Genomic DNA, 57,671 nt, shown 5'->3' with positions numbered 1-57,671 from the left:
CGTTTTTAATAAAAAGAAGACTTTTAAAGGGGGGGCACTTTGTAGAAAAAAGAGTATTTGGAAACAAAAAAGACTTTCATTTTATTATAAATGACCATAGCCTATTGCTGCAGACATGTGAGAAGGAATAGTTCGTGAGATCTTTTGACTTTGATTTGTTCGTTATTGGAAGCGGTTCTGGTGGAGTGCGTGCTGCACGCCTCGCGGGAAGTCTTGGGAAGCATGTTGCTATAGCAGAAGAATATCGAATAGGGGGAACTTGTGTTATTCGCGGTTGTGTTCCCAAGAAATTGTATGTTTATGCTTCACAATATGCAAAAGAGTTCAGGAAGAGTGTTGGTTTTGGATGGAAATATGCTGATCCCATTTTTAGCTGGGAAAGACTTGTTGCAGCAAAAAATACAGAAATATCAAGATTAGAAGGGCTTTATCGCAAGGGTTTGCAAGATAATAATGTTCATATCTATGAAAGTCGTGCGGCCTTTGTGGATGATCATACATTAGAGCTTTTAGAAACAGGCGAACGGGTCAGCGCAGAAAAGATTTTAATCGCAACGGGGGCAAAAATTGCGCCAAATACTGCGATAAAAGGTAGTGATGTGTGCCTTACTTCTAATGAAATTTTTGATCTTAAAAAACTCCCAAAATCAATAGTCATTGTTGGTGGTGGGTATATTGGTGTTGAATTTGCTAATATTTTTCATGAATTAGGTGTGAAAACGACATTACTCCATCGTGGGGATTTAATTCTTCGTAATTTTGATTATGATTTACGACAGTTGCTTCATGATGCAATGGTTGAAAAAGGGATTTCTATTATTTATGAGGCCGCAGTTTCCAAGGTACAAGCGAGTGGAGATTGTTATGACGTTGTTTTATCAAGTGGACAAACGATTACGACCGATCAGGTTATGTTAGCAACGGGGCGTGTGCCAAATACAACAGGTTTAAGACTTGAGCGGGCAGGTGTTAAAGTGAATGAATTTGGTGCAGTTGTTGTTGATGAAAGAATGACAACAAATGTACCCCACATTTGGGCTGTTGGTGATGTAACAGGTCATGTTCAATTAACACCTGTTGCGATTCATGATGCAATGTGTTTTGTTAAGACTGCATTTGAGAATACCCCCACGACACCTGATTATGATTTAATCACCACTGTGGTTTTTTCACAACCCGAGATTGGAACAGTCGGTCTTTCAGAAGAAGATGCATTACATCGTTATAAGTGTCTTGAGATTTATCGTACAGTTTTTCGTCCTATGCGCAATGTTCTTTCTGGAAGTTCAGAAAAAATGTTTATGAAGCTTGTTGTTGATGGTGAAAGTCGGATTGTTGTGGGGGCGCATATTTTAGGGGAAAACGCTGGTGAGATAGCGCAGCTCCTTGGCATATCACTCAAGGGGAGGTTGACGAAGGATGTCTTTGATGAAACTATGGCGGTGCACCCAACGATAGCAGAAGAAATAGTAACGATGTATAAACCAAGTTATATATATGAAAACGGGAAAAAAATAGAAAATTAAAGAGCGCAGATTATAGTAGGCAACGAAGCTTTTGCTGTGACAAACTATGAACTGAGGCTCTGGAGAGAGTGTAATGATAAAAGAGTGGGCACCTAACTCTTGGAGAGAAAGGCCAGTTAAGCAAATTCCAGCTTATCCGGATCAATCTATGTTAGCAGATGTTGAACGAAAGCTAAGGAGCTATCCTCCTTTAGTTTTTGCCGGTGAAGCCCGTGATTTAAAAAATGAATTAGCAGCGGTTACACAAGGTCAGGCTTTTTTATTACAAGGTGGGGATTGTGCAGAAAGCTTTGCAGAACATGAAGCCGATAACATTCGTGATTTTTTTCGTGTATTTTTGCAAATGGCGATCGTTTTAACTTTTGGTAGTTTTAAACCAGTTGTTAAAATCGGTCGTATTGCTGGTCAGTTTGCAAAGCCACGCTCTTCTGATATTGAAAGCAGAGAAGGTATTGAACTTCCTTCTTATCGGGGGGATATTATTAATGGCATTGAGTTTGAAACGGGTTTTCGTATTCCTGATCCACACAGGATGTCTATGGCTTATCGCCAATCTGCAGCAACGCTTAATTTGTTGCGTGCTTTTTCACAAGGGGGATATGCCAATTTAGAAAATGTTCATGCATGGATGTTGAGTTTCGTTTCTAATAGTCCACAGGGCGAACGTTATAAGCTATTGGCAGAACGTATTTCTGAAGCGATTGATTTTATGCGTTCCATAGGGATTACATCTAAAACGAATTCTTCATTACGTGAAACATCTTTTTATACCAGCCATGAGGCACTTTTGCTTGGCTATGAAGAGGCTTTAACGCGGATTGATTCGACTTCTGGAGATTGGTATGCAACATCTGGCCATATGTTGTGGATTGGTGATCGCACGCGTCAAATTGATCATGCACACGTTGAATATTGCCGCGGTATTAAAAATCCTATAGGATTGAAGTGTGGCCCTTCTCTTGAACCTGATGAGCTTTTGAGATTGATTGACATTCTAAATCCTGAAAACGAACTGGGTCGATTGACGCTCATTACGCGTTTTGGTTATGATAAAGTTGAAAAATATCTTCCTCAATTGATCCATGCAGTTGAACGGGAAGAACGTAAGGTTATATGGTCGTGTGATCCAATGCATGGCAATACGGTTACTGTGAATGGTTATAAAACGCGCCCTTTTGATTATGTTTTAAAGGAAGTAGAGAAGTTTTTTTCAGTGCACTGTGAGGAAGGAACGTATCCAGGGGGGATTCATATTGAAATGACTGGTCGTGATGTGACAGAATGTACAGGAGGGGCACATGCTATCTCTGTTGAAGATTTGTCCAATCGTTATCATACGCAGTGTGATCCACGATTAAATGCAGATCAAGCATTAGAATTAGCTTTTCTTGTTGCGGAACTTCTTAAAAAAAACCGCAATTCTGATTCATTTGCTCTTGTTGCAAATGGTTAGATAAAAAGTTGCATAACATTTTTTTATCTTAAGCTGTTTATAAGAGAAGCGTTTTTTTAAAAAAAGAATATTTCCGATGATTAAGATAGATGTGTAGTCAGCAAATTGATGAAATGATATAAAGGTATGAAAAATAATTTTCGGGTAGCAGTTGCCCAATTAAATCCTGTTGTTGGTGATATTGGAGGAAATTTTTCTCTTGCTGTAATGGCGTACCAAAAGGCTAAAGAAGAGAGGGCTGATCTTGTTTTATTCACGGAGCTTTTTATCAGTGCTTATCCGCCCGAAGATCTCGTTCTTAAGCCTGCTTTTATAAAGACATGTAAAGATGCTGTTAAGGAATTAGCAAAGATAACAAGAGGGGGACCGGGGATCGTTATTGGTCTTCCACTAAGGCGTAATGGTAATATTTACAATGGTGGTGTCCTTCTTGATGAAGGACAGATAATTGCTGAAGGCTTGAAGTTTGATTTACCTAATTATGCTGAATTTGATGAAAAGCGATTATTTTCTCCTGGTCCTCGCCCTGAGCCGATTGTTTATCATGGGATAAGACTAGGAATAGTGATTTGTGAGGATATTTGGAATGATCTTTCTCTGGGTGCAGAGCTTGGCAATAAAGGAGCTGAGATCATTCTTGTCCTTAATGGATCCCCCTATTCTCACAATAAAACACTAAAACGTATAGAAGTTGTTCGTGCGCAAGCTCTCCAATCCGGCATGCCTATTATTTATGCTAATCAAGTGGGGGGGCAAGATGAGCTCGTTTTTGATGGAGGGTCTTTTGCGTTAAATGGACAAGGAAAAATAGTCTTTCAAATGAAACATTTTGAAAGCCATATTGCTATAAGTCATTGGCAACGAACAATAAAAGGGTGGCAATGTGTTTCTGGTCCAAATGAAAATCTTCTCAATGGGTTAGCTGCTGATTATCAAGCATGTGTTTTGGGTTTGAGAGACTATGTTAATAAAAACCGTTTTAAAGATGTCATTCTTGGACTTTCAGGAGGAATTGATTCAGCTCTTTGTACGGCAATGGCGGTAGATGCTCTGGGGGCTGAGAGAGTTCGCACTGTGATGATGCCCTATCATTATACTTCGCAAGAATCATTAAAAGATGCTAAAGAGTGTGCACATCTTTTAGGATGTGATTATCAAATAATACCAATTGTGCAACCTGTTGAGATTTTTTTAAATACAATGGCGCCTCTTTTTTTAGGATTGCCATCTGATGTGACAGAAGAAAATCTTCAAAGTCGTATACGCGGCACTATCTTGATGGCGCTTTCGAATAAATTTGGCTCAATGGTGGTAACAACAGGCAATAAGTCAGAAATGGCTGTGGGATATGCAACACTTTATGGTGATATGAATGGAGGGTTTAATCCTCTTAAAGATATTTATAAAATGCAGGTTTATGCATTAGCTGAGTGGCGCAATAAAAACCACTTGCAAAATTTGAGGGGACCGGAAGGAATTGTGATTCCACAAAATATTATAGAAAAAGCACCTTCCGCAGAACTTCGGAAAAATCAAAAAGACGAAGATTCTCTCCCTCCTTATCCTGTTCTCGATGATATCTTGCAATCTTTTGTAGAGAATGACATGAGTGTTTGTAATATTGTTAAACGTGGGTATTTGCGCGAAACGGTTGAGAAAATTGAACACCTTCTTTATGGTGCAGAATACAAAAGACGACAATCTGCGCCCGGCGTAAAAATCAGTCATAAGAACTTCGGACGTGATCGTCGTTATCCCATTGTTAATCGTTTTCGCGATAGAAATTGAGCATTATTTTATGATAAAAGTTCGTTTTGCACCTTCTCCAACAGGTTATATTCACATTGGTAATATTCGTATTGCCCTATTTAACTGGCTTTACACGCAAGCGCATAATGGGACATTTATCTTGCGCTATGATGATACAGATGTTGAACGTTCTAAACAGGAATATATTGATGCTATTGCGGTTGATCTTGAATGGCTTGGAATTCAACCAGATGAAATTTATTACCAATCTAAACGATTTAGCCGATATGATGAAGTCACAGAAAGCCTCAAAAAACGTGGACTTCTTTATCCCTGTTATGAAACTGCGGAAGAATTGGATCGGCGTCGTAAAATTCAGCTTTCACGCAAATTACCTCCTGTTTACGACCGCGCTGCATTGAAATTGACATTAGAAGATAAAAAAGTATTTGAATTGCAAGGTCGTAAACCGCATTGGCGTTTTCTGCTCCCTAATTTTGAAAATAATCCTTTGCAAACAAAGCGAACGGAAGTTTGCTGGAATGATGCAGTCAAAGGAAAGCAGGTCATTGATTTGGCTTCTCTTTCAGATCCTATTTTGATTCGTGAAGATGGAAGTTACCTTTATATGCTCCCCTCTGTTGTTGATGATATAGATATGGCCATTACACATATTATTCGTGGGGATGACCACATTACAAATACCGGCACTCAGATCGCTCTTTTTAAAGCTTTCGGTGCAGAATTGCCTGTTTTTGGACATATCAATTTATTATCTACAGTTTTAGGAAAAGGGCTTTCAAAACGCAACAATGATCTTTCTATTCGCTCTTTACGGGCAGAAGGATTTGAATCTATAGCGATTCAATGTCTTGCTGTTTTGATTGGGACATCGCAAAATGTGCATCCCTATCCTCATCAAGCCGCCCTTTTAGAGCATTTTAATCTTCAAGATACTTCACGATCGGTTGCAAAGTTTGATATTGCCGATCTTTTCATTTTGAATAGCCATTTTGTTCATAAATTAACCTATCAAGAAGTTAAAACGCGGCTTCAAAGCCTTTCTATTGATGGAGAAAAAGCGGAGCTTTTTTGGAACGCGATAAGGGGCAATATCGATAAAGTGAATGATGCTGTTTTATGGTGGAAAATGCTTCATGATGAACAGAGCTTTGATACAGTGGCGCTTGAGGATCGTGCCTTTGTGCGTCAGTCAATCAATTTTTTGCCTGAAGGTGTATTGAATGATGAGAGTTGGAAAGTTTGGACGACCGCATTAAAAGAAAAAACCGGTCGTAGTGGGAAAGCGTTGTTCATGCCGTTACGTCAGGCCCTTACTGGAATGGATTATGGACCTGAAATGGGAAAGATTTTGCAACTTTTGGGACGCCAAAAGATAGTAGAAAGATTAGTTGCTCAAGAGGAATAAGAGCAGCGTTTTCAGAGCATTTTGTTCGTCTTTCGTATTATCAAAGACGATAAACTTTCCGTTTAATGGCGGGTTTTTATAAGCATAAATGCTGGAATATCATCGCCAAACCCAAGAGGAGAGGAATCTTTATTTTTTCGAGGGTGGTATTGTTCAGATGGTTTTGCCTTATGATTTGCGGTTTGAAGGTAATCTACTTCATCATCTTTTAAGAACTTTTTAGTTTGAACAACACGCTCTTTTTGAGAAGTTTTCTTTAACGATTTTGGAGATTTTTTCTTTAAAATAATATCATCTTCTTGATCATCGGTTGTTAAAGTAGAGAGATCTCCGTTGAACCATTCAATTTTTTCGTTGCTCATTTCTTCAATGGCACTAATATATTTTTGGTCAGATTTTGTAACGATTGTAAAAGCTTTCCCACTACGATTTGCACGTCCTGTACGACCAATTCGGTGAATATAATCTTCAGCATGTGTAGGAACGTCATAGTTAAACACATGACTTACAGCTGGGATATCAAGTCCACGGGCTGCAACATCAGAAGCAACAAGAAATTTGAGTTTATTATTTTTAAAATCGGCAAGTGTGTTCATGCGCGCGTGTTGGTCCATATCTCCATGAAGTGCGCCTACACTAAAATCATGTCTGATGAGCGATCTAAAAAGTTCAGAGATATCTTTCTTTCGATTACAAAAGATAATAGCATTTTTTAGTTCATCGCCTTCATTATGGATAAGTTCTCGCAAAACAGCTCTTTTATCCCATGAATTATTTCCGGATTTCACAAGGCGCTGTGTAATTGTGGTCGCAGTTGAGGATGCTTTTGTAACTTCAACAGAGACAGGAGAATGTAAAAATTGCTGTGTTAATTTGCTGATTTCTGGCGCCATTGTTGCAGAAAAGAACAAAGTCTGACGCGTAAAAGGGGTTAGTTTACAGATGCGTTCAATATCAGGAATAAACCCCATATCCAACATGCGATCAGCTTCATCAATAACAAGAATTTCAACACCCATCATGAGTAATTTACCGCGTTCGAAATGATCAAGAAGGCGTCCTGGTGTTGCTATAAGAACATCAGCTCCCCGTTCAAGTTTACGATCTTGCTGTTCAAAAGAAACTCCGCCAATCAGAAGTGCAACATTCAAACGATGATTTATGCCGTATTTATCGAAATTTTCTTCAACTTGGGCTGCAAGCTCCCGTGTTGGCTCTAAGATGAGAGTGCGAGGCATTCGTGCTCTTGCACGGCCTTTTTCAAGGAGTGTGAGCATAGGCAAAACGAAAGAGGCTGTTTTTCCCGTTCCTGTTTGAGCGATTCCTAGAACATCTTTTCTTTTAAGGACGTGGGGAATTGTTCCACTCTGAATAGGTGTTGGAACTGTATATCCTGCTGATTTTACTGCTTTAATAACCTTTGTCGAAAGACCTAAATCATCAAAACTCTTTAAAGATGGTATCATTTTTCTATCAATTGCTCTGTGATTTTAATTTCGCTGTCCGAATTATCCGTAAGATTAAGGAGTTACTCTCTTTTAGAGGGTTAAGGTGCTTTCACAAAAAAGTCAACTATAACAGCCATATACGTATAGGAGGTATAATACAATAATTAATAGCGAAATTGTTCTGATAAAATCCGTTCATCCCATGAATGGTTAGAGTCAAAAAGGATTGAGGCTGTTACTTCTTGTGCTGTTGAAATAGTAACTGAATGGACAGATTTTACTTCAACATTATCGGCTGCGGCATTTACGGGGCGTTTGTCCGGTTCGAGCATATCAAAGCGTACTGTTGCCGTATTGGGAAGCAATGCTCCATGCCAGCGACGTGGGCGAAAAGGACTAACGGGAGTGAGCGCCATAAGTGGGGCCATAAGGGGCAAAATAGGCCCTTGTGCTGATAAATTATATGCAGTAGATCCTGCTGGTGTAGCAACAAGGATACCATCGCAACTTAACTGTTCCATGCGTACCTTATTATCAATGCTAATACGAATTTTAGCTGCTTGATAAGATTGCCGAAACAGAGAGACTTCATTAATTGCTAGTGCTTCAATAGTTCCTTGACATTCAGCTTCTGCAATCATACGCAGAGGATGGATTTCTTTTTTGTGCGCGGCCGCAATACGGGTTGGCAATTCTTGTTCATGAAATTCATTCATAAGAAATCCTACAGAGCCTTGATTCATACCGTAAATAGGTTTTCCGGTGTTCATAACGTCCCGTACCGTTTGTAACATTGTTCCATCGCCACCGATTGCAACAACAACATCAGCTTCTTTGAGGGAAGAATGACCGTAAACAGCGATTAATTCATGAGTAGCTTTGATGGCTTCCTCAGTTTCAGAGGAAATAAAATGAAAGCGTTTTGGTAATGTCATCATGAAGAATTATCCTGATATTCACAATTTATTTTTAGCGCATTTGGGGGAAATTTTGAAGCTGTATATAAAAACCGTTTTTGTGAGAAAACAGATCATGGATAAGAAGTAATCTGTTTAAGCGCATCTATTATAGCAGGATAGCACAAAAAGATTGTGGGGGAATATAAACTATAAACAAGTATTTTTTACAAGAGTGATAATTCTTCATTGAAGCTGAGAGTATGATCAGTTAAAAGATCACTGTTCAGTTATAAGCACCCGTAGCTCAGCTGGATAGAGCGCTGCCCTCCGAAGGCAGAGGTCACAGATTCGAATTCTGTCGGGTGCACCAAACTTTTCAATTTCATTTTATATCATGTGATAATATTATCTAAGAAAAACAAAACTATTTTTAGTAAAGTAGTTATGGTAGGTATTGATTCGTTATGTACAGATAAACAAATGATGTTAGCGAATTGAAATTTTTGCTGTTTATATTATCTTTTCTTTCGCGTTCTTTGCATTTAGATAAAAATAAGCAATGAAAAAATTTATCACGTAAAGCCATTTTTCTTTATCATTCAAGCAATGGATTGAAATATAAGAACTGTATTTTGTTATCTAATTAAGAGAATATTTGATAAAAATATTCGTAAAACGGTATCGATTTATATTCTTCGTATTATATATTTTGTAATATCTATAAAAGTTATATTTTGCAGTATTCATAATTTTCATTTACATATTTTGGATAACTTTATTATATAATTTATCTTACCTATTTCTAGTGTATTCTCATGACATTAATGCAAAAAACTATAAATTCTCAAATATATATCACAGATGGTTTTTCATTATCTAACTGCTTTGTTAGATAATATATTATTTTAAATAAACTATTATTTATTGAGTGAAAAACTTAACCAAATTACAATATATTGTATATTATTATATAAAATTTATTATTTATAATTTAAATATTATTTTTATTACACATAAATAAAATGTTTATATTTGTAATAACTTAATCAACAGTATTTTAAGTATCCTGAAGGGGAGTTTGGAACACAGAAAATACACAACAGACTTCTCAAATAAAAAAAGCGGATCCTATCTCAAGCTGGGAAAGCATGCATAAAGGATTTTTCTGATAAAGTGGCACTAAAAGGTAAATGTTTGATCTTGTTGTTATAATTAAAAAATAAGCAGAATTTATTTATCTGGAAGATTTTAATTCTTCTAAAGAGAAGCCATAGCTTTTTTATTTTATAAAAAGATCGAGAATGCTAAGTATTATGCTTATCGATAAAGAGAAGAAAGAAAATTATGACTATTATATTAAAACCGTGTGCGGTAACGCTTAGCGAACTTGAGACTATTTATTTCAATGGTGAAGTGAGTAAACTTCACAGTGATACGCACCTAGCTATCAGGAAGGGAGCAGAACGCATTGCTGAAATTGCTGCTGGGAGTAAGCCAGTTTATGGCATTAATACTGGTTTTGGCAAATTGGCGTCGATTAAAATTGATGCAAATGATGTAGCTCTTTTGCAAAGAAATCTTATTTTGTCACATTGTTGTGGTGTGGGAGAACCTTTAGCTGAAAATATTGTGCGCTTGATGATGACCTTAAAGCTTCTTTCTTTAGGGAGAGGGGCTTCTGGTGTTCGTTTAGAGTTAATACATTTGCTAGAAAATATGCTTGAGAAAGGCGTTATTCCTGTCATTCCTGAAAAGGGATCTGTTGGTGCATCAGGTGATCTTGCCCCACTTTCTCATATGACTGCTGTTATGATGGGAGAGGGAGAAGCGTTCTTTCAAAATATTCGCATGAGTGGGGCATCTGCTCTTAAGAGAGCAGGGTTATCTCCTATTATTTTAGAAGCAAAAGAAGGTCTAGCGCTTATTAATGGGACTCAAACATCAACCGCACTTGCTCTTGCTGGTCTTTTTCATAGTTATCGTGCATTGTGTGGTGGGCTTCTTGCTGGAGCATTAACAACGGATGCTATCATGGGATCAACGGCACCGTTTCATTCTGATATTCATATTTTACGGGGCCATTATGGGCAGATTGCTGTATCGCAAACATTAGAAAAGCTTTTAGAGGATTCAGAAATTCGAGCTGCACATTTGCGTGGTGATGATCGTGTACAAGATCCTTATTGTATACGTTGCCAACCACAGGTTATGGGTGCTTGTTTTGATATTCTTCTTGCAGCAGCAAAAACACTCATTATTGAAGCAAATGCGGTTACAGATAATCCATTGATTTTAAGTGATGGTGAAGTTGTATCAGGTGGAAATTTTCATGCTGAACCTGTAGCATTTGCTGCCGATCAGATTGCTCTTGCTTTATGTGAAATAGGTTCTATTTCTCAAAGGCGTATTGCTCTTATGGTTGATCCAGCAGTCTCTTATGGACTTCCAGCTTTTTTAGCACAAAATGCAGGTCTTAATTCAGGTTTTATGATTGCTGAAGTGACTTCAGCTGCTTTAATGTCTGAAAATAAACAAATGGCACATCCTGCTTCAGTTGATTCAACACCAACTTCAGCAAATCAGGAAGATCACGTTTCAATGGCTTGCCATGGTGCTCGTCGGTTATTAGCAATGAGTGAAAATCTTTTTACGATCATTGGCATTGAAACGCTTGTTGCAGCACAAGGGATAGAATATCGTGCACCTTTAAAAACAAGCTCTTTTTTGCAGTCTGTGATGGAATATTTACGTAAAAATATTGACACTCTTAAGGAAGATCGCTATCTGGCTCCAGATCTTCATAAGGGGAACATTCTGGTGCGTGAAGGGGATTTATTATCTGTATTACCGGAAACAATTTTTCCTCAATTAGAACCAAAATAATACGGTTTTAGGACCAATAATGAAGAAGAGGCATTGGATTTTTGAATGCTCGTAAATTGTCATAGAAAATTTAGAGAAAGCAAGAATGTATTTAAATATTTAAAGAAATATATGCCCAATTATTTTCTGAATATTTGATTTCATGGTGGTCTGATTTATCAATAAAGGCTTATGAAACTAATATTGTAAAAACGGATTTTTTGTATTTATTTTTATATTATAGATACGGAGATAAATTATATTTTATTATTATGTGAATTTTATAAAATAAAATTATTTATTGTTTGTTATTTTTATTTTTAAATAGTTTGTAATTTTATATTTTTTAAATCAAAAAAAGAGAAAACAAATATTTAAAAATAGCATACTATATATTTTAATAGCCGTTATTTTTTTGTTTGCGCAAATTGTGGAGGTTAATGCAAATCTTTGGAAAAGGAGAACTCAAAGGGGCGTTTTTATTGCTATGGTAGCACAAGAGAAAGATATTTTTGTTCAGGTAAAAAATAGAGCTGTTATGCGTATTTCAGATTAAAATGCCGGAGAAAATCGTAGATCTATTATTGGACAACAGATTGAACAGGCTGTTTTTTCTGTAATAGTTTTTTTCCTTGGAAGAATGGCGTTTAAGGCGGTTAGAGTGCTTAAGAGATGGGCTGGGGCTGCACTTTCTCAAGCCTTTGAAGATTGGCGCGATTCACTTTATCATTGAATAAACTCTTTCATTGGTTTTAGAAATTTGTTCATGCGTCATTATTTATAGTTTGTGATTATTATAAACTCAAAAAGGAAGAAAGAGTTTTCTTAAAGTCACTAAAAAATTGAATGCATTTGCTTTTAAGCTATAGCAGTATGGGTTTTTAAGCTTTTATCTCAATAAACTGAAAAGAAAGCAGAGGGGTTGATATTGCATTAACTCTGATATGTTTTCTGTAGAAAAAGAGAGATTATAAAAATGAATTCAATGACAATTATTGAAAAATTTATTACCGCTTGATCTAAAGAAAATGATACAAAATTGCAGGCTATAAAAAATCTGAATTATTCACAATAAAAGTATTTTTTCATTGCTTACGGTAGAGTTTCTACCTAGTAATTGTTTAGTACTTTTTTATAATATATTGGTGAGAGAAACAGAAGCTTTATTGATCATAAAGCGAATGTTGAGGTATGGGGTTTGGTCAACATTTCAGCGAAGAAAGAAAGAAATGGGAACAAATGAACTGAAGCGAGGTATGAGTAAGCGCCAAATTATTTTTTTAGCTCTTGGCTCTGCGATTGGAACAGGCCTTTTTTATGGCTCTGCTCAAGCAATTAAGCTTGCTGGTCCAAGTGTTTTGATTGCTTATTGTATTGCGGGTTTAGCTATTTTTATGGTTATGCGGGCTTTGGGTGAAATGATTATTTATAATCCACTACCTGGCTCTTTTGCTCGTTATGCCGCAAATTATATATCACCATTGGCCGGGTTTTTAACGGGGTGGACATATGTATTTGAGATGATTCTTGTTGGTTTGGCTGATATTACAGCTTTTGCAACTTATATGGGGTTTTGGTATTCTGATGTTGCACCTTGGATATGGGCACTCAGCATTACACTGATCATTACAGGAATTAATTTGGCAGCGGTAGAAGTATATGGTGAAATAGAGTTTTGGTTGTCTTCCATTAAAATTATTGCGATTGTTGCGATGATTGTTTTGGGGATAGCAATTATTTTGTATGGTTGGAATACAAGTGCAAATTCCTCTACTGTGAGTATCCATAATTTGTGGAAAAATGGTGGTATTTTTCCTAATGGTTTGTTTGGTTTTTTGGCTTGTTTTAGTGTTGTTGTCTTTGCGTTTGGTGGTATGGAAATCATAGGGATGGCAGTGATGGAAGTGCAAAATCCTCATCAAACGATCTCAAAGGCAATTAATTCTACTCCAGTTCGTATTTTACTATTTTATATCATGACTTTAACTATTTTAATGTCACTTTATCCTTGGAATAAAATTGGACTGATGGATAGTCCTTTTGTTTCAATTTTTGAAAATCTTGGGATTTCATCCGCCGCAAATATTCTAAACATTGTTGTTGTTACAGCGGCTATTTCGGCGATGAATAGTGGAATGTATGGTGCTTGTCGTATGATACACGGGCTATCACAGGAAGGTTATGCTTTAAAGAAGTTTCAATATTTATCAAAAAATGGTGTACCAATTTTTGTAATTTTATTAATCTTTATCATTTTCCTTCTTGGTGTTATCCTTAATTATTTTTACCATGAAGGACTTTTCTTTCTCATTGCAGCAATGGCAACATTTGCAACGGTTTTCGTTTGGTTGATGATTTTACTTTCGCAGATTTTTATGCGGCTTAAAATTTCCAAAGAAGAGCAGGGCGGTTTAAAATTTCCAATTCCTTTTTGGCCGATAGGATCGATTTTTTCTATTTTATTTATGGTTTTTATTTTTGTTTTGTTATGGTTTTTTGATGATACACGGCCGGTTTTGATTGTAGGTTTTAGTTGGATTATTTGGCTTATTATTTGTTTCTATGCACTTAAATTTTATAATTTTAAAAAAACAAGGTGCACTAAAACATAAATAGTAAGGATGAAATTAAGAAAGAGAGCTGATAATTTCATAGCAGAGAGACTCCAAACAAAGCCATACCCAAAAAGCGCTTCGGCGAATGTAATGTTGAGGACAGTTGAGATACCTGTGGCGCGGGAGGATGAGCGACTTTCCTTGTACTAAAGCAAAGAGCTCTGCTGAGGAGCTTCAACAGAAGAACAGCTATATTTGTCGGCATCGGCATTGTTTACACCAACAGGGGGACAGATACCATACTGGACGGGGCAATGATTTCTGGAGTCCTTGTAAAAATGAGCGTTGGTGGAGATTTTATCATTACCATCCACAGTGTATAGTGGATAGTGGATAAACCCCGAATAAACAGAAATCTATTTCTATTAGCTATGGTAATCAATAGCTTATCAATATGGAGAGTAAGTGTTGAGAATTGAGAGCTGTTCTGTTCACTTTCGTTCGTATTGAAATTCATTGAAAAATAGGCTGTTTATGAAAGAGAATACTTCATTTTTAAGTCTTTACTCATCATCTTCAGAAAGAGGGAGTAAAGCGACTTCTGTATCAAGTGCGTCCATAAAATCAAGAATAAAAGCAGCATTTGTGCCAAAATCTCTGGGCATGTAACGTGAAGCAGAACGCATATCAACAAAAGTTGTATTTCCTTCACTGGTTAGACGAATGACAATATCCGAAATAAAACCAAGGTAAAAAGTCTTTGCCATTGTTTCAATATAAATTTCATCTTCTTTTCCTTTAAATTCCCGTTGCGCGACAATAGGCCAATCATGAGCAGCTAACACATTGAGAACCGAATTGCGAATACGATCAGGTGAGCCATCATAACGACGTCCCGACATTTCTGGCCATGCTGACATCTGTAATATGGCTTGTTCACTTAGAACACTCTTAAGTGGCAAAGCATCACTGGGACGTATGGTACGAAAAAAAGCTGGTGGATTTTGTGTATCAGTAGAAACATCATGAAGAGCTGGCAAAGTAAACCATCCCCAAAAAAATAACACCAATGGCATGGCGGTAATTAAGGAATAAATGATTCCTTTTAAAGCTTTCATGCCTCCCAAAGCGCCAAACGCCCACAAACTGTAAAGTGCTTTTACAGCAAGAAAAAGAGAAACAGCAATACAACAGGTAGAAATGACTATTAAAATGATAAAATCAACGACATGAATTACAGAAAAGCGCTGTAAAAATATTGAAAATAACAAAATAAAGAATGCCAATCCACCAAAACGAGGGGACCATACCGCCGCTCTTGAAATTAATCGAACATAATTTTTTTTCATGAAGTTCTCTTTTTCCCTCAACTATGAATCATAAGCAAAATTCTCTTCAAATTTCATATCTTATAAAAAGCTTCTGGTCATATGACAAAAGTAAAGCACTTATTTTTGAGGTCAAGGACGCGTGATGCTCTATCAATTTCCAATGATTATTTAGGGGAATTTATTGAGGAGAATAATCATTTCCTCTATAGTTTATCATAATTGGCTTAATTTTATGAGAAGATTTCTTCTATCGGATATGATGATGTGCAACAGAAGGTCTCCTTTTATTTCATATTTATCATTTTGATATTCGATTGATTGAGTTTTTAAATAACCATTTTACTATATTATACAAAGAAAGCATTCCTACAATTAGAGATTACTGTGCTTTTATCCATTAAATATGCGACAAGTGGCAGATGAAAAGAATTCTTCGCTTTTTTTCTTTTCAAGTAAAGAAGGGGCAAAAATGCGTAAGAGTGCAAAACCTTGATTCAAATTTTTAGCAACTAAAACGGAATTACGATTGTTTTTCGTTTTTGACTGTTTAAGTTCTATGATTTGTATCGGTTTTCCAATGATGAGATCGAGCGTAGCATGAGGGGTAGTTCGGTCATTAAGGCTATAGAAAATACTTCCGTCGTATGTGTAGGCTGCTAATGACCAAAATTGTGTTGTTTGTAAAGCCTTTAAATGAACTGGACCATTTTCGAGATCAAATCTGCAGACTTTAAGAAGAAAGAACGGATCAATAGACTGTTGAATAGGATTACGAGCATCCAAGTCAACAAATTGATAAGGAGGTCCCGATTTTTTAAGCTCTGTCCATATATTATTTTGCGTCCAATAAGGCATCAGAAATAAAACGCAAATATGAACGATAATAGCACCAATGCCCGCAAGAAGTGCTGCGTGAATGAATCTAGTCACAGTTTTTTTGTCCTGATGGAATTTGTTCTAAAGTTGGCATGGTGCGTTTTTGCAATGCCGTTGCGGAGATGATGGGGGTATCATATAAGGTCAGAATAAGTCCGAATTTTTTTTGACTAACCACTGCAAGCCAATTACCGATTTGCGGTGTTGATGAGATATTAATGCGGAATGAACCATCATTTTCATAGATAATATTGTCGGTATAGAGTTCGAAAGGGATTTCTTTTGAAGACGTATATGGTTTGAGTGATCTGTCAGCTGTATAAAGTGTAAAGAGGCGAGTTTCAGGGATGTATCCTTTGAGTAAGTAATGACAATGGGGGTGTAGTGGATGCCCGTGATTATCTTTCCAAATTTGGAAAATGAGCCCTTCTGCGCGTCCGAGAGAAATATCACCTCGTTTGATAATGCGTGCACGCGTATAGGGATCAGTATTGGCCGTTCCTATCTGAGGATAAGCGCTCCATTCTCCAATTGTGAAACGTTCAAAATTATGAAAGGAATTGAGCACATAATTAACACTAACCATTCCACATAAAATGGAAAAAACCAAGACAAACAAGGGAAGAACAATATAGACAAACATTATAGAATATTTCGAATTCAATGTGTTAAAGCTCCCATAGTTTTCAGCTTTAAAGAGAGTGAAGATGTTTTTTTCAGATCCTTGTTAATCAGACGCACAATATTCAATGTTTCAGGAGAGAGCGTATAGGGTATTTGAGGTGCAAGATCGGAATCATCTTGGGAGGGAGACGTTGGTGGTTGATAAGGGAGAAGAGAATCTTTAACACCATAGAGTTGTTTGAGCATGATATTTTGGTGTGCATGAAGCATAATGTTATGCCATATCATAGCAGGGACACCACCACCAAAAGCACGATTCATCGGTGAAAAATTATCATTTCCCATCCATACAGCTCCAGTATAATTACCAGTAAAGCCAACAAACCAAGCATCACGATAGGATTGTGATGTTCCAGTTTTTCCGGCAACAAGAGTCATGGGGAGAGCAGCACGTTTACCGGATCCTCGTGTGGTGACACCAACCATCATTTGGTTCATATAAGCTGCTGATTGTTCACTGAGAACCCGATGTGGTTTATGACCGTCATGCTCGAAGTCCCACACGACCTGTCCATCTGTTGTTCTGATTTGAGTAAAACCGTGGCGATTTCCAGCCATGCCTCCATTAGCAAAGACATTAAAACCGGTTGCTTGATCCATGGGAGTCATATTGGATGTGCCCAGCACCATCGTTTTGTGTGATAAAATATGCGCATGAATCCCCATACTTTTGATGAGATTGATAATGGGTTGGGTATCGCGGTTAAGATATTGATAGGTAAGATAGACAGGGACTGTATTGATGGAAAAGGCTAAAGCCGTGGCCAAATCGATTTTACCAAGATAATGACCAGAATTATTTTTAGGTGCCCAACCTCCCCAATTGATGGGGGCGTCTAAGACTATTGTTGAGGGAGATAAACCACGTTCCATAGCTGCTGCGTAAACATAAGGTTTGAATGAAGAACCAGGTTGTCGACCGCCTTGTGTTGCTCTGTTAAATTGACTTTTGCTATAATCCAGTCCTCCAACCATTGCACAGACAGCTCCGTTATTGTCAAGTATGACAGTGGCGGCTTGTGTTGCACGGTATTGTTGACCATATTGATGTAAATGATAGGCGATTGCTTCTTCTGCTGCTTTTTGAATATCAGGATCAAGAGTGGTTTGAATGATCAAATTATGGCTGGGGAGTTGATCATGCATTTTTTTGACTTCATCAAAGACCCAATCAAGAAAATAATCAGGTTGCGTATTTTTTATTTTTGTAACAGGTTTGGCAGGATGACGATAAGCGTTAATAACTTGGCTCTCTGTCATGAAACCACTGTTAACAAGATTAGAGAGTACCACGTTGGCGCGTGTTTGAGCGGCAAAGAGATGACTATGAGGAGCATATTTTGTTGGGGCTTTGAAGAGTCCTGCTAACATAGCGGATTCACTAAGGGAGAGATTGCGTATGTTTTTGCCAAAATAAAATTTTGCAGCAGCTGCCATGCCAAAATTGTTTCCACCCATATAGGCTCGGTCAAGATAAAGTTGTAAAATCTTTTTTTTGCTGAAGTTTGCTTCTAACCAAAGGGCAAGATAAGCTTCTTTGATTTTGCGTGTTATTGTTCTTTCATTTGTTAAAAACAAATTTTTAGCCAGTTGTTGTGTAAGGGTTGAACCACCTTGAACGACACTTTTAGCCTGCAGATTTTGTAAAATTGCTCGCGTGAGACCCTGTAAATCAATCCCCCAGTGATCAAAAAAACGCCTATCCTCTGTCGCAAGAACCGATTTAATAACGTAATCAGGCATTTCTTCAACAGGGACAGAAACAGCTGGTAATGTTCCACGTTGACCGATGGGATTTCCATATCGATCTAGAAAGAGAATGGAGAATTTTTTGAAAGAATACCAATCTTTTTTTGTCAATTCGAAAACCGATAGACCAACAATCGTGAAAAGCGTAAAACCAATCACCCCTAATGTGAGTGTTTCATCAAGGATTTCTAATATAAAGCGTTTCCACCCTCGGATATAAAAACATTGTGAGATAATTTTCGCCTTATGCCAGAAGAAATTGTTAGCAAAGCGGATACGATAAAGTGCTGTGTCGAACAGTGCATCTGTTTCAATAAATCTAGGACTATGGAATGGTTTATTGTGTTGCGCTTTCTTTTTTTTAAAAAAGTTAAACATTGAAAGAGATCCTGTGACAAAGTAATGCAATAAATCTATAATGAATATATGGATTAAAAGGCCTTTTTTGCTATAGTGATAACAGAGAAAGATTTTTATTTAGGATTACGATCATTTATTTCTTACAAATTTTATATTCATCTTATATAAATTATGTAGTTTTTTGCGTTTATAATGATTGTATAATCATTAAGGAGCTTTTATTTTTAAAGTTATTAACTTTTAGAAGTGTATCTCTTCATTATATTGTTACACAGAGAGAAAATTATTTTTTGTATGTGGTTTTGGAATAACTCAAAAAAAAACATTATTCATTTTATATTCAGATAGAATAGAGTATAAAATATCTATGATGAGAAAATTTTTCTTTTTTGTAATGGTATTAGTTTTTCTAGGCGCGGATTCTGTTCTAGCTTTTGAGTGTATTGAAATTGGTAGGGAGATTGCTGTCCAAAAAAGTGGGGTTTTGGTGCGTTCAACACCTGTTGTTAAGGATGGAAGAGATACGTGTGTGGTTGTGGTCGTAGTGCCTGCCCGAGAGGGTGAAAAGTTACGTCGTGTTGAGGTCACCGTTCCCGTTGATTAGGGCTTAGCAGATGTTGTGATGCGTATTTTAATTGTTGAAGATGATCGGAATCTCAATCATCAATTAGCGGAAGCTGTAAGAAGTGCGGGGTATGTTTCCGATAGTGCTTTTGATGGTGAAGAGGCTTATTTTTTAGGAAGTACAGAGTCTTATGATGCTGTAATTCTCGATATCGGTTTGCCACATAGAGATGGAATTCATGTTATTGAAAGGTGGCGTCAAGAAGGGTATTCCATGCCTGTTCTCATGCTTACAGCGCAAGATCGTTGGTCTGATAAGGTGTGTGGCATTGATGCAGGTGCTGACGATTACGTTGTTAAGCCATTTCATTTGGAAGAAGTGATGGCGCGGTTACGTGCACTAATTCGTCGAGCGACGGGGCATGCGACAAACACCTTATGCTGTGGTGGTGTTTTGTTGGATACCAAGACCTCTCGTGTTTTTGTTAATGATCAATTGATTAAATTGACTTCCTATGAATTCAGACTTCTTTCCTATCTCATGCATCATTGTGAGAGAGTGGTTTCAAGAACAGAGCTTACTGAACATCTTTATGATCAAGATTTTGACAGAGATTCGAATACGGTAGAAGTTTTTGTGGGGCGGTTACGTAAAAAGCTTGGAGTAGATTTGATTGAGACTATTCGAGGAATGGGTTATCGCGTGAAAACGTTAGGTGATCAATGAGTGTTTTAAAAAAGAATAACTGGTTTAGGAGGCTATTTTTTTTCGTTAGTAAATCTCTCAGTTTACGCGTTATGATCTTATCAACATTATGGGTGGTTATTTCGCTTTCATCAATTTCTACAGTCAGTATTTTATTTTATCAACGCTTAAGTGAACAAAACTTAGAGCGTATTCTTTCTACCCAACTTTATAGTCTTATTGCAACAGTAACCGTCTCACCTGAGGGAAATTTGGAAGGAAATGTTGGGATTGATGATATTCGTTATTCCGATCCAACAACAGGATGGTATTGGGAAGTTATTGCTTTATCACATAATCTAAAAGGAAGATTGACATCTCCATCATTGGGAACAGGAAGAATATTTGTACCGAGTGAAATCGATGTACCTTTTGACAATAAATTCTTTCGCTCTTACCAGATAAAGAGCAACAATGGCCAGAAATTACAAGTCATTGAGAGTGATATTGTTCTGGATAATCAAAATCATATTGCCCGTTTTCGCCTTATTGGGAATATTGATGAAGCACATGCACAGGTACGGGGATTTAAGCGGACTTTACAAATTTTTCTTTGGAGTTTTGGTATAGGGAGTGTTCTTATCAACATTGCTATTGTTTTATTTAGTTTTCAACCATTGAAGTTTATCCAACGAGCATTGAATGATATTCGCGAAGGGAGAAGTCATTATGTGAATACGGATTTAGTAAGTGAAGTTATGCCGTTAGCACAAGAAATGAATGCACTCATCAAGAACAATCAGCGTATTATTGAACGGTTTCGTACACAGGTTGGTAATCTTGCGCATTCGTTGAAAACACCTTTGTCAGTGACTATAAATGAGGTTGATAAGATGTGTGGAGAACAGGCTTTTGTGTTGAGAGAGCAAACGCAAATAATGCAAGCTCAAATAAATCATTATCTTCAGCGTGCACGAATTGCAGCACAGTGTGATAGTATTGTTTATCAGACATCTGTTCGCGGAGTGATTGATCGTTTGGTACGGGTTATGAAAAAACTTAACCCTGAAAAGCAGTTTCAATTTATTATGAATGTCGATGATGTTGTTTTTTCTGGTGAAAAGGAAGATCTAGAGGAAATTGTAGGGAATTTGATTGAGAATGCTGCTCAGTGGTCGCGCACAAAAGTCCTGATTTCCTGTCATTTAGAAGAAAATGTTAAAGAAACAGAATCTTTCAGTATTCTCGTAGAGGATGATGGCTCTGGTTTAACAGAAGACAAGATTGATGAAGCCTTAAAAAGGGGGTGTCGATTTGATGGAAGTAAGCCGGGAACAGGCTTAGGGTTAGCGATTGTTTCAGATATGGTCAAAGAATATGGTGGAAGTCTTTTTTTATCGCGTTCTAACCTAGGAGGATTATATGCAAAAGTTTTATTGCCCAAGGCTCTGCATAAAATATTTTCTTTTTAACTGAGAATAAAAAAGAGTAGAAATTTCAAACCGTTGATAGTTATAAAGCTGTATCTATTCGTTTAACTCTAACAAGACCGGCATGCATTATAAGAAAAGATATATTTTAAATGCTCTTAGTATTTTATTTGTTCTTTGTCTAACATGGAACATTTATAGTTTGACAGGTAATCCAAAAGTTAAAAGTTATTTTTTTAGTGAATTAATGGATAAGGATCCAAAGGCACTTAGTAGGCATGAACAACTTGTTCGTTTACAAGTGCTTTTTTTTCGTGCTCCTCATGATGGTAAGCTAGCAGATGCATTAGCAGTAGGATATCTAGAGGAAGGTTATTTTCAAGATGCCGTAAATATTTATTTAGATGCGCTTCGCTTGAATGGAGAATCTGCTCCAAGGCTTGTTGGGTATGGTTTGGCATTGGTTGGTTATGAGGGCGGAATCATGACACAAGAAGCACAAGATGCTTTTCAAAAAGCAGCGGATTTAGCGCCAAAAGATTTTTATCCCCGTTTATTATTAGCTGAAGCGCTTCATCAGGCAGGTAAGTCTGGAGAGGCAGTGCGGTTTTTACAAAATTTTCTTGATACAATGCCTGAAGATTTTTTAGGACGATTGCGTGTTGAAGCCATGATAGCTCAGTTACGTAATTTACCAAATTAAATATTGAAAAAGTAATGATTATAGCAAGTTTAGCCTATTAAATCAGAAGAAGTATAAAAATCCAGAAGAGTCAATAAAGTGGTGGTTACGCTAGGTAGTTTAAGATACGTGACGAAGAAATGAAAGAACGAAAACCAAGGAATGATGCAACAAAATGATTAAGGCATGCTAAGGGAGATTTTTTAGAAAAAGTAACTATTTTATAAGGGAATAAAAAGGTATTGAGAAACTTTTTAGGAAGGGAAAGATATTGGACTAAAAAGTTGCACGCATAGATAAGATGTGCGAAACTCTCATCGCGTGTTTATAAAGAGAATTCTCGTAGGGTGTCTATGAGCAGTCAATTGTTCCATAATTCTCCTTCATTGAGAGCCATTTTAAAGCAACGAAAAAAAAAGCGATTGCTGATGATTTTATTATGTTGTTTTGTGATAGCGCTTGCAGCAAGTCTTCTTATCTATGCAATGCGTAATCGTAATACGGTAAGTTTTTTTCGAATGCCATCTGAAATTACAAGGGAAGATATGCTAACGGGACGCTCTTTACGTTTGGGCGGTTTTGTTGAAAAGGGGACTGTTCAATATGTTGGAGAGAGGGGCATTATTTTTTTCGTAACAGATAACGTAAAACACGAAAAAGTGATTTTTGATGGAGTCTTACCGGATCTTTTTCGTGAAGGTCAGGGGGTTGTTGTAGAAGGTTATTTCGATAAACAGGGTTTTTTTATAGGGACGCGTATTTTAGCAAAACATGATGAGACTTATATGTCTAAAGAAACAGCTCGTTACTTGAACAAACGTCGCAGTGTGGAGAGATAATTCGATTGTGCTTGTCGAACTTGGTCATATTTTTTTATCGGCAGCTTTTGCAGTGAGTTTATTGCAAGCATTCTTACCAGTTTTGGCTATTTTATGGGGGGAGCGTTCATTAATGCAAATGGGTATTCCACTCACATATATTACTTTCACATTACTGCTTTTATCTTTTTTGATTATTATTCACGCACATTTGGTATCTGATTTTTCTGTTTTGAATGTTGTTGAGAATAGTCATTCGGAAAAACCAATATTGTATAAAATCACTGGTGTTTGGGGAAACCACGAAGGGTCGATGTTGTTATGGGTTTTAAGTCTTGCTTTTTTTAGTACGTTGATGGCGTTGTTTAGCCAACATTTGCCAGAACAGTTTAAGGCACTCGTTCTCATTTGCCAAAGTTGGATTACAGGCGCTTTTCTTTTATTTATTCTTTTTTTATCCAACCCATTTTTACGTGTTAATCCACCAGCATTACAGGGGAATGATCTCAATCCTCTTTTACAGGATATATCCCTAGCAATTCATCCACCTCTTCTTTATTTAGGCTATGTTGGTTTTTCAATTTGTTTTTCTTTTGCAATAGCTGCCTTAATTACAGGACATGTCGATAGAATTTGGGCACATTGGATTCGCCCTTGGGTTCTCCTTTCTTGGATTTTTTTGACACTTGGTATCATGGTTGGGTCCTATTGGGCTTATTATGAGTTAGGATGGGGGGGGTATTGGTTTTGGGATCCAGTCGAAAATGTTTCGTTTATGCCATGGCTTTCAGGAACTGCTCTTTTGCACTCTACTATAGTTCTTGAAAAGCGGGATACGTTGAAAAGCTGGACTTTATTTTTAGCTCTTCTGACTTTTTCTCTTTCTCTGCTGGGAACTTTTCTTGTTCGTTCCGGCCTTTTAATGTCTGTTCATAGTTTTGCTGTTGATCCAGCACGGGGATGGGCTATCCTTTTACTTTTATCCTTCTTCATGGGAGGAGCTTTTTTTCTTTTTGCTTTGCGCGCACCTGTTTTGCAAACAGGGCGATTATTTCAGCCAATTTCACGTGAAGGCTTTATTATTTTAAATAATTTGTTCCTTACAACAATAACCGCAACAGTATTGGTTGGTACGCTCTACCCTTATTTTATTGAGGCATTCACTGGACAGAAAATTTCTGTAGGTGCTCCTTTTTTTAACCTCACCTGTGGACCTTTAATGATGTTATTGTTGTTGTTGGTTCCATTTGGATCAATGATGGCATGGAAACGCGGTGATTTTTTTGCAGTTTTTGAACGGTTGTGGTTTGTTTTTGCGTTAGTTTGTGTAGCCTGTTTTATAACATTTTATGCTGCATCTTTTCGTGATATTTTTGCTGCTTTAGGAATTGGACTTTCAGTTTTTGTTTTTTTAGGCAGTTTAGCTGATCTTTGGGAAAAAAGTGGACATCGCAAGATAGCTTTATTGGTGCGGATTAAAAGATTTATGGGATTACCATGGTCCGTTTTTGGTGCAGCAATAGCGCATATGGGATTAGGTGTTACATTATTTGGTATTGTCTGTGTTGCGACTTTTGGGCAAGAGCGTATTCTCACCATGCACATAGGAGATAGGGTCACGATAGCAGGTAAAACGCTTCATTTTTATGAAGTGCGCGATGGTGCTGGTCCGAATTATTCTACAATGGAGTTTCATTTTAGAGTATATGAAAATAAAAGCGCTGTGCGAAGGGTAACAGCATCAAAACGATTTTATTCAAGTCAAAATACGTCAACAACGGAAGTTGGTATTCAAAATCATGGTTTATCTCAATTATATATTGTGCCAGGACGTATAGATAATCAGGGACTTGTTTTACATATATGGTGGAAACCTTACGTAATATGTGTTTGGTTAGGGGCATTCATGATGGCTATGGGAGGATGTCTTTCTCTTTTGGGTTATTGGTTCCGCATGAGAGCGTACAAGAAGCGGCTTGCTTTAAATTTTCTGGAAAAACAATTAACATGAAAAATCTATTGCTTTGGACTTTGTTTTTTTTAATTATGATTTTTCCTTTGCAGTTGGTGATAGCAGTAGAGCCAGATGAAATTTTAAAGGATACAGTTCTTGAATCGCGTGCGCGAGATATTTCATCACATTTGCGTTGTCCGGTTTGTCAAAATCAATCCATTGATGATTCAGAGAGTTCTCTGGCATGTGATCTACGATTTTTAATTCGGGAAAGATTGAAAATGGGACATACAAATCAGCAAGTTATTGATTTTCTTGTTGAACGATATGGTACATTTATTCTCTTGAAACCACCATTTAATAAAGCAACTTGGTTTTTATGGTTGTCGCCTTTGGTCATTCTTATTATTGGTGCAAGCATTATATTTTTTAGGATAAGATGCTACAAAAGCACAAAAAAATAATGATTTTGAATGCAGATGCAGAAAAAACAGTCGAAAATATCGTTGTGTTAAAAGAGGTGTTGTATAAAGAAAAACTCAAGTGGTTTAAATGAGTCATTCAGCCTTATGGGGGAGTGATGTGTGATTGTGGGCTTAAACCTTACAAAACTTTAATATTTTAGACAGAAAACGGTAAGATCTGCTGTTTTATAAGTGATCACAATCTAGATAAAAATATGATTGAATAGGAGCGTATACCAAATGGTTAAAAAAACTTTCTTTAAAACATTAATCGCAGTCAGTTTTTCCGCTGCGTTGGAAAGTGCACTGTTTTTTAGTGCATGTGGGTCAAGCTTGTGGACGACAACGGCTCATGCCAATTCTGTATTTACTTCATTCATGCAACAGCCGGGATTTGCAGATATTGTTTCTCAAGTAAAACCTGCTGTTGTTTCAGTGCAAGTGAAGAGCAATAAAAAAAAAGACGACTGGTCCTTTAGCAATTTTTTTAGCGGTCCGGGTATCGACCAATTACCAGATCAACATCCGTTAAAAAGATTTTTTAAAGAGTTTTATGATTTGGATAAGCCTAAAAATAAGTTTCCATCACATTCGCACAGACTTCGTCCTATAGCTTTTGGATCGGGCTTTTTTATTTCATCGGATGGTTACATTGTGACCAATAATCATGTGATTTCTGATGGCACCAGTTATTCTGTTGTTCTTGATGATGGTACAGAATTGAATGCTAAGCTCATTGGATCAGATCCACGAACTGATCTTGCAGTTTTGAAAGTGAACGACAAAAGAAAATTTTCCTATGTTGATTTTGGTGATGATACAAAGCTTCGCGTTGGTGATTGGGTTGTTGCTATCGGTAATCCATTTGGCCTTGGTGGCACTGTAACAGCTGGTATTGTTTCGGCGCGTGGACGTGATATTGGCACCGGTGTCTATGATGATTTTATTCAGATTGATGCGGCTGTGAATAGAGGAAATTCTGGTGGTCCAACTTTTGATTTGAATGGGAAGGTTGTTGGAGTTAATACAGCAATTTTTTCTCCTTCTGGAGGAAATGTTGGTATTGCTTTTGCTATTCCGGCAGCGACAGTGAAACAGGTTGTGCAACAACTTATCGAAAAAGGTTCTGTTCAGCGTGGTTGGCTGGGGGTTCAGATTCAGCCCGTAACGAAGGAGATTTCAGACTCGATAGGTTTGAAAGAGGACAAAGGTGCTTTAATCACTGATCCATTAAAAGGACCGGCAGAAAAGGCTGGTATAAAAGCAGGGGATGTCATTATTTCAGTGAATGGTGAGAAAATTAATGATGCTCGTGATTTGGCGAAGCGTATAGCAAATACTAGACCAGGTGAAATAGTGACGTTGGGTGTTTGGAGATCCGGTAAGGAGGAAAATATAAAAGTTAAACTTGCTTCAATGCCTGAAGATGAAGGAAAGAAAGAGGGTTCAAAATATTCAAATAAGCACAATGATGCAGATGAAACATTAGAAGATTATGGTTTGATTGTTGCTCCTTCTGATGATGGTATAGGATTGGTCGTAACTGATGTAGATTCAGATTCAGATGCTGCAGATAAAGGTATACGCCCCGGTGATGTGATTATAACAGTGAATAATAAGTCTGTTAAAAAGATTTCTGATATTACCGATACAATCAAGTATGCTCAAAAGTTAGGGCGAAAAGCGATACTCCTACAAGTGCGAACAAATGGTCAAAATCGTTTTGTTGCTCTTCCAATTTTCAAAAAATAACATTTCGTTTGTGGTAGGGCAGAGGTTTTGTAGATCTCTGTTCTACTACAACACAATGTGATAAAATAACGGAGATACGTTTTATGAGGATACTCGTTATTGAAGATGATCGTGAGACGGGCCGTTATCTCGAAAAAGCTTTTTCGGAGGCGGGACATTCAGTTGTTGTTGCCTATGATGGAGATACTGGATATGCTTTAGCTGATGCGGAAAGTTATGACGTTATGGTTATTGATCGGATGCTTTTGCATCGTGATGGTCTTTCTATTATTTCTGAATTACGTGCTAAAGGCAATGAAACACCTGTTCTCATCCTTTCAGCTTTAGGGCAAGTGAATGATCGTGTAACGGGTTTACGTGCAGGGGGTGATGATTATTTGACAAAACCTTATGCTTTTTCTGAGCTTCTTGCGCGCGTTGAAGTATTGCAGCGGCGGAAAAATCCTAAAGAGGCAGAAACTGTTTATTGCGTAGGCAATCTTGAACTTGATCGGTTAGCACATACAGTAAAACGGGGTAATAGAAATATTATATTGCAACCCAGAGAATTTCGTTTACTTGAATATTTGATGCGCTATGCTGGTCAGGTTGTTACACGCACTATGCTTTTGGAAAATGTTTGGGATTACCATTTTGATCCGCAAACAAATGTCATTGATGTTCATATATCCCGTTTAAGAGCAAAAATTGAAAAAGATTTTGATCTCCCACTTCTCCATACTGTGCGTGGAGCTGGATATATGCTGAAAGCACCAGATAACAAAACATGAATCGCCTGATCAATATAATACGTACGACTGCATTTAGGCTCTCAGCACTTTATATTTTATTATTTGGGTTGGTTGCAACAGGACTTTCGATTTATATGACGGCATTTTCTGCTTTGTTATTAACGGAGCAAACAGAGCAAGCGCTTCATGAGGAGTTAAAGTATATCGAAAATGCTTATAATTATGGTGGGCTTCCTTTATTAATACGTACTATTGATTATCGTTCACGACAACCTGGGGCTTTTCTTTATCTTGTTACTGATCCGATGGGGCGCATTTTAGCAGGCAATGTTGCACGTATTGAATTAGGTCTTTTGAATCATAATGGTTTTATTGCGAATTCTTTTTTATATTCACGTTTTGGAGAACATGGTAAAACAAGTGAACATCGCGCTTTGGCAATTGTTGTTGATTTGCCCAACGCTATGAAGGTTCTTATAGGGCGAGATTTGGATGAACCAGAACGTTTCGCATTGGTTATCCGTAAAGCAGTCATGATTGCTCTTGCAGCGATGCTTGGAGGGGCTTTACTCATATGGTTTTTTGTTGGGAGGCGAGCATTGCAAAGGATTGATCATGTTACAGCTGCCTCTCAACGCTTGATGGATGGTGATTTCAGTGAGCGTTTGCCTGTTTCTGGGGTAGGGGATGAGTTTGATCGATTATCCGCTAATCTTAATGTTATGTTAGACCGCATTGAAGAATTAAATATTGGTTTGCGTCAAGTATCTGACAATATTGCACATGATTTGAAAACACCATTAACACGCCTTAGAAATCGTGCTGAAGAAGCACTTTCTGGGCAAAAGACAAAGCTTGAATATCGTCAAGTACTTGATGGGGTCATTGTTGAATCCGATCAACTTATTCGTACTTTTAATGCTATTTTAATGATTTCACGCATTGAAGCCAGCAGTGCAATTGAGCATCTTGAGGTTATGAATATGAAGCTTATCCTTGAAGATGCCGTTGAACTTTATGAGCCTTTTGCTGAAGAATCAGGTGTTTTGCTTCGGTTGGGGGATACATTTGATAAAGAGCTTAAGTTGAATCGTGAGCTTATTGCGCAATCAATTTTTAATCTTATAGATAATGCAATTAAATATGCCTCGAAGGATGGAAGAGAGGCGAAGGTTTGCTTATCGATGGAATATCGTGATGAACATTTATTGGTTGTTGTGAGCGATAATGGTCCAGGAATTGCAGCGGATAAACGTGAAAAAGTAACAGAACGATTTATTCGCCTTGAAGAAAGTCGTACACAGCCCGGTTTTGGTATTGGTCTAAGTATAGCAAAAGCTGTTATGAAGCTTCATGGCGGTGAGCTTTTACTTGAAAATGCAAATCCAGGGCTTAGAGCTGTTTTATTGTTTCCTTAAAAGTCTTTCTGCTTCATTATTTTAATATCTATGACTATTTTTCCTTACAGTATAATGCAAGAGAAAAAAGGTAAGATACCTTACAAGGAAGAGTAGATGAAAGATGCTTTTTTAAAAACACAATTGCTCCCTTTATGCCCCCTTGATGAGAGCGGTTCTCAATGGTTGAAAGACCTTGAAGAACAAGCAAGGAAAGAAAAGTTAAAATCGCTTGTTTCTTTTTTTTCAAAGAGGGAAAAACAAATTGAATTTATCAGTGCGGTTATGACCTTGTCTCCTTTTTTGCGTGAGGTCTTAATCGCCAATCCATCGTATCTTAGCCCCTTATTGGATGTTGATATAGAAACAAGACTAAGCGAAATTATAGATGATATTGCAGTCATTGATAAGAATGAAGCTATACAGGAAACTTCATTAATGACTGCTTTAAGACGCAAAAAACGAGAAGCACATGTTCTCATTGCTTTAGCTGATTTAAGTGGTGTTTTTACTTATGAAGTTTCATGCGCTTGGTTAACACGTTTGGGAGAAGCTGCATTAAGTGTAGCACTCCGTTTTCTTTTAAGAGAGGAGCACGATCATGGTAAGATAAGTTTGTCAAATCGTGATGATCCTGAAAAAGACTGCGGTTTAATCATTTTAGGAATGGGAAAATTAGGGGCGGGAGAACTTAATTATTCTTCTGATATTGATCTTATTGTTTTCATTGATGAAATGTCACCCCATATTGGTAATCTTTCTGAGAGTGTCGATATATTCTCTAAAATAGTACGCCGCTTGATCCGTATCATTCAAGAACGCACAGTGGAGGGATATGTTTTCCGTCTCGATTTTCGGCTTCGACCAGATCCCAGTTCAACCCCTTTGGCTTTACCAGTAAGGACCGCGTTGCGTTATTACGAGGGACGCGGACAAAATTGGGAACGAGCAGCTATGATTAAAGCACGCCCCGTTGCTGGTGATAAAAAGGCTGGCTTTCATTTTCTGAAAGAGCTTTTTCCTTATGTGTGGCGGAAATATTTAGATTATGCTGCTATTGCTGATATCCATTCGATCAAACGTCAAATTCATGCGTATAAAAATTATGGTCAAATTGCTGCTTATGGACATAATGTAAAATTAGGGCGAGGTGGAATTCGCGAGATTGAGTTTTTTGTCCAGACACAACAGCTCATTGCTGGTGGACGCTTTCCCCAATTACGTGGACGTCAGACAGTTGCAATGTTAGCAGAACTTCACATGCTTGGTTGGATTAGTGAGAAGACCAAAGATAGCCTTATAAAAAGTTATGCTTTTTTACGAAATGTAGAACACCGTATTCAAATGCTTGCAGATGAACAAACGCATCTTCTCCCCCATGATATTTCTCAATTTACCAGTGTTGCCTATTTAATGGGGTATCAAGAAACGAGTAGCTTTATTCGTGATTTATTAAAAACACTTCAGGTCGTTGAAAAACATTATGCTGCGCTGTTTGAGAATGAGCAAGAACTTGGTTTAGAAATTGGCAATTTAGTTTTTACTGGTGAACAAGATGACCCAGAGACATTAATAACATTAAGTCGTTTAGGTTTTGAAAGAGCAAGTGATATTTGTCGTATTATGCGTACACTCCATTGTGGGCGTTATAAAGCAACGCAATCTGCCGAAGCACGTGAGAGATTAACAGAATTGACACCAGCACTTTTGAAAGCTTTTGGCGCAACAAAGCGCGCAGATGAAGCGATGTTGTGTTTTGATAGTTTTTTACAGGGTTTACCTTCAGGAATTCAGCTGTTTAGTTTATTGCAATCTAATCCCTCTCTTTTGGATATGTTGGTGCTTATTATGGGAGCAGCTCCACGTCTTGCAGAAATTATTACACGTAAACCCCATGTTTTTGATGGAATGTTAGATCCAACCATTTTTTCAGAATTACCAACAAAAACTTACCTAGAAAAACGACTTGAATGTTTTTTTGAAGGTGTCACTTCTTATGAAGAAATTCTTGACAATTTAAGAATTTTTGCTGATGAACAGCGCTTTTTGATTGGTATTCGAATTTTAAATGGTGCAATTACGGGAGAAAGAGCAGGTTTTGCATTTACCGCACTTGCTGATCTTATGATTGCAAAAACTTTTGCTGCGGTTCAAAAGGAATTTTTTCGTCTTCATGGCAATATTAAAGGGGGACGTGTTGGTATACTGGGTATGGGGAAGCTTGGGAGTCGTGAATTAACGGCTGGTTCGGATGTTGACCTCATTTTGCTTTATGAGCATGATGAAGATGCAGAAATATCTGATGGAGAAAAGCCTCTCTATATCTCTCAATATTATACGCGTTTGACACAGCGTTTGGTTGCAGCTTTATCTACTCTTACAAGCCAAGGGGTTCTTTATGCCGTTGATTTAAGATTGCGGCCATTAGGCAATAAGGGTCCTGTTGCTGTTTCTTTTCAATTTTTTAAGAAATATTATCGCAAAGAAGCATGGATATGGGAACATCTCGCTTTAACACGGGCACGGGGTATTGCAGGAGATCCTGATTTTTTACAAAAGTTAGAAAATGAAGTTCGTGCAATTATTTCGTTGTCTCATAATAAGAAGGATGTAACAAAAGCAGTATGTGAAATGCGTACTTTGATTGCAAAAGAAAAACCGCCAAAGAATCGATGGGATTTAAAAACGATGCCTGGTGGTATTATGGACTTGGAGTTTATTGCCCAATTTGCTCTTATTACGCATGCAATTGTATTTCAAATTGGAGCAACGACAGCGGATATTTTACTACAATTACCGAACAGTTTTCTTAACCAGTCGCTTGTTTCTGATTTGCATCATGCTTATAGTCTCTATACAAATTTGAGCCAAGTTATACGGCTTTGCTTAAATACTTCTCTCGATACTCATGATATGCCCCCTAGGTTAAGCGATCTTTTGTTAAGGAGCGTTGGCGAACCTGATTTGCTCCGCATTGAAACATTAATTGAGGAAACTGGGCAATCCGTATGTTCAATTTTTACAAAACTGATAAAATATTAAAGTATTTTATAATAATTATGTAATTGTTTTATGTAATGATTAATCTAAAATATAAATATGTTATAACACGATAAGAAATATGTAATTTGCAACTATTGCTTAATGAAAAACAAAATTTTTGTTAAAAATAATTGATATAATAAATTTTTATCTATTTTTCTTCATTTAAAAATGAATAAAGTTGCTATTAAAATTTATTAATAAATATTTTTTTATTTAATATTATTTTTATTGGTAATAGTTATGATTGAATTATTATTACTCTTTGTTTATACATTGCTTTTTCATATTTTATTTAAGTATGGGTTTTAGTGAACAGAGGAGCAAAACTGTTTATGATGGATTTTTTGGCTAAAATAAGTTCATTCTGATTGTTATTGTTCGTGCAGAAAATTCGAGTAAGCTTTTTTGTACCTTTTAATGGATACTTCTTTTTATTCATTTTTCTTAATGTATATCTGTAATATCGCCTCTTATAGAGATCTGTATATCAAACAGATATCTTCATGAACGCGAAAATGAAGATTTTTCAGAAGAAATGGTCTTTTTAGCGCAAAATTTTGGCAAAATCTCACAAATTCTGTAGCTGATTTTTTTAACAGATATATAACAGAAATATATTGAGTAAAGTGAGATAAGATGCTTTCTTTGCTACGTTAGTGAGTCTTACTTTTTAGAAGTTAATATTACGCCTCTTTTTTTATTTGTTTGGGAAATGATAAAAAAAACATGTAGCAAGTAAAAGATTACAGCAATGATTAGGGCAAAAAAATTTCAAAAATTATAACATATTTATTTAAGTTTTTCTAATAGATGTTTTATTTTTTTCATAACTGTATCATTTTTGCTACAGATTTTTTGAAAAAAATAATGAATAATTGATTAATATTGTGTCACATTAGCTTTTAGGGGAGCATTATGACTATTAAATACTTAATCACAACTTCTATTTTTTCTTTAACTTTAGTTTCTGCAGTGCAGGCAGCGGATATTATAGTCCCTGAAAAATCAACACCTGTTATTGCAGTTCCAGCATTTTCATGGACAGGGTTTTACATTGGAGGTCAACTTGGCAATTTTTCCAGTAAGACTGCTTTGAGTTATATAGGAGATGAGGATACAGGAAAATGGATTCCAGTGAGAAAGGATCTTTTGCCTAAACTTTCTGGTTTTGTAGGGGGTATCTATGCGGGTTCCAATGTTGATATCGACAATGGCTTTATCATAGGTATTGATACAGATGTGATTTGGTTTGATAAAAAAAATACGAAAAGTATCAGTTCAAAAGATGTAGAGCTGCCGCAAGAAGGTCACAGTGAAAAAGCACTAGCAGGAACAAGTCGGTCTACAGAGAAGAGCGATGATACTGTCACGACACCTCCTATAACTGTGCAACATACTTTAAAACAAAAATGGGCTGGTGCTACAAGGGCACGAGTGGGTTTTGTTATTGATCGTATGATGCCTTATGTCGCGGGAGGAGTTGCTTATACGCAGCTTCGAAATATTTTTGCAATGCCAGCAGATGCAACAGAGAGGGTAGTAAATCTTTCTGCTTTGGTGCATGATGAAAAAAAGACGATGATTGGTTATACCCTTGGAGGTGGTATTGATTTTGCAATGACCGATAATGTTATTGTGCGTGCGGAATATCGTTACTCAGATTATGGTAAGAAAAAATTCGCACAAGATAAAATTGAAATGAGCTACAAAACGAATGATTTTCGTGTGGGTGTAGCATATAAATTTTAATTTGTTACAAGATTGAATTTTAAAAGAGCCCCATTCAAAAATGGGGCTTTTGTTTTTCAGATATATGAACATCCTCTTTTAAGAGAGCGGTTATCTTATTTAGAGTATCTTTAGAAAATACGCGCTTTTATATTCCTTAAATATTATTATTTTTTTGATTTTTAGCTAAATAAGTTTAGTCTAATATGCTAAAATTGTGCATCTTAGAATGCGTCATCATTTGTCTTTGTTAGAGCTATGAGGGTTTAAGAGTAAAAGATCATTCAGATCGTTATCATTCTCTTTATGCTTTTATAAAATAATTTAAGTGTGATTTTGAATAATCGCTAAGAAAGAGAGATTTAAGATTTTGCCATACTTTATGAGAGTGTAATTAAAAAATTTCTTTCTTTATAATGTTCAAGATTTTTTAAACAATAAAGAGAGTCAAAATGTTGGACATTTCTCAAAAGAGAATATTTTGTATAAAAAATGTTTCAATAGGAGGGCTTTTGGTAGCAAAATCTCAAAAAGGGATTTGTAATATAGTATTGGGAAATACGACAGAACAATTGTTACAAGAATTCACGGGTCGTTTTGGTAATGTAAAACACGTGGATCATGACAATAGGTTTAAGAGAGAAGTTGCACATATTGTAGCCATGATAGAAACGCCTAAATTGGCAAGGAGATATGATTTTTCCTTAGATATAAATGGCACAGTTTTTCAACAGAAAGTATGGAAAGTATTATGCGAAGTGCCATGTGGTAAAACAATTTCATATGAAATATTAGCGCAACGTATTGGTATGCCCCATGCTTTTCGTGCAGTTGCGAATGCATGTGCACGGAATGAATTGGCAGTCATTATTCCTTGCCATCGAGTGGTGCGCAAGGATGGTTTTATCTCTGGATATCGTTGGGGTGTTTGGCGAAAACAGATTTTGCTACAACGGGAACAAAAGGAGGAATTTAACTTTGTTTGATTGGCATTGTAATGGTTACAGTTGTACCTTTCATTTCTTTAGAAATAATTTCAAGTTTTCCTTTGTGTAATTCTAGCAATGAGCGTGAAATAGCTAAACCAAGGCCAGAGCCCGTATGGGTTTTAGTGAGTTGATTTTCAACTTGTTCAAAAGGTTGTCCAAGTTTTTTAATTGCGGATTGGGGAATGCCAACACCTGTGTCTTTAATTTTACAAATAAGATTATTTTTTTTCTTAAAAGCGCAGATATCGATACTCCCTCCAGGAGGTGTGAATTTAACAGCATTAGAGATGAGATTAAGAAAGATCTGTTTTATGGCACGGACATCAACTTCTGCGTGCAATTCTGGGGCAATATTTGTTGTAACAGAAATATTTTTTTCTTGAGCTTGTGGTGTAAGTGTTCGTGCTGCTTCACTGATGATAGGCTCAAGATCGATATTTTTACAATCAAGAGTCAATCTTCCTGCTTCGATTTTTGACATATCAAGGATATCATTAATAAGGGTTAGGAGATGGGTTCCTGAATTGTAAATATCACGCATATATTCTTTATAGCGTTGTGAGCCAAGAGGTCCAAAGGTGGATTGCAACATAATATCTGAAAAGCCGAGAATGGCATTAAGAGGAGTACGCAATTCATGAGACATATTGGCTAAAAATTCTGATTTAGCTTTGTTAGCACTTTCAGCGCGCTCTTTTTCAGCTTTCAGACTTCTATTAAGTTTTTCAACTTCTGTTGCACGTTGTTGAGCATTTCCTCGCGCACGTTTGAGTTCTTGAATGAAAGAAAAAAGGCGCCTTTCACTATCTTCAAATTTTTCTTGTTGTTGTTTAAGTTCAGAAATATCTGTACCAATGCAAACAAGCCCTCCATCTTGAGTGCGTCGTTCATTAATTTTGAGCCAATAACCGTCCGCAGTTTGGCGAATACTGGTTAAGTTACCACTTCCATCGTCTTTGAGGGGATATTCACTCATTGCAGGGCGAGCCATGGCTTCGACAGTTGCACGTTGGATTCCTGATTGTAAGACCTGTTTAGGAATAGCGGCATATTCACAAAACTTGCTGTTGGACATGACTAAACGTCCTTCTGAATCCCATAAGACAAAAGATTCTGAAATATTTTCAATTGCATCGCGGATACGAAGATCGGCTTGCGCTGTTTCTTCTGCGAGTTGGTGCTGTTCACTAATATCGAAGGCAATACCAACCAAATGGGGTTCTTCTTCATCGGTAACTTCAGCACGAATACGCATCCATATATAATGACCATCGGCATGACGCATAGGGACATTAATATCGATATGTTTCTTCTTACCACTTATTAATTCTTGAGCAAGATCAAAAAAATTAGCATCATTTGGATTGATAATGGCGGTAATTTGGGAAATTGACAGTAGTGCATCTTGAGGAATATAACCAAGCATTTCATAGATTGCCCGTGACCAGTAAACGCGTCCACTTGCCATATTCCAATCCCATAGACCACAGCGTCCACGCATCATTGCCATATCAATGCGGTTTTGAGTTTTTTCTGAAATCAAATCTGTATTGCGTGCTCTTATAATTTGATTGTAATAAGCGTAAAGGAGAGCTAAAATAATGCCGCTTGTTCCTATGAACAAGGTCATATTTAACGAGAAAATCTTGCGCCATTCTCTATAGCTATGTTGTGTTTTTTCGCTGATGAAAACACCATAATGTCCATTTTCTGTTTGATGAAAAGAAGCAAGAGCGGGAATATCTTTACCTATTGTGATTTTCATAATTCCAGCGTGTTTTCCCAAAGATTGTAAAGCAATGCTTTCAGGGGTAAAATCCTGTAAAGATTTTCCTAAAATAATCTCGGCATTTGATGCAGCTAGGACATTACCTTTTTGATCAACTATGGCAATGACAGTGCTCGAATTGATAAGGCCTTGATTGCGAAAATCAGTAAGAATATTTTGCAAATGATTATGAGAAAGATTAGAAACTTTGCCTTTTTGCGTAGCGGAAAGTAAATCACGATCAATTGTGTTGGTAATATGAGAAGCTAAAAGAGTGATGGTAGTACGTGTGTTTTTATCAATTGCATGGCGCCAATCGTAGAGTGATATGAAATGAATTGCTGCCAGCACAACAAGAAATGCAAGAATTACAAATGGCAGTGCACGTCGCAGCCAAGGCTCAATAAAAAGAAGTTTTTGATAGGCTGAACGAGAAAAAAGATTGAGACGCTCTTTTTGCGCTTTATGATTTTTTGCGCTCGATTTTGAATCAGCATATGTCTCCGTTGGCGCATGATATGCGTCCAATTCAGCCATTTTTCGTTCCTTTAATGATCGAATAATACATTTAAAAAACTGCTTCGATATTCATAATAACTCCATAAAGTGCAGTGAATCAAAACAGGAGTCTTCTGTCCAGTCTTTTTTTTAGAAAAGAGACTTTTACTTGGATAAGTGTGAAATATGGAAACGAAAAGGAATCTTAACAGGACCTATAAACAGGTTTAAAAAGCCTGCTTATAGGTTCCTTATTATCGCGTAGAGCGTTGAATTTATTTGATAAGAAATATTATAAACTATTGATTATAAATGTTTTTTATTTCAATTGAGAAGACGATTGATGATCTCAGCCACATCACTTGACAATTGCGAAGCTTCTGCAATTGTTTTTAATGCAGTTTCAAATTTTTGTCGCCGAATGGGTTCTAATTGTCGCCAAGAGCGCATTATTGTTAATAACCGTGAAGCAAGCTGTGGATTTTTTTTGTCAATGTCCAAAATAATTTGGCAGAGAAAATGATAGGATGCGCCATCAATTCTATGAAAACCTGTTAGATTGTGAGAAGCAAAGACACCAATCAAAGCTCGTACACGATTGGGATTATCTTGTGAAAAAAGCGGATGTTGCATAAGTTTTTGAACATGATCCAGTGTTGATGCTCCCGCAACCATTGCTTGAATGGAAAACCATTTATCCATGACTAAAGGATCATACCGATAGCGGCTTTCAAAATCATTTAAGGCATTTTGCGCTTGTTCACTTTCGCTAAAGTGTTTCACTAAAATGGTTATACTAGCCATGCGATCCGTCATATTATCCGCTGTTGCATATTGTGTGCTAGCACAGTTTGGTTTGGCTTCGGCGATGGAAAGATAGTCTAGCATAATATTGCGTAATGCTCGTTTTCCAGCTTGTGCAGTATTTGGTGAATAGGGTTCATTGATTTGCATTTGCGCATAAACTGTTGTGAAGAGTTCCTGATGCCTATGTGCGAGTGAAGCTAAAAATTGATTGCGCACATGGTGGATGCGTTCTGGATCAACATTTTTACCGATTATATGGGCAAGTTCAATTTCACTGGGTAAAGTTAAACAAAATGCGCGAAATTCTGGTTCGAGGCTTTCATCATTAAGAATATTTTCAATCAATTTGAGCAAAGTAGAGGGCATCTCCTCTTTTGCTTGTCTTTTATCTTGAATGGCTTCAATCAGAGCGTGGGTCATTAAATGGTTAAATGACTGCCAACGATTAATTTGATTGCTATCATTTTGGGCAAGAAAAATGAGTTCATTTTCATTGAAGGGGGTTTGTAGAGTAATAGGCGCAGAGAAGTCTCTAAGCAGTGATAAAACAGGTTGTTCACTCAGTCCCTTTAATGTGAATGTTTGCTTTTCTTCAGACAAAAGCATAACATCTGATTGAATATCTGCATCAGTCTCATAAGTAAGAGATTTCCCGTTATGTCCTAAGAGCCCAAAAGCAATAGGGATAAGCATAGGCTTTTTTATGTTTTGGTGTGGTGTTTCTGGAATATGTTGTTTTGCATGAATTGTTAGAACACCATCGCTATAATGGTGATCGATTTCTACATTGGGTGTGCCTGCTTGTTCATACCACAGCATGAACTGGGAGAAGTTGAGACCAGAGACTTCGGCGAAACAGGCGATGAAATCTTCAATTATACAAGCTTGTCCATCATGGCGTTGAAAATAAAGATCCATCCCTTTACGAAAGAGAGTAGGACCTAGAATAGTACGCACCATGCGAACGATCTCTGCACCTTTTTCATAAACGGTTGCGGTATAAAAGTTATTGATTTGGCTATATTGACGAGGACGGACAGGATGAGCAAGTGGACCAGAATCCTCAGTAAATTGTGCAGCTTTCAATGTTTTTATATTTTCAATTCGCTGTAAGCTGCGTACATTTTGATCTGAGGAAAATTCTTGATCACGGTAAACAGTTAAGCCTTCTTTTAAACAGAGTTGAAACCAATCACGGCAAGTAATACGATTACCAGTCCAATTGTGAAAATATTCATGAGCAATTATACGTTCGATGTTTCTATAATCGTGATCGGTAGCTGTTTCAGGATCTGCAAGAACATATTTGTCATTAAAGATGTTAAGTCCTTTGTTTTCCATTGCTCCCATGTTAAAGTCAGAAACAGCTACAATATTGAAAACATCAAGGTCATATTCACGACCGAAACATTGTTCGTCCCAACGCATAGAACGTTTAAGGGCATCCATTGCATAGGTTGCACGTTTGGTTTTCCCTTTTTCTACATAGATGCCAAGTTTGACCTGTCGACCAGATGCAGTGGTAAAATGATCTTCTAGCTTATCAAGATTACCACCAACTAAAGCAAAGAGATAGGATGGTTTTGGATAAGGATCTTCCCAAAGAGCAAAATGGCGATTATTTTCAAGCGCTCCTGTCTCGATGAGATTACCATTGGAAAGTAAGATAGGAATTGTTTGAGAATCCGCTTCAATTTTTACCGTATAGGTAGAAAGAATATCTGGGCGATCATAAAAATAAGTAATACGACGGAAACCTTCTGCTTCGCATTGTGTACAATAGACACCATTTGAAAGATAAAGCCCCATGAGTTGACTGTTGCTTTCAGGATTCAGTTCCGTGACCAATTGTAATGTAAAAGGATCCGTTGGTGGAGCCATAATTTCTAAACGTGAAGGGGTAACTTTATAAGCATTTTCAGATAACTTTGTACCATTGAGAGCAATAGAAACGAATGTAAGATCATCACCAGTAAGCACAAGAGGTGTTGCTTCTTTTGTGTTGTGGCGAGGTTCAATAGACAATATTGCTGTAACAGAGGTTTTTGTTGGTGCTAAACGAAAATGAAGGTATGTTTTTGGTATAGTATAAGGCGTTTCTTGATAGTCTTCTAAACGATAAATCGGGGCTGCTGGTTGTTGCATCATTTTTTCCTATTCATATTTTTTAAAGAGTTACGGATTGAAAGAGTCTTTGTCTTTCGAGATAAGGTGGGGATCTTTTGAGATAAGGGGAGATGAGGGCATTACAAAAGATTATCTAAGCGGTTTTTGACTTCTAAAAAATCTATCCACGTAAGCTTCTTTTGACTAGGTGTTCGGAGAAGGTAAGCGGGATGAAAGGTTGGCATAACAGGTATTTTTATATTGTTTTCGCTTTCATAGGTAAACCATTTGCCTCGTGTCCGTATAATTCCATTTTGAGCCCCCGTAAGAAATTGCATAGCAACGCCTCCCAGCGCTATAAGAACACGTGGACGAGCTAAATAAATTTGTCGTTCAATAAAAGGGCGGCATAAGGCAACTTCTCTTAGTGTTGGTGTACGGTTTCCTGGAGGGCGCCAAGGAATAGTGTTGGCGATGTAAACACTCTTTCTTGTTAAGCCAATGGATTCGAGGATCTTATTAAGTAACATTCCCGCTTTTCCCACAAAAGGAATGCCCTGTATATCCTCTTCTCGTCCTGGAGCTTCTCCTATGAGCATGAGTGGACTTCCCGCTGTTCCATCTGAAAAACAGGTGTTTTTCGCTGTTAATTTTAATGAACAACCATTAAACGCGAGGAGGGCAGCTTTTAATTCATCAAGTGTTTTCGCACTTTTTGCACTCTCTATCGCTGAAGATTCACCTTGTATTATCGCAAGGTTAGGAAGTGAATGCTTGGGGACATTGGTGGTTGGGGCTGTTTGTTGATTATGAGAAATCTCTACTGCTTGTGTTGATTTTTTCTCTAAGGAAGCAGCTTGATTAAAGCGGTTAATAGGTGAATCTGTGAGGACAGCATCCGCACCACTTTCTTTATAAAAGTTTAAGAGTTCTTCATATGATATTGAGAGTGGCGTTTGATTTAGCATTTTGTTTTCTCTAATAATCTGTCTTTACAATAGATCAGGTAACATTATCCTTCAAGTTTTATGATGTGTGTGTGTGAGGAATTTATGTATGCAATAATAATAGACTCTTTTCTTGAAAAGAATGGAAAACTGTAAATTTAGGTCATTTGCAGTTGTATACATTTTTTATCATAATTACTTTATTACATACAGATTCATTAATTTTAGAATAACACAATCCATATAAACTACAAAATACAGCAAGAGTATTTAGTCAGATTATGACATAAGCTTAAACTTTTAATGACATTTTTGATTATGATTTAACAGCAATGTGTGAATATATGCTTTTGCCTTTTTTATGGCTTGAGTCATAGATTCATTTAATGCCAAATGTGCTGCAATAGCGCTTGAAAGGATGCAACCTGTTCCACGCATTGTTTCCGTTAAGCGCGGGGTGGAAATATTGATAATTTCAGTTTTATGTATGAAGCTATCAGTTGCTAGAGGCCCCTCTGCATGTCCTCCTTTTATCAAGAGAGAGCGTGGACCAAATGACAGCAATTTTTTTGCTTGTTGTATTGCTTGCTTATCATCAGATGCCAATGGGCTTTGGCTGAGAAGAGCGAGTTCTTCTCTATTTGGTGTGAGAAGATCAACATGAGGGAGAAGTTTATGAATCATCATTTCTGTGATTTCTTCGGTTGTTAAATTTCCTCCTGATGAGGCGATAAGTACAGGATCAAGAATAACAGGAATATGAGGATAGTCTTTGAGTACATTACAGATTGCTATAATAATTTCTTGTGTTCCTGTCATACCGATTTTTATCGCTCTTATTGGATTGGCTTCTAGAGCACTGCGCATTTGTGCGGCAACAAGTTTTTCACTCATTGGAACAATTTCAGCAACGTGATTATCATCTTGTACGTTAACACAGGTGATAGCTAAATTGGCTTTTATTTGAAAATGTGCGGCTGTTTCTATATCGCGAACAATACCAGCTCCTCCTGTTGGATCTGTTCCCGCAACAATAAGAATCGAAGGAATTAACGCCATACTCGTGTCACCTCTATCCATTGTTGGACACGTTGTTCAGGTTTTTTATGGAGGAGAATATCGGTTACAACAGCAGCACTATTGGCACCTGCTTTTAAAACACCAATTGCACGTTCTGGTGTTAAGCCACCGATGCCTACTAAAGGTAAAGCACCAATCCGTTTTCTCCATTGTTTAATTTTGTCTAGTCCTTGTGGACTCCATTTCATTTCTTTTAAGATTGTTGGATAAATAGGACCAAGGGCGATATATTCAGGTTTGGCAGATATTGCGAACTCTAGTTCATGTTCATCATGTGTACTCAGACCAAGTCTTATACCGTTTTTACGGATTGCAGGAAGATCAGCATTGCTTAAGTCTTCTTGTCCAAGATGAATAAAATCGCATTTTTCATCAATTGCTATTGTCCAATGATCATTAATAATTAATTGTGCTCTGAATTTATCGCATATATTTTTTGCGCGCTTAATATGGTGACTAATCGTTTTGGGATTTTCATTTTTCATACGCAATTGTATGAGTTTAACTCCAAGAGGAATCAAACGTTCAACCCAATCAGCATTGTCAACAATGAGGTAAAAAGGATCCAGTTTCATGAAAATACTGCTTTTCCAATGACTGGTGTTGAAGGAACTGCTATATTACGTGCTTCGAGAATTCCTGCTTTATATCCCATATGCCCTGCTTGAACAGCTTTAGAAAATGCTTCAGCCATTAAGACAGGATCACCTGCTTTGGCAACCGCGGTGTTAAGAAGAACTGCATCATAACCAAGCTCCATAGCAATGGCAGCATGCGATGGACGCCCAATGCCGGCGTCAATAACAAGAGTAACATCAGGAAGATAAGCACGGATAGAACGCAATCCATCAGTATGATGAGGACCTTTGGCAGAGCCAATAGGAGCACACCAAGGCATAATGACATGGCATCCAACGTCCAAGAGCTTTTCAGCAACAATGAGATCATCTGTTGTATAGGCAAAAATTTGAAAACCTTCTCTATTTAAGATTTGTGCTGCTTCGATTAAGGAAAAAACATTTGGTTGTAAGGTGTCTGGATTACCAATAATTTCGAGTTTAATCCAAGATGTTTGGAAGAGATCTCGAGCTAAGTGGGCAGTGGTCACAGCTTCTTTAACAGTATAACATCCAGCCGTATTGGGAAGTACTGTGACACCAAGTTCTTTAAGAATTTGCCAAAATTGCCCACCTTGTTTCCCACCTGCTGTTTCACGGCGCAACGATACGGTTACAATTTCTGTATTTGATTTATGAATAGCATCACGAAGGATTGCTGGTGAAGGATATTGCGCTGTACCTAACATAAGACGAGAAGAGAATTTACGTCCGTAAAGATTCAGCATCGTTTTTATCCTCCTTGCATTGGGCTTAAAATTTCAATTTTATCTTCTTCATGTAAGACAAATTGACTTCGTGCATTGATAGGAATAACTTCGGCATTCACAGCGGTTGCGAGCCAATTCCCTTCATATCCTAATTCTTCAAGTAAGAGATTGAGAGTCGTAACTTCCGTTTGGATTGTTTCACCATTGATAAATATTTGCATATTTTACTCCAATGCCAATTTTATTGCTCGTTTTGCCATTTCTGGAGATAAAAGGAAACCATGTCTATAAAATCCATTAATAAAAATATGATTACCATGTTTGTACACAGAAGGGAAGTTATCAGGATAGGCTGGTCGTATACCAACACCGGATTCAATAATTTCTGCTTCAGCAAAAGCTGGATGCAAGGTATAAGCTGCATTGAGTAATTCCATCATTGATCGCACTGAGATGGCACCATCAAAGTTACTCTCAATCATTGTTGCGCCAATCATAAAAACATTATTTTGTCGAGGTACAATGTAGAGAGGAAACCGTGGATGGAGAAGGCGAATTGGACGAGAAATTTTAACCTCTGTACTACGAACAAGAAGCATTTCTCCACGTACACCTCGTATATTTTTATCTTTTCCTAAACGTGCTATTCCAGTTGCATCAATAACAATATCAAAATTTGTTTCAGATGTTTCGACATCGACAAAACACGCTTCGTTTTGTATAAGCTTTTCTTTTAAAGTGATAAGTGCTTTACGAGGATCAATATGTACTTCTTTTTCATAAAAGAGAGCATAGTTAAAACGTTCTGCAAGATCCGGTTCAAGATGCGCTATTTCTGCACCGTTGATCGTTTTGTGATTATGGGTGCGCATTGAAAATCGTTCCAGTTCTACCCTATCGCGCATAGGGGCGACAACTAAAGTCCCTTTTTCTATGACAAGATTGGGAAATGTTTTGCGCCACCATTCTATGGCTTGTACACCAAGATCTTCAACAATTTGTTCAGCATTTTCTCTTTCACAGTAAGGTGCGAGCATTCCTCCCGCATACCAACTGGCTGTTCCTATAGGAGAATGAGGCGGAGCAGATAGGGTAACAGAAATACCTTTTTGTTGTAACATAAAGGCAACTGTTAAGCCCCCTATACCCGCACCTTTGATAAGAATATTCTTCACCTGTTAACTCTATTTTTTTGAGTAGAAATAGCATCTACATAAAGATCACCATTCTTTTGATATTTTTCGGACATCACAGTCATACCTTCCTCTTTTGTTTTTCTTATTGCTGCTGCATCACGAATGTCATGGGAAATCCGCATGGAACAAAATTTGGGCCCACACATGGAACAAAAATGCACCAATTTATGCGCTTCTTTAGGCATTGTTTCATCATGGAAAGCACAGGCTGTTTCTGGATCAAGAGAAATATTGAATTGATCATGCCACCTAAAGTCAAATCGCGCACGTGAAAGGGCATTATCGCGCAATTGTGCTCTGGGCAAACCTTTGGCAAGATCAGCCGCATGGGCAGCGATTTTATAAGTGATCACGCCCGTTTTAACATCATTTTTATCGGGGAGTCCTAGGTGCTCTTTAGGCGTTACATAACACAACATAGCAGTTCCAAACCATCCAATCATAGCGGCACCAATTGCGGATGTAATATGGTCATAACCAGGCGCAATGTCAGTGGTAAGAGGTCCCAAAGTATAAAAGGGCGCCTCATGACAGAGCTCTAATTGTTGTTCCATATTTTCTTTAATTTTGTGCATTGGAACATGCCCAGGTCCTTCAATCATAACCTGTACGTCTTTTTCCCAAGCAATTTTTGTCAATTCTCCCAAAGTCTTAAGTTCGGCAAATTGGGCTTCATCATTGGCGTCGGCAATAGAGCCTGGGCGCAGACCATCTCCTAATGAAAGAGAGATATCATACATGCGTGCAATATCACAAATTTCATCAAAATGTTCATAGAGAAAACTTTCTTTATGATGATGGAGACACCATTTTGCCATAATTGAGCCACCACGTGAAACAATACCTGTTACCCGATCAACGGTTAGAGGGATAAAAGGCAATCTTAATCCTGCGTGAATGGTAAAATAATCAACCCCTTGTTCTGCTTGTTCAATGAGTGTATCACGGAAAATATCCCATGTTAAATTCTCCGCAATACCTTGTACTTTTTCGAGTGCTTGATAAAGAGGAACAGTTCCAATTGGAACGGGCGAATTTCTAATAATCCACTCACGGATATTGTGAATATTCCGTCCTGTTGAGAGATCCATAACTGTATCCGCTCCCCAACGAATAGCCCAAACCATTTTATCAACTTCTTCTGCCATAGATGAAGTAACTGCTGAATTGCCAATATTGGCATTAATTTTAACACGAAAATTGCGTCCAATAATCATGGGTTCGCATTCTGGATGATTAATGTTTTGGGGAATAATGGCACGTCCGCACGCAATTTCATTGCGAACAAATTCAGCAGTATAAATTTCTGGTATGGTTCCATTAAAGATTTCATTTGGTTGCACTTTTTGTTGCTCTTGTTTTTCAAGACCTTCATTTTCTCGTATAGCGACATATTCCATTTCTTCAGTAATAATGCCGGCACGTGCATAAGCCATTTGTGTAATTGCTTTGCCCTTTTTTGCTCGCAAAATAAGCCGTTTTTGTTCAAAAGTTGATACAGGGGGAGTATCGTAGGTTCCCCCGTTATCTTCAGATTTAATGAATCGTGCAGGATAAGATTCGGTATCAGCGCGTTTAGAAAGCCAAGATGAGCGAATTGCTGGCAAGCCTTTTGTAATATCAATGATCATATTTTCATCGGTATATGGACCGGAAGTATCATAAATGTTTAAAGGTTTTTCACCATTGCCATCGGTCAGTGAAATTTCACGCAATGAGACACGCACATCAGAAAAAAGAGGACTTTGTTGGTAAATTTTGCGTGAGGCGGGAAAGGGGCTGCAACTGATGGATGGCATATCTTTCTGCATAAACTTTTTCCTTATAAACACATAGTTCAAAAACAGATTGCGATATTAAACGGGAAATATTCAAATTTTAATCAGCTGTGCTTGCGTTAAGGAATGTGTACAATATCGCTAGGCACACCAGATGAAAATCAAAAAGCTTTATTGAAAAAATTGATGCAATATTTTTCATAATATTTGCGCTACCCCCACTTAAAGGATTTTTGTTAGCATGACTATGGTTAGCTTAAATATCTATATTGTCAATCGCAAAGATATGTTTTGAACGGGTTTTATGTATTTTGGGGAATGAAAGTAGGAACTATAAAGTGGAAAGATACAATACAAAATTTTTTTATAAAGAACAGTAAGAGCAAAAATTTATTGCTAAACTGAGAGGGCTTATGTTTATTGCTTCTCTTAAGTTTTATTTTTCATATTTCATGTAGCTTTCTGATTCAATAGGTGGTCTTTAGAAATTGGTACTCTTATCAGTACTCTTGTTTTCTGTTTAGAAAAAATTGCTTTGAGTTATGATAGTTCTTCTCCTGAAATTATGGCAAGTATTATTGCTTATTGCATATTTTTTTAATTCGCGTGCTCATTTTTATACTTAATCGTGCGTTTAGGATATTTCTCATGCTTTTTGGAATAGCAGGATCGATCACCAAAACAGTTTGGCGAATGCTGACTCTGATATTGCAATAAGGATGGAGAATGCCAATAATGACAAGGATTTGGTCGGACTCTTCAGCGTTTTGCTGATATGCCTTGGAGTTTATTGCTCTTGCAAAAAAAATCTGTATATAATAAAATAGAAGGCAAGCTAGATGTACTAGCTGTGAGAAGGGTAGAAGGTTACAAAAATTGAGTTTCGAAGATTCGTGGTGCGCCTTTTCAGGGGGGAGGGATGTGGTTATACTTCTAAATTCATGTAAGGCAATCGGTTACAGTCTTCAAGTTTGATGAGAGATGCGTCTTTAGTATATTTAGCATATAATTCTCGGGTTATGAAGTTAAAGCGTGGGGGAGTTGTCTGTATTGAGAGATATCCTTTGTGCTGCTTTAGATTGAAAATACTAGGCGTTCAATAAGGGGGTGGGTATTGATCTGGTAAAAGCAGTTTTCAGAACAATTTAATAAAATAAGATATGTTTGAAGAGATTTTTGTATGCAGAGAGAAATATGATGAGGAATGCAAAAAATATAAAGAAAATTTTTTAGCTTGTTTAATAAAGAAAACGATCAATAAAAATCATAGCCTATTTTAAATGAGGATAAAGCAAAATAACTTGAAAAATTTTGCAACCACAGATCAAAAGATAGCAGTTAAAAAATCACAGTTATTTGTATAATTTCTAACACACGATATGTGTCACAAAATCCCTTGCTGTGGATTTGATATAACTGCGGTTGGATGTAATTACCTATCAGTTAAATAAGAAGCGAATTGATACACTTGAAAAGCCCAATAAAGCCTACTGTACTTTCTAGCACCCCCAACACTTTAAACGTTATTGAGTCAAAAATATCTCATGCTGTGTGCACAGAGTGTTCTGCATATTGTAGACTTTTACAACAAACTGAAGATTCCAAAGTATAACCGCCTCATGACAAAGAGGTAATAAGAGGCAAGTAATACCAAATGGGATGATTATATCGCAAGCGAAAGGCCTTGAGACTGGTTTTATAAAAAAGATGGATTGAATGCATTTGATTGGGAAGGAATAAAAAGAAAAACAAATGACAAATACAGGTTACTATAGCAAAAGTGATGTATCGACGAATAATAGCGTTTTTTACTTTTTAGTACGTATTGGCAGTCTTATGACTGTTAATTAATAGACCTATTGATGAAGAAGAGTTGCTTCATGGGGGGAAGCAAAAAGAAATGAAGTTATGAGAAGAGTTATTGAAAATAATGGGGGATAATAATGTCTAATATTTACGATTGGTCGTTAAAGGCTGATGAAAATGCCAATTCAGATAGTATCATTAATTGGGCAGAAGGGCAGCTGCCTAGTTCTGTCAATGATAGTGCACGGGCGATGATGCAACGTGTGCGTGAATATCTTGCAGATAATGGTGGTTCTCTTGATTCAAGCTTTATGGTGAATGTAGAAGACAAAACAACATTGATTACGTTAAAGACAGCTTCACCTATAGAGAAATATAAAAATGACATCATCATACGTTTTAAGTCTCGTGGCGTGAATATTGGCACGACGATAATAACCGTTAATAGCATAGGGGAGAAGCCAATCTATAAGGCAACCAATGCGGGTATTATACCATTAGAAGGCGGAGAGCTACAAACAGATGGCATTTACGAGATAGTCTATAATAGCAATGTTTCAAGAGAAGATCGTGATGGTTGGTATCTCTTAAACCCTACACCTCTCCCACCACCAAAGGTAGAACCCTTTCCTTGCGGGTTTATTGCGACATTTGCTATGCAAGAAATGCCCAATGGCTGGCTTTTATGCGATGGTGCTGTTTATAAACGCAAAGATTATCCGCAGTTATTCAAGGCAATAGGTGATAAATGGGGAAAAGACAGTAATACAACCTTTAAAGTTCCTGACTTTAGAGGGATGTTTTTACGCGGTTTTGATAATGGCCGTGGTCTGGATTCCAATAGACAGTTTGCAAAAGAGCAGCAAGATTCCATAAAATTACACGAGCATGTTTGCACCATTGAAAGGGCAGGTGAGCATACGCACAATTTTCAATATGATGGGGTAGGATGGAGTGCTAATGATATTGGTAGAAGAAACCCAAGTTATCACTATCAAATCATTACAGGGACAACACAATCGGCCGGCGCACATACGCACAAGGCAACCATTTCTCCAACAGGTGAGAGAGAAACAAGACCTGTGAATACAACCGTTGTTTATGCTATAAAATCATAAGGATTAGTGAGTGATCAATAATTTGTTTGCTTTTAGTGAAATTGTTAACGCGGAACAATTCCGCGTTATTTATTTATTCAAATAATAAGAGATTCAGCTACTATGAATAAGTTCCTTAAGAGTTTTAAACGCTCTTTGAGGGATCAGGAAGCATTTTCAAATAGCTGTAGAGCTAAGAGGATAATTTATTAACGAGAGAAATATCAATTACTTTTTCTTTGTAAAGCTCTAATCACATAGAGAAAATACATAAAAGCCATTTAAAATTTAATCGTTAAGCTGTCTGAAAATATCTATTTTGGTAACGTGTTTTGTAAAATGTATAAAATTACTCAATGCAGGGTAAAAAGAATACTCTATTTGTAATATCTCTTATTCCTTGAAGAAGAACAAACCTTTGCCTTTCAAGCCAGCACAGTCATTATATTTGTCAGCTCGCAATATCGCAACTGTTCTTGCATTACGGTGGTCTACAAGAAGCATACTTGGTCAATTTTCAAAGAGGGTTTATCCATGGGGCAATTTTTCTACATACCAATAAACAATTTTTTGCATCAAGCAAAAGAAAGAAAAATAAGAAAATATCACGATACCCATGGGTTTTATTTAGTAGAGACATAGTGCATGATCATTACAGAAACATTGCGTGTATTCTTTACTTTATTTTCATAAAGATCAGTATAGCAGAAATAGAGGGACAATTCCTCATTTAGGTTATGAAAAGAAGATATGACAGTATAACAAAGTTTTAAATATTTTTATCCAGTAAAGTTTGAAGACTTTTTAACACGCATATTGTTTCTGGAATATTTCTGGAGCAAGATCTTATCAAAAAATGACATATCACGATACAGAAAAGAATTATTGAAAACCAAAACAACTTTCAAATGCATCTTATCTATTTTATGTGAGCTAGATACTTTAACTCTTTGATTTAACTAAACAGATTTTAAAAAACTTATTTTATAGGCAGGATGCTGTTTGAGGGAGTATAAATGGAACATCTGCTTTAGGTAATTCAGAAACAATTAAGGGACAATGATAAACATCACGGAGATTTTGTGTTGTCAAAACCGTAGAAGCATTTCCCTCACAATGAATCTTTCCTTGCTTTAGCAATATCATTTTATCTGCATAGTGTGAGGCAAGGTTGAGATCATGAAGAACAGCAAGAACACCACCGCCACAACGGGCAAAATTTTTGGCAAGATCCATAACAACAAGCTGATGTTGAATATCAAGGCTAGCAATAGGTTCATCTAAGATCATCCAACGAGAAACTCCACGAGAAACAGGTTCCCAGACTTGGCAAAGTACACGAGCAAGTTGCACCATAGATTGTTCTCCTCCTGACAATTTATGATAATATCGCTTTCCATAGTTCGCAAGTCCGACGCGTTCCAAAGCTTTTTGGGTAAGATTTTGTAATTCAGTTTTGGCAATGGTAAGTTGATTGACAGAAAGAGCAAGTTCTACAACTTCATGGACTAAGAACGGAAATGCGAGCATTGTTGATTGTGGAAGCACTGCACGCATTTTTGCCATTTTACAAGTTTTTGTTTGGCGAACATCATAACCATTTAAAGTGATTTTCCCACTGTAGGGAAGCTCTCCACTCAGCGCTTTGATGAAAGTGCTTTTTCCAGATCCATTGGGACCGATAATAATGGTAAAGTCCCCACAATTTGCATGAAGGTCTATATGGTTAAGAATTTGTTTTTTTCCGCGTTGAACGCAAATATTCGTTGCCTCAATCATGAAAAGTTTGTTCCTCTTTTGTGTATAAGAATCCACAGGAAAAAAGGTGCACCAAAAAGTGCTGTAACGATCCCAATTGGTAATTCTGCGGGGGCAACAACTAAGCGCGCAAAGGTGTCAGCGAAAATAAGTAATGCCGCTCCTAAGAGAGCAGAGCAAGGAATAAGATAACGGTGATCTGGACCAATGAGCTGACGCAAAATATGAGGAACAACAATACCAATAAAACCAATTCCTCCACTAATAGCAACTGCACTCCCACACATAAGGGCAACAAGGAGAATAGCAAGATTTTTAATCCGTTGGATATGAAAACCAATATGGCCAGCAACAGCTTCTCCAAGAGCAAGAGCATCAAGTGCTCGTGATAAAAGGGGCGAAAAAAGAAGACCAACACAGATAAAAGGAAAAACAAGCCAAACTTTTAACCATGTAGCACCTGCAAGAGAGCCAAGATTCCAAAAAGTGATATCACGCAGTTGTTGGTCATTTGCAATGAAAATGAGTGTTCCAACAACAGCACTGCTTAAAGCACCAAGTGCAATACCTGCAAGAAGCATTGTAGCAATAGAGGTAAAACTATGATGCGTTGCTATTGTATAAAGGACAATTGTTGAGAGAAGTCCGCCAGAAAAGGCACCTATGATTACTTTGTAAGGTTCTAGAAAAGGTGCCAAGGAAGCAGGAAAGGCAATACCAATAACAATTGCTAAAACAGCACCAAGACCAGCCCCTGCTGAGACGCCTATAATTCCAGGATCTGCAAGAGGATTACGGAAAAGTCCTTGCATGAGAACACCAGAGACAGCGAGAGCAGACCCAATCAATAACCCCAAAATGACGCGGGGCAGCCTAATATCAATAAACACGAGATAATCGCGTGTCTTATGACTCACTGAAAAGTCTTGCGTAAGCATTCCATGAAGAAAATCAAAGAAAGAAACGTTTGAAGCTCCATTCAAAATTCCAGCAAAAATGCTGAAGATGAGGAATATGATGAGACCTAAGAGTACAACCTTTCTCAAATTCGCACGATCTATTTTTTTATTTTCATTTGTTTCAGGTGTATACATTATGGATGTGCTATTTACCATTTTGATCAGCTCTTACCCTTTTGGTTTTCACCATAAAGCATATGAATAAGTTCTCTTGATGCATCCGCAGTGCGTGGACCAAATCCTAAAAGATACATAGTATCCATCTGTTTAATAGCATGATTTTTGGCTGCATTTGTTGCTTGGATTGCTGGAATAGCTAAAATCTTTTCAAGATTAGCGGATTTTCCACCGTGCTTTACAAGTAAAATAACATCAGGATTTGATTTTAATAACGCTTCACCATTTAGTAGTTTATACCCTTTGTAATCGGTGATGGCATTGATACCACCTGAAAGTTTTATCATACCATCTGCAGCTGTACCTGTTCCAGATGCCATAACACGGCCATTTTGTACGGAAAAAATAAAAAGAACACGCTTTGGTTTTGTTACCTTTGCCAAAAGAGCATCATTGTCCACGAAATCACGACTTATTTTTTTTATGAGTGTAGCCGCTTCTGCTTCACGATGAAGTGCTTTACCAACAAGACGAATCTTTTCTATAACATTTTCTCGAGAGAAGTCTTCTGGCACGATCACTATAGGAATCGATGTTTTTTTAAGGATTTCAATTGTTGAAGGAGGTCCACTTCCTTCAACCAGCAATATACCTTCTGGAGCAAGTGATAAAACACCTTCAGGTGAAAGAGCGCGCATATATCCGAGTACAGGAAGTTTGAGCGCTTCTTGTGGATAAATGCTTGTACTATCACGGGCGACAAGTTGATCTTGTGCGCCCAATGCATAAACGATTTCTGTAAGAGAGCTACCAATGGAAACAATACGTGCATTTTTAGAAAAGTGTGTTGTAGGTTCAGCGTATACTGGTTGTGAAAAGAAGGGAAGAGAGAGCAGTATGAAAATAAGAAAAAAATTTAGTACTTTACGCAAAAAAAGTTTAATCATGCTCAACTTTACCTTATTTAAGCGATTGCTGTTTCTCTATATGAAGGTAAACTCTTCAATAAAGAGCGCCAATCTTCACGTTCTTTTTGGCCTTCCTTTCGCATGCCAAAGAATTGAACAATCATCTCATTATTTTTATCAAAAACTTCAAGTGAGCTTACATAACCATCATTTGTAGGTTTGCGAACATCCCATACTCTATCGATTCCAGAAAGTAACAAATGCATGTCGAATTTATGGTCGAGAATATTAATCCAAGGACCCATGGCTTTAATGTTTTTTATTTTCCCACTAAAAATTTGGATACACCCTCTATTGCCAATAAAGCACATAATTGGAATTTCCTGTTGTGCAGCTTGGTTTAGCATTATTTCAATAGCGTCCTCACTTAACGCGTTAGAAAATTCACTACCAGCATATTTCACAGCGTCATGCCGATTCATTTTTAGTTCAGAAATAATTTCATGAAGTTGATGTACATCAGTCATGTTTCGCCAACGATCTCGAAAATGCTCAATATCTAGCTTTTCTACATCACATTGAACTGGGGTTGGAGCAGGAAGAATATCAAGAACAGGGGATTGATTCTCATGAAGCAATTTATCAACAAGTCCATTCCACTCTTCCATATTTGTTGTATCGGTAGGATAGAGCTTAAAAATAGAAAAGCCGCTTTGATCAAAAAATTGTAGACTTTTCGTAGGTTTTCCAGAAACAATCATATCATATTCGAAGCCAAATTTCCATTGTTTTGGAAAAATACGTAAGTCAATTTCACCGAGCGTGATTGGAACATGTTGGCTTTGAACAATCTCTCCAAAACATCCTGTTATTTCATGAACAGCATATTCATTACGTGTCAATGCCATCACTGTTCCAAGTTGAGGAGCACTTTCTAGGAAAGTTGCAACATGGGCATGTAGTCTTTTTGCTTTCCCAATTGTACAATAGGCCGCAACAAATTCTGCCTCAGATATACCAATAGAGACTGCAAAATCACGATTCCGCATCTCTTTTTTTTCTTCACGCAAACGAATAATCATTTCGGCTGTATAGGATGACATGGACTTATCCTCATGTTAATTTTAGAGAGTTAACGTTCAAAATTTTATCATTACCAAGGCAATAGGTTGAGCCATTCTCAACGAATGACTCAACCCTTCATCAAATAAGCCCCTAATAATCAACAGCAGAACAACCAAAAATTGACAAATGAGGAAGAAATAAAGTTTTTCTTTCAAGTCTTTGTAATTTAAAGAAAAATGAGGAAAGAAACACAATAATTTATCCTTTTATTGATACAATTTTCTATTGATCTAAGAATTAACAGAAGTGACTAAAACTTTTGCACGAATGATACCTTAAAGTTACGACCAGGTTGGCTATAATAATCATCTGGTGTTGCACTTTTACTTGCAGGAAGATCATAGACATTCCAATATTTTGTATTGAACAGATTATAAACACCAGCTCTTACAACAAGCCCTTTTTCACCAAAGGGTTTCCACCATCCTGATATATCAACAATGTTATACCCAGGAACTTTGGGGGTGCTAGATTCTTGAGTAGTTTTATCACGTTTCACAGATGAAGTAAGTATGACGTCTGCTCCCCAAAATTCTTTTGCGTATCCTAGTCCAACAACCGTTTTTAAAGGTTGAATTGAACTGAGACATTCATTTTTATCAAGATCTTTTCCTTGCGAATAGACAAGGGCAAAATTGCTACGGAAACCACTATTAAGAGCCAAATGTATTTTTGCTTCAACACCAGAAATACGGACATTCGAACGATTCATGTAATGCCGACGCGCAAATCGGAATTCTTCTGATGGTCCTTTATCGACAGTATCTATGAAATTTTTATATTGATTGACAAAGGCACTAAACAAACCACCGAAGCTCTTATCTCCATATTTTAGGCCTATATCATACCCATTGCTTATTTCTGCTTTAAGATCAGGATTTCCTTTCACATAATAAGCGGAGGGCTTGATATAAGAGACATAAAGTTCTGAACTGCTTGGTGCGCGAAAAGCTTGCGCCCATTGAGCATAGAGAGTTACTTGATTACGAACATCCCACTCCATCCGTAGCTTAGGAGAGAAATGTGAGCCATTTCTTTCAGGAGGGAATTTATCAGAAATCAGTGCTTTTTCATAAGAAGAGGTTTTTTCAGGGATATGCTTATACCAATCGTAACGAACTCCAGGTGTTACCCGGAAACGGTTATGAGCAAAGCCAATTTCATTTTCAAAAGCGAAACCAAAATTGTAGCTCTTCGTATCCGGTGAATCTGATCGATTAGCAGGAACAAAAAGACATCCCCATGCATATTCCTTCACATGACAATTATCTCTTCCTAACAAATAATGATAAAATTGAGAAGATGAAGCATGAGCAGCAAACTTCAACGTATGGCTTACAGTGCCAATATTCAATTTTTTGTGAGCATGAGCATTTAAACCATAATTAGTGTTGCGCACAAGATTATCTCTCAAATAATCTCCTTTTGGCGCGCTAACACGAAAGCCACTCATAATATCATTATTGGATTGCTTCAGCCAGTAAAGTTGCCCGTGAAATGTATCAAAAACTTTATCCCCGCTACCACTGTAATCATAAGAAAGAGAAAGACGTTCACGGCGTTTATTATCTTGATCGTAAACAGAGCCTGGAGAGTATCTTTCACTCATATTTAATAAATGCGTGTTTTTGCTATAACCAAAGCGTTCTGCTGTAAAACCAAGTCGATGGTTATCATTGAAATATTGATGAACTTTAAAAAGCAAATTATTTTGGTCAAAATGAGCGGGATTTTTACGTGTACGTTTTTCGTGATACCCCTCTATGGTTCCCATATTTTTGCGCTCATGCCCTTCCGTATGAGATCCTTGGAAAAGCAAAAATGTTTGTCGGACACGCACAGCAAAAGCCTGATCTATCCGCCAACTATTATTAACAGAATGATAACCACCTTTTATAAGACTCCCCCAATCCTTCTCTTCAGTGATAAGGTCTTCCGGATTAAGGGTACGTAAAGCAACGACGCCCCCTAGTGCACCGGATCCATAAAGACTAGAATCTGATCCTTGAATAATATCGAATGTAGAAAGAGCGCTAAAGTCAAATGTCGTGTTTCCACTGTTTCCACGCAATATATCATTAAGCCATGGAAGAACAATACCATCCATCGTTATAAGAATACGATCTGCATTTAAACCACGAACTACAAAACTGTTTTTCTCTGAGTTATAAGCTATGGATGGATCAAGACGACTAATTTCATGGGCATCACTTATTTGCTGTTCATCGATATCCTTAGCAGTTTTACGATCAGTTAGAATGGTTACTGAACCTGAAGCTCCCTCTATTTTTTTCCCTTTAATAACAATCGGCTTAAGTTCAGTTATAGCACTGCTCTCCTTGTTTTGCGCAAAAACAAATGAAGGGATACAGACTGATAACGCACTTAAAACCAGGCAGCTTTTATGGATATTTCTTTGTCTTATTCGCATAACACATCATAACCTTTTCTTAAACATCCCCTCTCTAGCTCGAAACTATAAAAAACGCTTGACTTAAACCATTACATAATGAGCCAGCCAAGCAAAAGTGGTTTGATTTTAGCAAAAAACCACGCAGAAATCATATTAAACATGACAAAAGCAGTCAAGAAAAAAAGTTGCATTTTCAAAAGAGCTTGTTTTAATGAAGTTAGAGACCAATTAAGATTAGAATAGCGGCAGAAAGACTATGATTTTTACAAATACGAAGCGGTTATTAACTCTTTGGATTGGTGCGTTTATTTGCGCTTTTTCTTTGCATATAGTATTGGGAGCACAGTTCTCTTTTCAGAGTACTGGTGTAAGTAAAGATACGCTCTCACCTATTGTTATACTGACTGTTGTGCAAGAAGCTGTATATCCAGATGTCGACACAGATTTTTCGGATCTTGAGAAAGATCTATCGAATATGAATACAGAAGAAGAGTTACAGTCTGATCTTTCACAACAGGAATCGGAGAACTTCGACGCTATGGATGAGGTTCAACCTGATGAGCTTCAGCATACTGAAGAAAAAAGTGATTTTGCACTTCTCAAGTCCTTGGAGAAACCTTATCCTCAAGAAGTAGAGCGTAAAGTGATCGATAAAAAACCTATACCGATACCAAAGGCTATAGTAAGGCAGTCCACTGTAAAGAGGGCACGTTCGTCCACCATCCATCAGAGTGGCGATGCAGCAGCACGTGAGGATGCATTGTTAGTAGAATGGTTGGCAAAGGTACAGACGCAATTAGAAATGCAAAAAAAATATGTTG

General features: G+C 37.2%; 41 protein-coding genes and 1 tRNA gene (1 of these 42 cut by a window edge). 22 read left to right on the top strand and 20 right to left on the bottom strand.

Going from position 1 to position 57,671, the window contains the following annotated elements:
- Positions 1 to 134 precede the first annotated feature (134 nt).
- From gor to gltX, 4 genes are all read left to right on the top strand, one after another.
- On the top strand, positions 135 to 1,526 hold the full coding sequence (gene gor, locus J7R10_RS02650) for a glutathione-disulfide reductase (protein ID WP_010704950.1): 1,392 nt from the start codon (positions 135 to 137) through the stop codon (positions 1,524 to 1,526).
- Positions 1,527 to 1,599: 73 nt separating this feature from the next.
- The gene (locus J7R10_RS02645) at positions 1,600 to 2,979 is read left to right on the top strand and encodes a class II 3-deoxy-7-phosphoheptulonate synthase (protein WP_010704951.1); all 1,380 of its coding nucleotides are present in this window, start codon (positions 1,600 to 1,602) and stop codon (positions 2,977 to 2,979) included.
- Between the two features lie 126 nt (positions 2,980 to 3,105).
- The gene (locus tag J7R10_RS02640; protein ID WP_010704952.1) at positions 3,106 to 4,767 is read left to right on the top strand and encodes an NAD+ synthase; all 1,662 of its coding nucleotides are present in this window, start codon (positions 3,106 to 3,108) and stop codon (positions 4,765 to 4,767) included.
- Between the two features lie 10 nt (positions 4,768 to 4,777).
- Complete coding sequence (gene gltX / locus J7R10_RS02635) at positions 4,778 to 6,157, top strand: glutamate--tRNA ligase (protein WP_010704953.1); 1,380 nt, start codon at positions 4,778 to 4,780, stop codon at positions 6,155 to 6,157.
- A gap of 62 nt (positions 6,158 to 6,219) precedes the next feature.
- Here gltX and J7R10_RS02630 read toward each other — a convergent pair whose 3' ends face one another.
- Both J7R10_RS02630 and J7R10_RS02625 read right to left on the bottom strand, forming a co-directional pair.
- Positions 6,220 to 7,623, bottom strand: a complete 1,404-nt coding sequence (locus J7R10_RS02630) for a DEAD/DEAH box helicase (protein ID WP_010704954.1) — start codon at positions 7,621 to 7,623, stop codon at positions 6,220 to 6,222.
- A gap of 146 nt (positions 7,624 to 7,769) precedes the next feature.
- Positions 7,770 to 8,543: an NAD kinase gene (locus J7R10_RS02625; RefSeq protein ID WP_010704955.1), complete on the bottom strand. Its 774-nt coding sequence runs from the start codon at positions 8,541 to 8,543 to the stop codon at positions 7,770 to 7,772.
- A 254-nt stretch (positions 8,544 to 8,797) separates the two neighbouring features.
- Between J7R10_RS02625 and J7R10_RS02620 the strand changes: the two genes are divergently transcribed.
- The 3 genes from J7R10_RS02620 (at position 8,798) to J7R10_RS02610 (ending at position 13,978) form a co-directional block, all read left to right on the top strand.
- Positions 8,798 to 8,874, top strand: a tRNA-Arg gene (locus tag J7R10_RS02620).
- 974 nt (positions 8,875 to 9,848) lie between these two features.
- On the top strand, positions 9,849 to 11,387 hold the full coding sequence (gene hutH, locus J7R10_RS02615; RefSeq protein ID WP_010704956.1) for a histidine ammonia-lyase: 1,539 nt from the start codon (positions 9,849 to 9,851) through the stop codon (positions 11,385 to 11,387).
- Positions 11,388 to 12,595: 1,208 nt separating this feature from the next.
- Complete coding sequence (locus J7R10_RS02610) at positions 12,596 to 13,978, top strand: amino acid permease (protein WP_010704957.1); 1,383 nt, start codon at positions 12,596 to 12,598, stop codon at positions 13,976 to 13,978.
- Positions 13,979 to 14,484: 506 nt separating this feature from the next.
- Here the strand turns inward: J7R10_RS02610 and J7R10_RS02605 are convergent.
- From J7R10_RS02605 to J7R10_RS02590, 4 genes are all read right to left on the bottom strand, one after another.
- Positions 14,485 to 15,270, bottom strand: coding sequence for a DUF1499 domain-containing protein (locus J7R10_RS02605; protein WP_010704958.1), 786 nt, complete (start codon positions 15,268 to 15,270; stop codon positions 14,485 to 14,487).
- Between the two features lie 372 nt (positions 15,271 to 15,642).
- The gene (locus tag J7R10_RS02600; protein WP_010704959.1) at positions 15,643 to 16,182 is read right to left on the bottom strand and encodes a DUF1254 domain-containing protein; all 540 of its coding nucleotides are present in this window, start codon (positions 16,180 to 16,182) and stop codon (positions 15,643 to 15,645) included.
- Positions 16,175 to 16,771 (bottom strand): DUF1214 domain-containing protein, encoded by a 597-nt coding sequence (locus J7R10_RS02595; protein WP_010704960.1) that lies wholly within the window; start codon positions 16,769 to 16,771, stop codon positions 16,175 to 16,177. Before J7R10_RS02595 ends, J7R10_RS02600 begins: the two co-directional genes overlap by 8 nt.
- A gap of 17 nt (positions 16,772 to 16,788) precedes the next feature.
- On the bottom strand, positions 16,789 to 18,939 hold the full coding sequence (locus J7R10_RS02590) for a transglycosylase domain-containing protein (RefSeq protein ID WP_010704961.1): 2,151 nt from the start codon (positions 18,937 to 18,939) through the stop codon (positions 16,789 to 16,791).
- 349 nt (positions 18,940 to 19,288) lie between these two features.
- On the opposite strand from J7R10_RS02590, the gene J7R10_RS02585 reads away from it, so the two are divergent.
- From J7R10_RS02585 to J7R10_RS02525, 13 genes are all read left to right on the top strand, one after another.
- Positions 19,289 to 19,525, top strand: coding sequence for a hypothetical protein (locus tag J7R10_RS02585; protein ID WP_010704962.1), 237 nt, complete (start codon positions 19,289 to 19,291; stop codon positions 19,523 to 19,525).
- Between the two features lie 18 nt (positions 19,526 to 19,543).
- Positions 19,544 to 20,212: a response regulator transcription factor gene (locus tag J7R10_RS02580; RefSeq protein WP_010704963.1), complete on the top strand. Its 669-nt coding sequence runs from the start codon at positions 19,544 to 19,546 to the stop codon at positions 20,210 to 20,212.
- Positions 20,209 to 21,642, top strand: coding sequence for an ATP-binding protein (locus tag J7R10_RS02575; RefSeq protein WP_010704964.1), 1,434 nt, complete (start codon positions 20,209 to 20,211; stop codon positions 21,640 to 21,642). The genes J7R10_RS02580 and J7R10_RS02575 overlap by 4 nt, the downstream gene beginning before the upstream one ends.
- 160 nt (positions 21,643 to 21,802) lie before the next feature.
- Complete coding sequence (locus tag J7R10_RS02570) at positions 21,803 to 22,303, top strand: tetratricopeptide repeat protein (protein ID WP_244427536.1); 501 nt, start codon at positions 21,803 to 21,805, stop codon at positions 22,301 to 22,303.
- Between the two features lie 332 nt (positions 22,304 to 22,635).
- Positions 22,636 to 23,121 (top strand): cytochrome c maturation protein CcmE, encoded by a 486-nt coding sequence (gene ccmE / locus J7R10_RS02565; RefSeq protein ID WP_010704966.1) that lies wholly within the window; start codon positions 22,636 to 22,638, stop codon positions 23,119 to 23,121.
- Between the two features lie 7 nt (positions 23,122 to 23,128).
- Complete coding sequence (locus J7R10_RS02560; protein WP_010704967.1) at positions 23,129 to 25,111, top strand: heme lyase CcmF/NrfE family subunit; 1,983 nt, start codon at positions 23,129 to 23,131, stop codon at positions 25,109 to 25,111.
- The gene (locus J7R10_RS02555) at positions 25,108 to 25,518 is read left to right on the top strand and encodes a cytochrome c-type biogenesis protein (protein ID WP_010704968.1); all 411 of its coding nucleotides are present in this window, start codon (positions 25,108 to 25,110) and stop codon (positions 25,516 to 25,518) included. Before J7R10_RS02560 ends, J7R10_RS02555 begins: the two co-directional genes overlap by 4 nt.
- Before the next feature lie 240 nt (positions 25,519 to 25,758).
- On the top strand, positions 25,759 to 27,270 hold the full coding sequence (locus tag J7R10_RS02550) for a Do family serine endopeptidase (protein WP_010704969.1): 1,512 nt from the start codon (positions 25,759 to 25,761) through the stop codon (positions 27,268 to 27,270).
- Positions 27,271 to 27,353: 83 nt separating this feature from the next.
- Entirely contained in the window at positions 27,354 to 28,040 is a 687-nt protein-coding gene (locus J7R10_RS02545; RefSeq protein WP_010704970.1) for a response regulator transcription factor, read from the top strand.
- Positions 28,037 to 29,419 (top strand): sensor histidine kinase, encoded by a 1,383-nt coding sequence (locus J7R10_RS02540; protein ID WP_010704971.1) that lies wholly within the window; start codon positions 28,037 to 28,039, stop codon positions 29,417 to 29,419. The genes J7R10_RS02545 and J7R10_RS02540 overlap by 4 nt, the downstream gene beginning before the upstream one ends.
- 96 nt (positions 29,420 to 29,515) lie before the next feature.
- The gene (locus J7R10_RS02535; protein ID WP_010704972.1) at positions 29,516 to 32,440 is read left to right on the top strand and encodes a bifunctional [glutamine synthetase] adenylyltransferase/[glutamine synthetase]-adenylyl-L-tyrosine phosphorylase; all 2,925 of its coding nucleotides are present in this window, start codon (positions 29,516 to 29,518) and stop codon (positions 32,438 to 32,440) included.
- A 918-nt stretch (positions 32,441 to 33,358) separates the two neighbouring features.
- Complete coding sequence (locus tag J7R10_RS02530) at positions 33,359 to 34,192, top strand: outer membrane protein (protein ID WP_010704973.1); 834 nt, start codon at positions 33,359 to 33,361, stop codon at positions 34,190 to 34,192.
- Positions 34,193 to 34,623: 431 nt separating this feature from the next.
- Positions 34,624 to 35,157: a methylated-DNA--[protein]-cysteine S-methyltransferase gene (locus tag J7R10_RS02525; RefSeq protein WP_010704974.1), complete on the top strand. Its 534-nt coding sequence runs from the start codon at positions 34,624 to 34,626 to the stop codon at positions 35,155 to 35,157.
- Here J7R10_RS02525 and J7R10_RS02520 read toward each other — a convergent pair.
- The 9 genes from J7R10_RS02520 to thiC form a co-directional block, all read right to left on the bottom strand.
- Positions 35,144 to 37,465 carry an ATP-binding protein gene (locus J7R10_RS02520; protein WP_010704975.1) on the bottom strand — a complete coding sequence of 774 codons (2,322 nt, stop codon included), beginning with the start codon at positions 37,463 to 37,465 and terminating at the stop codon, positions 35,144 to 35,146. The two genes, J7R10_RS02525 and J7R10_RS02520, sit on opposite strands and share 14 nt — an antisense overlap.
- Positions 37,466 to 37,750: 285 nt before the next feature.
- Complete coding sequence (gene pepN, locus J7R10_RS02515; protein WP_010704976.1) at positions 37,751 to 40,378, bottom strand: aminopeptidase N; 2,628 nt, start codon at positions 40,376 to 40,378, stop codon at positions 37,751 to 37,753.
- A gap of 101 nt (positions 40,379 to 40,479) precedes the next feature.
- Complete coding sequence (locus tag J7R10_RS02510; protein ID WP_010704977.1) at positions 40,480 to 41,307, bottom strand: uracil-DNA glycosylase; 828 nt, start codon at positions 41,305 to 41,307, stop codon at positions 40,480 to 40,482.
- Between the two features lie 279 nt (positions 41,308 to 41,586).
- Positions 41,587 to 42,345, bottom strand: coding sequence for a hydroxymethylpyrimidine/phosphomethylpyrimidine kinase (locus J7R10_RS02505; RefSeq protein WP_010704978.1), 759 nt, complete (start codon positions 42,343 to 42,345; stop codon positions 41,587 to 41,589).
- Positions 42,336 to 42,941 carry a thiamine phosphate synthase gene (locus J7R10_RS02500; protein WP_010704979.1) on the bottom strand — a complete coding sequence of 202 codons (606 nt, stop codon included), beginning with the start codon at positions 42,939 to 42,941 and terminating at the stop codon, positions 42,336 to 42,338. The genes J7R10_RS02505 and J7R10_RS02500 overlap by 10 nt, the downstream gene beginning before the upstream one ends.
- Positions 42,938 to 43,711 (bottom strand): thiazole synthase, encoded by a 774-nt coding sequence (locus J7R10_RS02495; protein ID WP_010704980.1) that lies wholly within the window; start codon positions 43,709 to 43,711, stop codon positions 42,938 to 42,940. The genes J7R10_RS02500 and J7R10_RS02495 overlap by 4 nt, the downstream gene beginning before the upstream one ends.
- A gap of 5 nt (positions 43,712 to 43,716) precedes the next feature.
- Positions 43,717 to 43,914, bottom strand: coding sequence for a sulfur carrier protein ThiS (gene thiS, locus J7R10_RS02490; protein ID WP_010704981.1), 198 nt, complete (start codon positions 43,912 to 43,914; stop codon positions 43,717 to 43,719).
- Between the two features lie 3 nt (positions 43,915 to 43,917).
- A complete protein-coding gene (locus J7R10_RS02485; protein ID WP_010704982.1) occupies positions 43,918 to 44,868 on the bottom strand; it encodes an FAD-dependent oxidoreductase in 951 nt (316 codons plus the stop codon).
- Positions 44,865 to 46,700: a phosphomethylpyrimidine synthase ThiC gene (gene thiC, locus J7R10_RS02480; protein WP_010704983.1), complete on the bottom strand. Its 1,836-nt coding sequence runs from the start codon at positions 46,698 to 46,700 to the stop codon at positions 44,865 to 44,867. The genes J7R10_RS02485 and thiC overlap by 4 nt, the downstream gene beginning before the upstream one ends.
- A 1,910-nt stretch (positions 46,701 to 48,610) precedes the next feature.
- On the opposite strand from thiC, the gene J7R10_RS02475 reads away from it, so the two are divergent.
- Positions 48,611 to 49,591 carry a phage tail protein gene (locus J7R10_RS02475; protein ID WP_010704984.1) on the top strand — a complete coding sequence of 327 codons (981 nt, stop codon included), beginning with the start codon at positions 48,611 to 48,613 and terminating at the stop codon, positions 49,589 to 49,591.
- A gap of 963 nt (positions 49,592 to 50,554) precedes the next feature.
- Here J7R10_RS02475 and J7R10_RS02470 read toward each other — a convergent pair.
- The 5 genes from J7R10_RS02470 to J7R10_RS02450 all read right to left on the bottom strand — a co-directional run bounded on the left by J7R10_RS02470 (position 50,555) and on the right by J7R10_RS02450 (position 56,868).
- Positions 50,555 to 51,349: a heme ABC transporter ATP-binding protein gene (locus tag J7R10_RS02470; protein ID WP_010704985.1), complete on the bottom strand. Its 795-nt coding sequence runs from the start codon at positions 51,347 to 51,349 to the stop codon at positions 50,555 to 50,557.
- On the bottom strand, positions 51,346 to 52,443 hold the full coding sequence (locus J7R10_RS02465) for a FecCD family ABC transporter permease (protein ID WP_010704986.1): 1,098 nt from the start codon (positions 52,441 to 52,443) through the stop codon (positions 51,346 to 51,348). Before J7R10_RS02465 ends, J7R10_RS02470 begins: the two co-directional genes overlap by 4 nt.
- A gap of 5 nt (positions 52,444 to 52,448) precedes the next feature.
- Positions 52,449 to 53,351: a heme/hemin ABC transporter substrate-binding protein gene (locus J7R10_RS02460; RefSeq protein ID WP_010704987.1), complete on the bottom strand. Its 903-nt coding sequence runs from the start codon at positions 53,349 to 53,351 to the stop codon at positions 52,449 to 52,451.
- 17 nt (positions 53,352 to 53,368) lie between these two features.
- Positions 53,369 to 54,415 carry a hemin-degrading factor gene (locus tag J7R10_RS02455; RefSeq protein WP_010704988.1) on the bottom strand — a complete coding sequence of 349 codons (1,047 nt, stop codon included), beginning with the start codon at positions 54,413 to 54,415 and terminating at the stop codon, positions 53,369 to 53,371.
- Positions 54,416 to 54,687: 272 nt separating this feature from the next.
- Complete coding sequence (locus J7R10_RS02450; RefSeq protein ID WP_010704989.1) at positions 54,688 to 56,868, bottom strand: TonB-dependent hemoglobin/transferrin/lactoferrin family receptor; 2,181 nt, start codon at positions 56,866 to 56,868, stop codon at positions 54,688 to 54,690.
- A 238-nt stretch (positions 56,869 to 57,106) separates the two neighbouring features.
- Here J7R10_RS02450 and J7R10_RS02445 point away from each other — a divergent pair, with 238 nt between their 5' ends.
- Positions 57,107 to 57,671 carry the 5' portion of an energy transducer TonB family protein gene (locus J7R10_RS02445; RefSeq protein WP_010704990.1) on the top strand. It continues 215 nt past the right edge of the window, so 565 of the gene's 780 nt are visible here — the first part of the coding sequence; its start codon is at positions 57,107 to 57,109; its stop codon lies beyond the right edge, outside the window.

The sequence above is a fragment of the Bartonella vinsonii subsp. berkhoffii ATCC 51672 genome (assembly GCF_902825225.1).
GTDB classification, from domain to species: Bacteria; Pseudomonadota; Alphaproteobacteria; order Rhizobiales; family Rhizobiaceae; genus Bartonella; species Bartonella berkhoffii.
This window is presented reverse-complemented; position numbering and strand designations above follow the sequence as displayed.

Coding starts and splice junctions, on each gene's coding strand:
- hutH (WP_010704956.1), top strand. CDS start 9,849: ATGACTATTATATTAAAACCGTGTGCGGTAACGCTTAGCGAACTTGAG.
- J7R10_RS02585 (WP_010704962.1), top strand. CDS start 19,289: ATGATGAGAAAATTTTTCTTTTTTGTAATGGTATTAGTTTTTCTAGGC.
- J7R10_RS02590 (WP_010704961.1), bottom strand. CDS start 18,939: ATGTTTAACTTTTTTAAAAAAAAGAAAGCGCAACACAATAAACCATTC.
- J7R10_RS02475 (WP_010704984.1), top strand. CDS start 48,611: ATGTCTAATATTTACGATTGGTCGTTAAAGGCTGATGAAAATGCCAAT.
- J7R10_RS02575 (WP_010704964.1), top strand. CDS start 20,209: ATGAGTGTTTTAAAAAAGAATAACTGGTTTAGGAGGCTATTTTTTTTC.
- J7R10_RS02505 (WP_010704978.1), bottom strand. CDS start 42,345: ATGGCGTTAATTCCTTCGATTCTTATTGTTGCGGGAACAGATCCAACA.
- J7R10_RS02610 (WP_010704957.1), top strand. CDS start 12,596: ATGGGAACAAATGAACTGAAGCGAGGTATGAGTAAGCGCCAAATTATT.
- J7R10_RS02555 (WP_010704968.1), top strand. CDS start 25,108: ATGAAAAATCTATTGCTTTGGACTTTGTTTTTTTTAATTATGATTTTT.
- J7R10_RS02625 (WP_010704955.1), bottom strand. CDS start 8,543: ATGATGACATTACCAAAACGCTTTCATTTTATTTCCTCTGAAACTGAG.
- J7R10_RS02495 (WP_010704980.1), bottom strand. CDS start 43,711: ATGCTGAATCTTTACGGACGTAAATTCTCTTCTCGTCTTATGTTAGGT.
- J7R10_RS02525 (WP_010704974.1), top strand. CDS start 34,624: ATGTTGGACATTTCTCAAAAGAGAATATTTTGTATAAAAAATGTTTCA.
- J7R10_RS02630 (WP_010704954.1), bottom strand. CDS start 7,623: ATGATACCATCTTTAAAGAGTTTTGATGATTTAGGTCTTTCGACAAAG.
- J7R10_RS02640 (WP_010704952.1), top strand. CDS start 3,106: ATGAAAAATAATTTTCGGGTAGCAGTTGCCCAATTAAATCCTGTTGTT.
- J7R10_RS02500 (WP_010704979.1), bottom strand. CDS start 42,941: ATGAAACTGGATCCTTTTTACCTCATTGTTGACAATGCTGATTGGGTT.
- J7R10_RS02580 (WP_010704963.1), top strand. CDS start 19,544: ATGCGTATTTTAATTGTTGAAGATGATCGGAATCTCAATCATCAATTA.
- thiS (WP_010704981.1), bottom strand. CDS start 43,914: ATGCAAATATTTATCAATGGTGAAACAATCCAAACGGAAGTTACGACT.
- gltX (WP_010704953.1), top strand. CDS start 4,778: ATGATAAAAGTTCGTTTTGCACCTTCTCCAACAGGTTATATTCACATT.
- J7R10_RS02470 (WP_010704985.1), bottom strand. CDS start 51,349: ATGATTGAGGCAACGAATATTTGCGTTCAACGCGGAAAAAAACAAATT.
- J7R10_RS02530 (WP_010704973.1), top strand. CDS start 33,359: ATGACTATTAAATACTTAATCACAACTTCTATTTTTTCTTTAACTTTA.
- J7R10_RS02540 (WP_010704971.1), top strand. CDS start 28,037: ATGAATCGCCTGATCAATATAATACGTACGACTGCATTTAGGCTCTCA.
- J7R10_RS02460 (WP_010704987.1), bottom strand. CDS start 53,351: ATGATTAAACTTTTTTTGCGTAAAGTACTAAATTTTTTTCTTATTTTC.
- J7R10_RS02645 (WP_010704951.1), top strand. CDS start 1,600: ATGATAAAAGAGTGGGCACCTAACTCTTGGAGAGAAAGGCCAGTTAAG.
- pepN (WP_010704976.1), bottom strand. CDS start 40,378: ATGCAACAACCAGCAGCCCCGATTTATCGTTTAGAAGACTATCAAGAA.
- J7R10_RS02550 (WP_010704969.1), top strand. CDS start 25,759: ATGGTTAAAAAAACTTTCTTTAAAACATTAATCGCAGTCAGTTTTTCC.
- J7R10_RS02605 (WP_010704958.1), bottom strand. CDS start 15,270: ATGAAAAAAAATTATGTTCGATTAATTTCAAGAGCGGCGGTATGGTCC.
- J7R10_RS02545 (WP_010704970.1), top strand. CDS start 27,354: ATGAGGATACTCGTTATTGAAGATGATCGTGAGACGGGCCGTTATCTC.
- J7R10_RS02510 (WP_010704977.1), bottom strand. CDS start 41,307: ATGCTAAATCAAACGCCACTCTCAATATCATATGAAGAACTCTTAAAC.
- ccmE (WP_010704966.1), top strand. CDS start 22,636: ATGAGCAGTCAATTGTTCCATAATTCTCCTTCATTGAGAGCCATTTTA.
- J7R10_RS02450 (WP_010704989.1), bottom strand. CDS start 56,868: ATGCGAATAAGACAAAGAAATATCCATAAAAGCTGCCTGGTTTTAAGT.
- J7R10_RS02520 (WP_010704975.1), bottom strand. CDS start 37,465: ATGGCTGAATTGGACGCATATCATGCGCCAACGGAGACATATGCTGAT.
- thiC (WP_010704983.1), bottom strand. CDS start 46,700: ATGCAGAAAGATATGCCATCCATCAGTTGCAGCCCCTTTCCCGCCTCA.
- J7R10_RS02465 (WP_010704986.1), bottom strand. CDS start 52,443: ATGGTAAATAGCACATCCATAATGTATACACCTGAAACAAATGAAAAT.
- J7R10_RS02455 (WP_010704988.1), bottom strand. CDS start 54,415: ATGTCATCCTATACAGCCGAAATGATTATTCGTTTGCGTGAAGAAAAA.
- J7R10_RS02595 (WP_010704960.1), bottom strand. CDS start 16,771: ATGTTTGTCTATATTGTTCTTCCCTTGTTTGTCTTGGTTTTTTCCATT.
- J7R10_RS02535 (WP_010704972.1), top strand. CDS start 29,516: ATGAAAGATGCTTTTTTAAAAACACAATTGCTCCCTTTATGCCCCCTT.